Source organism: candidate division KSB1 bacterium, assembly GCA_022566355.1.
Taxonomy (GTDB): domain Bacteria; phylum Zhuqueibacterota; class JdFR-76; order JdFR-76; family DREG01; genus JADFJB01.
This window is the reverse complement of the sequence record JADFJB010000024.1, coordinates 1-41,184: the sequence shown is the minus strand read 5'-3', so window position 1 is coordinate 41,184 and position 41,184 is coordinate 1. Positions and strand designations below refer to the sequence as shown.

Below are 41,184 nucleotides of genomic sequence, written 5' to 3'. Positions count from 1 at the left end.
CACAAAAATCACATTTGTACACCAACCTAGATCATTTCTATAAATTTATCTTTTGTTTAAAAATTATAAACATGAATGTATATAAACTCTATCTTTTAAAGTAATTTCGCATAACATTATTAAATATGAAATACCAAAAAAGAAAAAAGGCAATTATTTTATTAGCAGACGGAACCATCTTCTATGGAAAAGCTGTTGGAAACATAAAAGGATCCGCATTTGGGGAAGTGTGTTTTAATACGGGAATGACAGGCTACCAGGAAATTTTTACAGATCCTTCATATTATGGCCAATTAATGATTGCAACAAATGCGCATATAGGTAATTATGGTGTTGCCGATGATGAAATAGAATCTGAATCCATAAAGATTGCCGGGTTAGTTTGTAGAAATTTTAGTTATCAGTATTCACGTCCTGCTGCACAAAATTCATTAGAATCTTTTTTAGCGAAAAATAATTTGCTAACTATAAGCGATGTGGATACAAGAGCATTAGTAGCTTACATTCGGGATAATGGAGCTATGAATGCTGTAATATCAACAGAAGTTGAAAATATAGATAGTCTTAAAAAACAATTAGCAGGAATTCCTAATATGAATGGTCTGGAGTTGGCTTCAAAAGTTTCCACTAAGGAAGCCTATTACTTCGGAAACGCAGATTCAACTATTAAAATTTCGGCCTTAGATATGGGAATCAAAAGAAATATACTTCGTAATCTAGCAAAAAGAGATTGTTATATAAAGGTCTTTCCGTATGATACAAGTTTTGAAGAAATGAAAGCATTTAATCCCGATGGATATTTTTTGTCTAATGGTCCCGGTGACCCACAACCACTTCAAAATGCTATAAAAGCTACAAAACAAATAATAAAAAGTGGTATACCTTTGTTTGGAATTTGTTTGGGTCATCAAATAATAGCATTGGCAAATGGTATTTCTACCTTTAAAATGCATAACGGTCATAGAGGAATCAATCATCCAATTCTAAATTTAATTACAGGTAAAGGAGAAATTACTTCTCAAAACCACGGATTTGCAATAAATAAAGAAGATACTGAACAACATCCCGATATTGAAATAACGCACATCCACTTAAATGACAATACTGTTGCTGGAATACGTATTAAAAACAAACCGGTATTTTCGGTTCAATATCACCCAGAAGCCAGTCCGGGACCACACGATGCGTCTTATCTTTTTGACGAATTTATCGAAAACATTAAAAAGCACAAATTGCAAACCGCATGAGCAAAATAGTAGATATTCACGCACGTCAAATATTTGATTCACGGGGAAATCCTACTATTGAAGTAGATGTAATCACCGAAAATGGATTTCTAGGTCGTGCAGCTGTCCCTTCAGGAACTTCAACTGGAGAACATGAAGCTGTAGAATTAAGAGATGGCGGGAGTGATTATATGGGTAAAGGGGTTACCCAAGCTGTTAAAAATGTAAATAATAAAATTGCTGAATCTTTGCTTGGGGTATCTGTCTTTGAACAGAAACAAATAGATACTTATATGATCGATCTTGATGGTACACCAAACAAATCAGTATTAGGAGCCAATGCTATTCTGGGAGTTTCCCTAGCAGTTGCACAAGCTGCAGCAAAAGAATCAGGAATGCCATTATATCGTTATGTTGGTGGTGTTAAAGCTAAGACACTTCCGGTTCCAATGATGAATATTATTAATGGAGGCTCACATAGTGATGCACCTATTGCATTTCAAGAGTTTATGGTATTGCCTGTAGAAGCAAAAAATTTTACTCATGCTATGAAAATGGGAACTGAAATATTTCATAATCTTAAGAAAGTACTTCAGGATAGAGGGTTGAGCATTACGGTAGGTGATGAAGGAGGCTTTGCACCAACTTTAAGCGGAACGGAAGATGCATTAGATACCATTGCTAAAGCTGTAAAAAATGCGGGGTATAAACTAGGTGTCGAAATTATGATTGCACTTGATTGTGCTGCTTCTGAGTTTTATATCAATGGTAAATACGATTATACAAAGTTTGAAGGTGTAAGAGGAAAAGTACGTTCCTCAAAAGAACAGGCAGATTATTTGGCCGAATTAAGTAATAGTTATCCTATAATTTCAATTGAAGACGGTATGGACGAAAACGATTGGGAAGGATGGAAATATTTAACCGAAAAAATTGGTGATACAATTCAACTCGTTGGTGATGATATATTTGTGACCAATGTAGATCGATTATCTAAGGGGATTAACGAAGGTATAGCTAATTCAATACTTATAAAAGTAAATCAAATAGGAACTCTTACCGAAACAATTGCTGCGGTAGACATGGCTCATAATGCGGGTTATACCACTGTGATGTCACATAGATCAGGCGAAACAGAAGATAATACCATTGCAGACCTTGCTGTAGCACTAAATTGTGGTCAGATAAAAACAGGATCTCTTTCTCGTAGTGACCGTATGGCTAAATACAATCAATTGCTTCGAATTGAAGAGGATTTAGGTAAACTCGCTTATTACCCCCAACGAAAAGCCTTTAAAATATAAACGATATTTATATTTATATATAATCACAAAGGAATAGATTCTGGTTTAATTCAAATCACTATTGGTAGAATTACGGATATTTTAACCCTACAAACCTTAGTGATAGTTAAAATTTTTGATCAATATTTCGTAACTTAGCGTCTCTTATTTATTAAAAATGATCTAAATAATTACTTTTTATCCAATTATCATCGCCTGTTCTATATGAGGTGGTAGCGTCTGTATCCTGAGGAAAATTATATAATATTTCAGGGTTTAATTGAGTCCTGAACTCTTCAAAATTTGTGTATATAGTCAGGTGATTGGCAGCCGCTGTTGAACTATAGAACAACTGTAAGGCATCTTGAACTGTAAAGCTGTTTGAAACACTACCGGCTGATGCTGCCCCCGTCTTTTGACTTATTCCATTGATGAATAATTCAAGATTGCCTGAGCTTGTTTCCTCCGTTACGATTAACGCCCGTGTACTTGGGTAATATACCTGTGTTAGATCGGTGCTTTGATTTGCATCAAAAGTATATGTACCGGTTGCAAAATCAATCTTAGCACCACCTGAAAGGAATAATTTATTGCCAGATATATCTTTGTTGTAAACCCCAAAACTATCATTACCGCCAGACGGTGATAGCAGCTTTTGTCGTTCCGTCCATTAAAAGCCATCGAATTCGAAGATGGAGGCCGATCCACTTTTAAAAGGAGCCCCGGCAACAGCTACGTTTCCTTCAATATCTACCGAAGTACCAAAACCCACGGCATTGCTTAGCACCAGCTTTTGTGTTTCGACCCAATCGCTGCCGTCAAACTTGAATATGTATGCCGCCCCTACCCCTTGGGGTGCGCCAATGATGGCATAAGCTCCACTAATTGCAACCGATGTGCCAAAGTAATCTTCGTCCTTCCCATCACTAGGGAGAAGTTTATTTTCTCTGCCAATCCTTGGCTGCTGGGAATGCAGGATGTCCACTTTAAATGCAATTGCATTCAAAAGAAAAAGGACCAAAGCCAGTTTCGAGTAGAGACTGTTCATTAGACTATCTCCTTTTCTTAAACAGAAATGCCTATGTGACTTCTCGGTATTGTTTTAAGACTGGATTTGCAGCTATAACTATTAAGTTTACTTAACAAATTGCGAAAAGTCAAGGAGAACAATTAGCAATGAACAATGAGCAAGTTTCATTTTTGCTGGTTTTTGTATTTTAGTCTTATTGACTAAGGTCCAACGGCCCGCTGTCCGCTGGAAGCGAGGTTATTTGCCATTTTGTGTTTTTCTTTTGAAACTGTTTGAAAAAAATTGACATTATATGAAAAATTATTTAGAGTTATATTAATCCAGATTACTGGAGGTGGATGGCGAAAACCATCGGGCCCTTTTAGGGCCTTTTTTTATTATATGAAACTTTTTCCAAAATCTTGCCTTCGTGCCGATAATATTTCTCCGAAGAATGGCCACTACCTTTTTGGCAAACGGAGCAAGTTGAATGTCTCGTTTGCCGTTTTCCAGTAGAATCTCTGTTCGAGTTGGATGGGGGATATTCAATTTCCATTTATATTTCTATCGAGATACCCAGTAGTTTGGCTTTCTTTTAAGGTGGGCAATCGCGATGATAAAAAGATCGTCACCATCAATTCGGTAGATGACGCCAAATGGAAATCGTTTCAGAAGATAACGTCTGTATTCTTCTTCGTAAATTGGAGATGCTTTAGGGAATTTTTGTATTTGAGAGATGGCTTCTTCGAATTCATCCAAAAACTGCTGTCCTAATCCTTCAACACTTTCTTCATAATACAGCGCAGCAGCATTTAACTCTCTTTCTGCGTCAACATGAATTGCTATTTCATACATCTTAGCTGTTCACGAGCTTCGTGAAGAACTTCTTGCGCTGATTTCATTTCCGCGGTTCCAGATCTGATTTCTTGATCTCGGTGTTTAATTTCCAATAACCAAGCTCCTTTAACATCTTCGTTTTCTTTTTCATCGAGGCTTTGAATTAGAATTTCAGCTAATTCCGCCCTTTTCTCCGTAGGGAGAGAAAGTATGTGTGAAGTAATTTTTTCAAATTCTGTCATCTTATGAATTCTTTCTGTTTAAGACTTTGAAATTAATATACTCATGTATGTTCACCAAATCAATTCGAAAATGGAATACACTTAATCACACTAGCAGACCTCACAAGTCTCGTAAATGCTATAGTTTTGATCCGCATAGCAACCTAAACCTCCTGCAATAATTTTGCTCTTTAGATTCTGAAATTGTGTGGTGAAACATGCTCATATAGCCCCCAAAGGTTTATTCTATTTTGATAACCAAAGTACCAAGCAGTTTTTGAAAAATCAAGGGAAAAGATGAACAATTAACAATTAACAATGATCAGTTAACAATGGGCAATGAACAATTATCAATTATCAAATTATCAGGACTTATATACGTGGATTTAACGCTTTGATTCGATAGTAAAGATCGTGTGGTTCTTTGCTCACATTCTAAAAAGGTGGGATAACCGATTCCATCGCTCTCATAAGTATTTGTTTTTATGTATCAATTTTTTTTAGAAAAGCGATTGAATCGGTTTTTAGAGTAAACTCAGGGTTGATAATTGAAAAAAATAGAAAAATTCTTGACTTTTGCGTTATGCAACTACAAATTTTACTTATCCACAAAGGCACAAAGGCACAAAGGCACAAAGAGTATTGAAAAAAAAGAAGAAAATAAGTTTTATTAATTAACCTGGATAATTCATGAATCATGTTTTTAAGCTTATAGCATCCAATGTCATCCCGTCGCCCAGGATGCTGCATGGTGTGGTTCCCCAATACTTTCAGGCTGTCCGAGAACACCAAAAATGTCACCCCCGAATGCTTACCCGTAAAAAACGTACGAGCACAAGTTTGTCGGGAGTTTATGGGCCTGTGTAACAAGATTCCCGATAATCCCGACCAGGCGGGACGGGAATGACAGTTTTATAAACCAGTGACAAAGTTTATGAATAGACCAGGTTAATTAAATCGAAAGAAACTCAGTTATGATCGGTAAAACTATCTCTCATTACAAAATCTTGGAGGAGATTGGCCGTGGCGGGAACTTCCCGACAGATCGGGACAAGTCGTCCCGCAGACAGAAAGAAATAAATTCCTGGATGAGCCTATGATAGGCAAGTCAATTTCTCATTATAAAATAGTAGAAGAAATAGGTCGTGGCGGGATGGGAGTGGTTTATCGAGCTCATGACACAACCTTAGACCGGGATGTAGCTCTCAAGTTCCTTCCTCCTCATTTACTTGAAAATGAGGAATCAAAAAAAAGATTTCACAATGAAGCGAAAGCGGCCTCGGCATTGGATCACCCCAACATCTGCACCATCTTTGAATTTGGAGAATTCCAAAACCAATCGTACATAGCTATGGCATTGGTAGAGGGAGAATCTTTGGAAACGCGGCTGGCTAAAGGACCATTGTCTGTGAAACAAACAATCGAATTGGCCAAGCAAGTGGTACGTGGACTTGCGGCAGCACACAAGAAGGGTATCGTGCATAGAGACTTGAAGCCGGCCAACATTATGACGGATCAAAACGGGATCGTGAAAATAATGGATTTTGGCCTGGCACGTCGAGAAGAACACACCCAGGTAACCCAGAGTGGGTCAACTTTGGGAACGCTTTCGTATATGTCGCCTGAACAAGTGAGAGGTGAAATTGTTGACGCACGCTCTGATTTATGGTCTCTTGGTGTAATATTAATCGAAGTTTTGACCGGTAATAGACCTTTTACCGGAGATTACGATGCCGCGATCCTTTTTAAGATCCTCAATGAAGATGCAAGCGGGATGGCTGCAATTCGAAACATCTCTAATCCACTATTTTCACTTATAGAAGGATTGCTTGAAAAAGACAGAGAAGTTCGAACCGAAGATGCTAACTCGTTTCTCAATAAATTAAATAAAATACAACCTGAAGAATTAACCCTTACAATAGTCGATATACCTGACCAGAAACGCCCGATTTCCAAAGAGTCCCTTACTTCCCGATTTATCCGGGAAATTCGCCGGCGTAAATTTATACCAATTGTTGGATCGTACCTGATGGTTTCAATAGGTCTGTTCGAAGTAGGCCCCTATTTTATCGATCAATACAAATTTGACCCAAGATGGCATCAAGTGATTCTAATTTGTATATTATCGGGATTTCCAATTGCTGGAATCATTGCTTACTTTCATGGCCGGAAAGGACCTGACAAACTTAGAGGTGTGGAAGTATTACTTTACGCTTCAGTAATCGTATTGGCCTCCGCATTCAGCGTGCTATCCTGGCAGTCTGCCCCAGGCATGCCGGCAAAATTAGCACAGACCCAAAGTAAAACTGAAGCGGAAACAGAAGCTCTTAACAAAATTAGACAGGAAGTTGTAGAAATTCGAACGGAAATGTTAGTGGAGAAAACAGCGGCTGATAAGATAGATGCGAATATAAAAGCAAACGTTTATTACGATGACGCCATTCAACAAGAGATTGTTGGAAACGAAAAAATGACTGCGGGTGGTAAAGAAAGTTTGCGTGCAGCAAAAATGGCGTTTACAATGGCAAAGGATGGTTACCAAAAAGCAAGAGACGAAGCGGCATCCAGCGTGAATATTGAACGGCCAGCAAAACCCAACATAGAAAGCAGGGTTGTACAAATGCGGTCAGATATGATGGATATCAAAACGCAACTTCCGGGTAGTCAAACAGATAAGAAAAGAAACAATCAATACCAACAAGCAATTGCACGTGAAGAAAAGGGTGATGGTGAATTTGATGCCAAAGATTTTAATGCGGCGTTGTTTTCTTTCGAGAATGCAAAAATGCTTTATGCGGAAGCCAAAGTTAATATCCTGGCAACACTAAAAGACAACGCTAACAATGCCAAGACCTCGATGAATGCCGCAAAAGAAAATGTTCAACAAAATGATTTCACAAACGCAAAATACCAAAAAGCCATTCAATTTGAGACGGATGGCAATACGGCATACAGTCAAAATGATTTTAACGCTGCTGCCAGCCATTTTAAAGATGCAGAGCTAAATTTTGGTCAAGTGGTTACTGAAGCTGCATTAATGGAAAAAGAAAAAACTGATAGTGAAAGAGAGCGAATATCTATCATTGAGCAAGGCGTTAAAAGCGTCATTGACAAATTTAAAGGCAGTCTAGAGAAAAAGAATATTGAGGGTGTTCGCTCATTATTTACTAATTTAATCCAATCCGAAAGGGACAAATGGCGCAAGACTTTTAGACGTATCAATATTCAAAGGGTTCAAATCGCACAAGAAAGTATTAAATTCGGCGAAAATAGCGCGACGGTGGATATCTTAATGCGGATTTTCTATATCGACAATAAGAACAGAAGAAGACCACCCATTAGTTACGCATATACGTGGACAATCGAACAAATCAATGGCAACTGGAAGATTTCTAGTTTCCAGGCCAGGTAAAAAAATATAATTATGATTAGCATTCTAACAGTAGTTAAAACAGATCGTAACTGATTTGGCGTTCAATAACACCAGTGAAGCATTGCGGAAACCATTTCGTTAATTTCCGCAACAAACTGATTTTAAAATTCAATATCAGGCAAAACCTTTAAAAGAACCAATACTGGAAAATGAAACCACTGTTCAAAGTTTTCTTTATATCTATCATCCTTAGCTGCTTATTTCCAAAAGAAACGAAAGCCCAGCCTGATAATATTTTCACAAGTATCGTTAAAAAAATATTTCAAGAGGATCTATTTTCTCCACCCGGTGCAATAAGTATCATTGATGACGTATATCGGGGAGCGAGCACGGCATTATTTAATATGGGCAGTTTAATTCAAACAAAAATCGCTTCTTTTCCGTTAACTTCAACAATCGCTGGAGTAACTGTAGATCTTCAAACCGGTGTTCCGGAGTTAATTACAGAAAGTCTCGGCCCTATTTTTGGAGAAAGGGCGGAGACAATTGGTAAAGGTAAATTCTATTTTGGGCTGAATTATTCCTATTATGACTTATCCGATTTCAGGGGATTAGCTATCGAAGATTTTAAATTTACATTTATTCCGGATTTTGATCAAGATGGCGTGTTTGGAGGTGAGGATCCCAATGATCTTATCGATAATGATACGATGGAGTTTTATCCTGATCTAAATCTCAGCGCTAGTTCTTTCGTGTTCTACTCAACCTATGGACTTACACCTAACCTGGACGTAGGCATTGCAGTTCCTATGATCAACCTCAAAATGAATGGCACAGCAAAGGCAGTCATCAACAGTATTACCTTGATTCAATTAGGACAAGCTGTTTTCAATTTTAACGATGACGTGCTTCATCCCCAATTGACGGATACATTTGAGTATGAAAGCAGCATGACTGGCATTGGGGATATTGCTCTACGACTCAAATACAGCTTTAAGCAAGAGTCGAGTCTGAATTTTGCCGCTTTTGCCGAATATCGATTTCCAACAGGAAATAAAGAAGACTTTCTCGGTACTGGAAAACCCAGCGTGAAAACATCCATTTTTCTATCAAAAAAAATAGGTGATTTTAATCCTCATCTCAACATTGGCTTTAACCGACGCTGGGCAGATTTTGACAGCGACGAATTTGAGTTTAATATAGGTTTCGATCAAAAGTTAACCACAGGTTTGACATTCGCTATCGACTTAATTGGTGAAATCGATTTGGAAAGCAGCGAAACAATCAATATCTTTCCAGGGACTAGCGTCATTACAAGAACAAGATTTCCAGGAACGGCAAGCTACGAAGAAATTATCGATCTCAGTAATATTCCTGAAGATGATTATGATCACCTATTCGACACCGCAGTTGGATTCAAGTTCGCACCTTCAGATCGGATTTTTCTGCTGGGCAATTTTTTGATTCCACTGAACGATGGCGGGATCAGGTCAAACATAGTATCTACTTTTGGCATTTCCATAGTGTTCTAATTTTATTTTAACCATTGATATTGGGAGTAGACATGAAAAAAAACCAATTCCAGTTGATTTTCATTATAAGTATTTTCGCTATTACAAATCAGCTTTCGGCACAAAGTGTCGGATATTGCTGGCTTAATCAAGCCGGTGGTTCCAACAGAGATGCCGGCCATGGAATTTCATTGTTTGGGTCCAGTGATATTCTTATAACCGGAAAACTCGATCAAAATGTTTTTATTAACAATTATAATTCAACAAGCAAGTTAAACTGGTCCATGGTTTTTGGCAATGCATCCAGTAAAAGTGCGGGAAATGACGTTGCTACTTCGGATGCTCACATTTTTATGGTGGGTTCGTTTCAAGACACGGTAGCATTTGGTTCTTTTTCACTGGTATCCGATTCAAACAGTGATGACATTTTCATAGTCCGATTAGATGGTTCGGGTAATGTCATATGGGCTACCCGTGCAGGTGGTTCTTTGGAAGATATAGGAACAGGTATTGCAGTTGGTAATTTTGGCTCAGATGTTTTTGTGACAGGATGGTTTAGGGATTTGGCAACTTTTGGTAAAGGTGAAGCAAACCAGACTGAATTGACCAGCGCCGGCAATAAAGATATTTTTGTGGCAAAGTATGATGGAAATACTGGAGAACTTGTGTGGGCAAAAAGAGCCGGCGGCCCACAAAGTGACAATGGCCAGGGCATCACTTTGGATGAATTTGGCAATAGCTTTGTAACCGGACAATTTGATGAAACCAGGGCAACTTTTGGCCCGGGTGAAAATAACGAAACTGCATTAACCAGCCGGGGAGATAAAGACATCTTTATTGCTAAATATGATCCGGATGGTTTATTAATTTGGGTTAAACAAGCTGGAGGAAAAGGCAAAGACCAGGGACATGGCATTGCAAGATATATACATGAAGATGACGAAGAATTTGGTAAAACTCATCTTTATGTGACCGGTGGTTTTAATGATACGGGAATTTTCGATAATAAATCGTTAATAAGTTCCGGGGACCGAGACGTTTTTGTCGCCAGGTATGATGATGATGGCAACTTAATTTGGATTCAACAAGCCGGGAGCATTGGCCGAGATGAGAGCCGGGGGATACATGTTTTCAGGCGAAGGGATCCTCTGGGACCTCAAGCTGTTTCTGTTTTGATCACGGGAGATTATGTAGAATCTATGGTGTTTGCAAAAGGGCTGCAAAATGAGCATAAATTTGAAAGTAACGGTGGCAGAGATATTTTTATTGCCAAGTACAATCAATCCGGACGATTACTTTGGGCTAAACACTCCGGGAGTGTCGAAGATGATTTTGGCAGTGCAGTAACAGCCGCAGCATTTTCGTATCAAGATATTCTAGGCGAAGAAAATAACTTGCTAAATACTTTTGTTACCGGAAGTTTTCGTTCCACGGCAGATTTTGGTACGTTCCAACCCACAAGCAGCGGTGACTTGGATATATTTGTCACTCGAATTGAAGATCTGGGTTTACCCAGGAACCTTACTTTGGAACAAGTATTCGATAAAAAACAAGGGCTTTCTTCTTTTGTCAAGATATCATGGAATCAACCGCTTAATGCATCTGCTCCATTTTTCGGTTTATTTGGGACTTCATTAGCAAAAAAAGCACAGGATGTATGCGAATTCCCGGATGGTTCGCAAGGAACAATACCTGACATAATATCCATTACTGTTAAAGATCAAAATGGGGATCTCTCCGATAGCTCAATCGTGAATGTATATTCCGAACCATCTCCATATGGAGCGGAAGCTCGCTTGATTCCCGGTTCATTGGTTACTGAAATTCTACAAACTGGAGATGAACCTCAATTTCAGTTTTCCTTCGAATTATGCATCAAGTTTGGAAACGATGACAAGGTTTCCGTAAACATTGCCATTAATGATGATGCCGGTAATTTAAGTCCGTTTAGGGAATTTGGTTTTGATATAGCAAAATCACCTGATGGTCAATCTATAAACCTGACAAGTCTAAGTAACACTGAAGCTTTTAGTATAGGCGATAATTTGCCGGGTGAATGCGGAGGCTCTGCCAATTTACTTTCTTACAATATTTATCGTAAAAATGAAGACACAGGTGAAGAGTCACTACTCACAAATGTACCTGTGGAAAGGACCTTCTTTGTGGATCAGTCTACTGATGCCGGGACGGAATATTTATACAGGGTAACCGCAGTTTATGCAAATAGTGAAAGCGAACATGTAGGAGATATACAGACATCCGGGAGTCCAAGCCCCAACAAACTATTTGAGTTGATTACGGATGGTGAAGTTGTCCTTGATGGCGGCAATACCGTTAGTAATAGCTGGGGCGATTACGATAATGATGGGCTTTTGGATTTGTTCCTTACCAATTCAATAGGTGTTGATAATATTTTATATCATAATAATGGTGATGGTTCTTTCTCCAAAATGACTTCTGCGCAAGTGGGTCAAATCGTCAACGATGCCGGTAATTCATTTGGCAGCTCCTGGGGTGATTATAACAACGACAACAAATTAGATATGTTTGTTGCAAATAGTTTCTTCGGATTAGGCCAAACGAATTTCTTATATAAAAATGAAGGAGGTAATTTTACTAAAATCACCAATGGCAATGTCGTAACCGATAATCACGATTCCAACAGCGGAACCTGGGGTGATTATGATAATGATGGGAATATTGATTTGTTTGTTGCAAATGGCAGTGGTGTGGAGCAGAACAATGCCTTGTATCATAACAATGGTCCACCGGATTATTCATTTACGCTGATAACGCAAGGAGAAATTGTCAATGATGGTGGGCGTTCCATTAGCGGATCGTGGGTAGATTATGACAACGATGGAGATTTAGACCTTTTTGTTGCCAATATAGGTAATAATTATCTATATCAAAATAATGGGGACGGAAGCTTTACAAAAATTCTGGGGATTGATATTGTCAATGAAGATAATCGTTCCATGGGCGGAAGCTGGGGTGATATGGATAACGATGGTGATTTGGACCTCTTTATACCCAATGATAAAGGAGTCAATTCCTTTTATAAAAACCTGTTAGCAGAAAGTGGATCGGCTACATTTGAAAAAATTGTCACCGGTGAAATAGTTGCCGACGCCGCGGCTTCTTTTGGCAGCAGTTGGGGTGATTATGACAACGATGGCGACCTGGATATCTTTGTAACCAATATTGATATAAATTACTTATACGAGAATGTTGATGGGCAGGGTACATTTAGTAAAGTCAGCAATGGCAACAATATTATAAACAATGTTGGCAATTCAAACGGATGCTCCTGGGGTGATTATAATAAGGATGGCTTTTTGGATATGTTCGTGGCCAACAGTTTTACTGTGGATCAAAAGAATTTCCTGTATATGAACAATAAAAGTCGCGGAACCAATAACAATAATTGGATTAATTTGCTTCTAAAAGGAACTGTTTCCAATGCCTCTGCTATCGGTGCTAAAATTAAATTAAAAGCCACTATCAATGGAACCCCGCTCTGGCAAGTACGTGAATTAAGCGGCTTAACCGGTGGAGGTTGGGGCGGCCAGAATAGCCTTAATGCTGTTTTCGGTTTGGGTGATGCAACTTCTATTGATTCCATTACGGTTCAATGGCCATCCGGGATTGTTGAAACGTATGAAAATACGGCAGTAAACCAATTTTTACAAATTGAAGAAGATAGCAGCTTAACGACTGTTGAGAATCAACAATTGGATATTCCTGTTGAATATAGCTTATCTCAAAACTATCCTAACCCTTTTAATCCTACTACAATCATTCAGTATGCGATTCCAGAGCCGCAACATGTCTCACTGAAAATTTTTGATGCTTCCGGCCGGTTGGTGCAAATTTTGGTTGATCGAAAGAAAAACAGTGGGAATTATTTGGTGGATTTTGATGCCTCCCGGCTTGCAAACGGTGTGTACTTTTACCGTCTAAAAGCCGGTGATTTCATTCAAATGAGAAAGATGATTTTATTGAAATAAGGAAAATTTTCCTAAATAAGTTCATTGGGAACCCATAAATGATCCGTAACGTTTATTGTTTTGTTACTCAAATCATCGAGATAAAACTGGATGTATAAAATCATTAAATTCTCCCTTCTTCATACTTCTTTAGCGATTTGCGCATTGATGCAGCCTCAAGTCTTCATTTCCCAGCTCTATGCAAACCAGGATTATTTTACCCGTGGACTAGAGTCAAAGAAAAATGGCGATTGGCAAGGAGCACTCAAAATATGGTGGTCTGCTCACTATAAATTAGACAAATTGGGCAAAGTTGATCCTCGCATTGGTATAGCCTTCATTGAACTGGCGACCGAAATGAAGGCACAAGAATATTATAACAATGCCAGCGAGATTTATTTATGGGGATTTTCAAAGCCGGGCATGTTCGAATTTCCAAAAACTGTTAAGGAGGAGATCGATAGATTGTCGCCTTTGCTAGGTGAAGAGGCACAAGCAACCTGGCAGCAAACGGCCAAACAACAAAGCCTGGAAATCTGTTTTTATTTACGGAAGTTTTGGCTTGAAAAGGATTCCAGACCCGCAACGCGTGGCAATGAGCGTTTGATCGAACATTGGGTACGTATTGCCTATGCCCGAAAACATTTTGGTAAGAACCGTAATGGCGTTTATGGCTGCGATGCCAGGGGAACAATTTATGTGAAATATGGCCAACCGGGTAAGAAGCATAAGGGGATGCTGGGCTCTTCGTCAGCCAGCGAGCTTGAACTCATGCGATGGGTAGCCAATCTCCGTGCGAGGAGAAAGATTAAGACGGAAGATCTAAATCCGGAATATGAGATGTGGATTTATAATACGCTAGGAACGGAAGAACACAGTGTATTTCTTTTTGCAAATAGATTTGGAACTGGCAGTTTTGGACTGGTTGAAGGAGTTGAATCTCTTATTCCCAAGAAACAGTCCATTTATCAAATTATGTACTATGCAGAGTTATCTCTATTTAATCCAATATTTCGAGAACGTTATTTTGAGTTGGAAGAAATTTGGAACCACCAGCAAATGGCCAGGGAAAGAGGTCAGCCAAGCGGCCATTACATTCGTGTTTTACGCACTATATTTTATGCCAATAAAAATAATGACAGGATTAATCCTAATTATAAATTCGCTAATTTGGATAATTCGGATTACGAAGATCTGTTTGGTAAAATTGATATAATAACCCATAACATTCGTTTACTAGATCAAAAAAACCAACCAAGATTAGCAATTATCGCTCTTTCTTATCCAAAGTTTAAACCCAGGAAAGTATCGGCCAGGAGCAAAAAATCCCTAGAAATTCCGGATTACCATCTGAAACACGCTCTAATTATTCGGAATGAATCTTTGGAGGAAATCGACCGGGTCGAAGATCTCGTGCCAAAGGGAATGGATAATATTTCTGTGTTTATGGTAAACCATTTGCAAGCCAATAACCATTATTCTGTTTCTTCCGAGGCCATTGGTTATTACGCTGATTCTATAGCAGAAGGAGACCGTTTTTCTGAGGAGAAAAATAGACTTTATGCCATAGGTAAAACCTTCTTCAAAACCAGAAAACCGTTAGCCGCCAATCTTGATTCATTGGAATTAAGCGATTGGGTGCTGGGTGTAAACTTTCCATCGGAGAATTACAAATCTCATCTTCCCTTTCCTTTAGTGCCGGCTAAACAGGTATCTAAACAAGATCCTTTACAGGTTTACTGTGAAATTTATCACTTGCAAAAAGATGCCGGAGGGACTGCTCATTATACGCTTGAATTTGGTATTTCCAAATTGGATAAGAAAGGCAGGTTGGACAATAAGGCGGAAAAAGTTTCGGTAGTCTACAATTTTGATGTACCTGACCAAACAAGAAAAGAACATATCAGCATAGATCTTAAAAAATTAAAGCCCGGGTTGTATGAATTTTTTGGTAAGGTGACAGATAAGGTTTCGGGGCAGGAAAAGACCAGGAAAAAGAAAATAACAATTCTTAAATAAAATCCTTTGAGAAATTTTATATATCGGCTACCCATAATTTTTGTCCGCGTTCATAATCTTCTTTATAGGAGTACGAAAAAGTATGCCAGTCGTCCTGGCCGGAAAGTCCTTCCATATCATGAAGAACCAGCACTTTTAGAACATTGGTTGTTTCCAACTGCAGATCGGCGAGATTCCATGCCCGAAAAGAAGCTGATTGATTTGTATCAGCCTGCTGGCATGACGTGGCAAAATAGCTGATCGAGGCTGCTAAAAAAGAAACGGCGAATTGTTTTCTCATGAAATGTCCCTTTCGATTGATATATCCGGATCATATGGGCTACTACTATTCCTACGGAATCCTTTCGGAACGTGTCATTGTGATATATCTTTGATGATTTGGTTAATTGTCTTCGCCAGTTCATCAATATGATTTTTGCAAACATCAAAAACAACTTCAGCATCTACATCGAAATAGTGATGGCTAATAATATCTCTCATTCCTTTGATTTGTCCCATTCTATTTGAGGATATTTAGGTAAAAGGGATTTGCTTGTAATCTTATCCATATTTTTCTGGCTTTCACCAATCGAATTAATTGCATACAGATCGCATCCAGTTTTTCCATTCCTTCTTCAGAATCTGTGAAATCATTTGCTGATTTTATGGGCTTAATTCGTCTACTAATGATAGATACGGCCTGATAAATTTGAGTTAATATTTCTAAAACAAAGCCTCTATCATACATAAATGGCCTCTGCATCGATTCTCTGCTTTAGATATTTGTTCATGTTATCCTGTACGTACAATATCTACCGGATAATGGAGCTGTTCCTCCAGTGCTTGCTTTATGCCAATGAGGTTAAAATAGTCAGGCCTTCCTAAATCCACAACAATATCAATATCGCTTTTATCGTTCATACTGTCTCTTGCCGCTGAACCAAAAACTCCGATTTTGACAATGTTGTATTTTGAATGATATTTTTCTCTAAAACGGCGTAAAAAAAGCAGTATTTCATCTCTGTTCATTTTTCCCTTCGTTCTGTTGATTCTCTTTTTGTATTATCAAAACTCTTTCTTATTAAACCGCTTCCACTTAAGACGATCTGGCATTATCTTTAAAAGGTACAGAAAGGACTTAAAAAAGGCAAGAGCATTTCGCTCTTAAATGTCATCGTGATTTGTGTACTTTCGCTCCGCTTCCCCTCAACTTGGTAAGGTCCGATAATACTCCCTTTTACTACAGAAAGTATTCAGAGAAATAGCCACAAAGTAAAATCTATTGTTTGGAGAGTGATAGTTTTTATAGATAACGTCGAGATAACCGGACAAAGGCTTAGCATAATTTTCCTTTTGCCAATTCATTGTCCTTGCCTTTGTTCCGTGTTAATTGATTCGTTATGCTTTGAACTTACCGCGAGAACTGGAATTAACGCAATAATATCATTTTGCGGCTTTGCTCAAATGAACCTGCTTTAAGTTTATAAACGTAAACACCGCTTGATAAATCAGACGCATCAAAATTTATATAATGATTTCCTGCAGGCAGATGTTGGTTGACAAGCATTTTTATTTCACGACCGTTTATATCATAAACGACAAGCTTTACTTTGCTACCAGTCTTAAGCCAATAATTAATAGTAGTTGTCGGATTGAATGGGTTGGGATAATTCTGATCTAAACTATAAGATCCTGCTTGATTTAGATGTTTATCTCTAACGGTAACAGGGATATCCCAATCCAGTATATTGGCCCATATATCATAACCGGTTTCACCGGTCCTATTGTCCACCCATGTACTATATATTTTATTATTAAAAAGGACAATGTCCGGATAATCTTGATAACCTGTGGAAGTATTGGTTATACGAAAATTAGTACCAATGGGAATGCCTAAAAATGAGAATCGTTGAGCATAAACGTCCCTACTTCCCGGCCATGCAATTATATAATCTCCTTCAACATTCATAGAAAAACTTGGAAACTTACCACGATTTATGTCCTTTTCATCTTCCATAAAACTCATTTCTTCGTTTAAAGGGTCTCCATCTTTATTAAATCTTTGTAATAAGATGGTACCTATTAAATCATTATACCAACTAACAATAAAAATACTATCTTTAAATACTACTGATGGATTGAATTGATTATTATAATAATCTTCTTTTGTTATTTGGATTTCGCTGCCTAAGGGATCACCCTCATTTGTGAACAAGCGGGCATAGATAACTATATTAACAAGAGTACAATGATCATAAAATGTATGGCGATAATCATTCCAGGCAACTACGAAATCTCCATCTTCATTAATAGCCATTGCCGGTTGATCACTACCTACAATACTAATATTACCGCAGTTATTTAGCTGTAGAATTGATATTTGATTTAGGAGATTGGTGGAATCGATATTACTAATTTTAAAATTATCACCTATAGGTAACGCTTTTGAATCATAAATTTGCCCGTATATTTCTTGATGTCCTTCTCGTGTATCTGTCCAAACAATTACAAATCTTCCATCAGGAAAAAAATTAACCACGGATTGCCAATGATTATACTCACCGATGTCATCGTTCACTTTGAAATATGTTTTGTTTAGTGCTCCATTAAATGTAAAAAAGCGAGCATAAATTTCGTTTTTCCCCTCCTCTTCATGTTGCCAGGTTATAACAAAATTTCCCTTTTTATCCATTGCAACATCATGGCCTTGCGGACTAATAACATTAGTTGAATTGTCGGTTACCAGAAAAGCCCCGTCTAATGGTGATCCTGTTTCTGTAAATCTTTGCAAATAAATATCAAAATTTTTATCAAGGCGGTAATCCAGCCATGTTATAATAAAATTCCCACTACCGTCCACTGCGATTTCCGGGTTATTTTGCGAAAGTGTCCCTTGATTTTTATTTACATTAAAATTATCACCTAGGGCCTGTACGAATACGTCATTAGAAAATTGTTGTACATAAATATCTTGAATATTTCGATAATCGGTCCATGAAATAATAAAACTCCCAAAGTTCCTCTGTGGTATTGCCGGTTGGCTCTGAGCTGCATTACCTTCATCTTGATTAATTTTGAAATTGCCTAGAATACCGATTCCAGATTTATTATACGCCTGCCCATAAATATTCCCTTTAACACTCCATACAATTACGAAACGTCCGTCATTGTCTATTGATATTGAATGTTGGGAAGGTTTGGAAGGAAATAATCCATTTATTTTGTTAACTTTAAAAGTATTTCTTATTGGAGAGCCGTATCCAAAAAAAGGCTGGGCATAAATATTATCCAAATAATTCCAGGCAACAATAAAATCACCATTATTATCCATCGCTATTCTTGGACGAAATGGGAAGAAATTTGCATCTTCACCGGTTATTTTAATATTTGGCCCATTTAGATTTCCTTTTCTTGATAACTTTTGAACATAAACCCCTCCATCATGCAAATCTTTCCAAATGGCAATAAATTCTCCTTTTGGATTGGCGGCAAGATCTGGATTGGCGATTCCTTCATTTTCATTTATCTTAAAATTATTATTTATTGCAATTCCATCTTTTGAATATGCCTGGCCATAGATGTCGGGCTCAGTGTTTCTATAATCTCGCCAAATAACTATAAAAACGCCTGAGCTGTCAACAGCCACTTGCGGATGATTACCATTAAACTCATTTACTATCAAATTTTTACCAGCCTTTGTGCCATCATATAAATAGCGCTGAATAAAAATTTTACCTCCGCTTTTCCAGACAATCACAAAATTACCAATTCTATTCATTGAAATTTCAGGACTATTATGTTCACTTTCCAACCCGCCATCATTAACTTTAAAACCGTTACCTATGTGAGTACCATCTTTTAAAAATCTTTGAGCATATATATCATTGTTGGCACCATTGCGTTTTTCTTCCCAAACAATTACAAAGTTACCAGAATCATCTAATGCAACCGAAGAAGAGTTCTGCGGACCAGTCCCAGTATCTTCATTAACCTGAAAATCAGGGACAAATGCATTTAACCTTTGGTTAATAAATTGTGTGTTTCCAATGGTAGCTAGAATTGGTAAAAAAATGAGTATTGATAAAAAAGGAATGGATTTATTCATGATGTAAACTCATAAATATAGATAACAATTCTTTGCAAAAAGATAGTTTGTATTTTTTTAAAATCAATAAAAAAAACACCCTTTTAACTCCATAAATTCCAAAAAGTATAACGGTCGGCGCTTAACCGGCGGCGGGCATTGGAAACACGCCAATTCTGTTGTCATCTCAACTTGATGAAATAAATATTGGACTACTCCCTTATTTTTATTTTATGGGCACTATAGAATAGTATATTTCTTTGTTGCTGTTGCCAATTGACATTCACACTCTAATAATATTAGCATTGTATTTTGCCACTAATGAATCACATGTAACCAAATGCAATGGTTCAACAAGGCTCTGGGCAATTAACATGCGATCAAATGGATCTCCATGATAATCTTCCAAATCTATAAGTTTAATAGCATGATCAGGTTTAATGTGCAAAAGATTAATAATGATTTCCTAAATGTTAACAGTACTTGCATATACTTCATCAGCGGATAAAACCAATTGTCGCGTTTAATCCGGTAAATCATCGCTTCCTTCCAGACACCATAGTAGAATATGCGTATCCAGTAATAATCTCATTGGTTCCGGCCATAAAATTCATCAATAATATTTGGAGGTAAAGGGGCGTCAAAATCTTTGCTGATTTGGATCTTTCCTTTTAACGCGCCTAATTTTATCTTTTTTTTGATGTTATCAATAGGAACAAGCTTCATTTTTGGTTTAACTGCTTTTACCACAATAACTTCTTCACCAGCGGCAACCTCTTCAGCAATCCTGGATAAGTTGGTTTTTGCCTCGTGGATGTTTATCGATCTCATTTTTTACCTTTCTAGTTAACAACTAAACTAAAATATTTCTAAATTTCTGGTTTTTGGGTGAAACAATTGGTTTTCACTAAAAAGATATTTGGTAGCTGACGTTTATAGCATAACCCCTTCACCTCTCTGACTGCGGGGTTTAGGGGTTATGTGTTATTTTCATTTATTGCTCTCAACGGCTCTGTATAAAAAACGTGGGGCTTTCTGAGCTAATTTCCCGTCAACGGAGCAAGAAGTTTATTGAGAGTAACAGCTTGCCGAAACCCATGTAATGCCCTATGTTTTTTATACTTTGTTAGCTGCTGAAACATAAAATCTCGCTTACTTTAATTACAATATTGTTTAATAGCATTTTCAGCTAGCTTGTATCCAAGCTTTTTAGCGCTTTCAAAATTTGAACACGCATTTTGTTTCTGGTTCAGCTTAATTTGCGACAAACCAGCTTTGTAATAACCCTGGGCGTAATAGGGAGCTAGTCTAACTACTAATGAGTAATCATTAAATGCATTTTCATATTTTTTTAAATTGAAGAATATGCTACCCCTATTCATATATCCATTAGCGTCTTCAGGTTTAAGCATAACGTAAGTATTAAGATCATTTAATGCCAAGTCATTGCGGTTGGTTATGCTATATAAATTCCCTCTGTATAACGATACTTTTGGAAAGGAATTATTTATTTCTATGGACTTATTATAATAAGTTAGTGCCCTATCGTAGTTTTTTTGAATTTGATAACATGAACCTAAATAAAAGTATGAGACGTAATTTTGAGGATTCTTGTTTATCGAAGCATTAAAATAGGATATAGCTTCATCATATTTTTTACTATTAAATTTAGCCAAACCTTCCTCAAATTGCTTATCGGATTCACTAACTTTTAAAAAAGCTTTGACATTAAACCTTCTGTCAGTTGATAGAAATTGATTTATTAAACGGTATTCAAGGGGACGGTTAAGGAAATATTGATCCGGTATGCTGGTTTCTCTCAGTTTAGGCCGGTAAGAGTAGTGAGAGTCCCAAATAATTAACGACCCAACATCTGCAGTATCTACGTATTCATGTTTGACAGGCAGAAGCACTTTGTTAAAATCATACTTTGTTTTGCCTTGGTAGTATAAAAACAAAGCATGCTGAGAAAATACTTGGGTATTTTCATCTATTTCGTACTGCGTTTTATTATTGCTTTTAACTTGTCGTTCGTACCATGTAACTACTTTTTCTAGGGTCACATTTTCTGGAGTTTTTCGAATTGGTTTGATACTTTTTGATACACTAATAACAGGTAAGAACATAAAGACTACTGTAATGATTGTATTATTTTTTATAGGCAATAGTATAAATAGAGTACTAAAGCTTCCAATGACAAGGGGCACCCAATTTCTTATATCTCCTATATGTATTCCCTTTGGTTCATAGGACCAGAAATAGCCAATTATGAATAAAAACGGGATTAAGAAAATCAATAATAAATTTCTTTTTGGCATCTTTTTTATTTCATCTAAGGCTAGAGCCCCCATTACAGCTAGTAATGGGGCTATAACAATCAAATAACGATGATTCCCCGCATTAGAAGGACCAAAATTCAACGATTTTGAGTTAAACAGGCAGTGTAATAAATAAAAAATGGCTGCAGGAAGAAAAATGTACAAGTTTATCTTTTTCCAAGTTATTACTTTTGAAGCAATATAAGTTATTAAAAGTGTGAGAACGGTAACACCATAAATAATTTCTGATACCAACGGGTAATGATCTATTCCTTGCCTGGGATAAGCATCCCCATAAGTGCTAGAAGTTTCAAAAATCTGATGAATTAAATACAGATAGTCACCTGTTGCGATACCCCCCCAAATATTATAAAAAACAGGGGGTATTGATCCGATCAGTATTGCCCTAAACTGTTTATTGAACAATAAATATACTCCATAGGCTGCTAAAAGAATGTAAAACTCTTGTCTTATTAGGCAAGCGTAAGATAATAATAATACTGCCCACACTGATTTATTTTTGAAGTGCATGTAAAGCGCTAACACAAGTAAGAATGCGCTAATAATTTCGGAATAATTCCTAAAGCTGAGTTGTACCCACATAGGTTGGCTTGCCAGTAATACAAAAGCAAGAATGGCAAATTTCCCGTTGAGTTGTTTTACTATCTTATAACAAAAAAAAGAAGTAAAGGCGGCAACTAAACAATTAACAACTTTTACAAAAGTTTCACCAAAAAGAGATGGAATTGCATAAACCAATTTATAACCTGTTTTAGGCCAGTTTCCTAATATGCTTGATGGGTCATACCAAAAATTCTTCATGGAAATAAAATGAGCTGCCTCATCATCCTGGTACATGCCATCGGAAACATTCGAGTATGCGAAATAGATTACCGCAAGAAGCAACGTAAATAAATACATAATTACATCATTTGAAAAAACCGTTGTTTTTTCGTTAGGCTTATTGTAGGATGCCTTGGAGGACGTTCTATGCTTTTGTTTTCTATGTTGTTTCTTTTTACTTCTCATGTTAGTGCTTTTCACTTTCGCAATTTTCCTACTGCAATTATTGAAGTACCTAATATTGAAGATCGAAATATGCGGTTTTCAAGCTTGAGGATTTTATCAAATAAACAATTGACCTTGTCATTGGGGGAAGCGATCCCATATTGAACGATTTTACTCTTGGAAATAAATGGAATGATTATTTTTCTAACCAGAGCAATAATCAACAAGCTCCCCCCCCAATATTCAATGCTTACTTTTTCAATTTGGTTTAGAGCAAACAGGTCTTCTATCATTTTTTTTGTATATCTCCTTTTATGGCCAACTAACCGATCGTATTTACTATATAAAAAGTTGAGTGCTGGTACATTTATGATAACCAGTCCTCCATTTTTCAGGTACTCGGTCGACACTTTCAAAAATTCATTATCGTCAGGTATATGTTCAATTATATCCATTAATAATATGCCATCATATTGATTAATTAATGCCTCCGGTTTTTCGAATATGTTTAAGCAAAATAATCTCCCATTAGTATATTCAATTTGGTTTAGGGCAAACATATTTAGATCGCATCCATCAACGGTCACACCAGAAAGTGATTCAAATTGACGAATTATAAGCCCATTTCCACAACCTATTTCAAATAGTTTAACATTTGACAAACTATTAATGAGTGAATCTCGTTTCGCTGCATTAAATCTTGCTTTTATCCAAAAATGTTGAAGAGAAACAAACTCATACCATTCATCAGCCATGTCAACTTTTTCTGGAGCAGATAGAATTTCTATTTTGTTATTCATTTATACTTCTTGTCATTTTGTCTTATTATTTTCAACTGTATTGTACTTCTTTACTTTTGAGCTATTCTTTGGACTACTTTCCTTCTTCAATTAATTCTCCATTAAATAACCTGTTTTTAACAATAAACAAAGGTCTCTGTTTAACTTGAAAAAAAGTACGGGATACATACTCCCCAATTACTCCAAGACAAACAAGTTGTACACCTCCAAATAATATGATGGCAAACAAAAGCCCTGTAAACCCAATTGGTACATCATCAGAAAATATTTTTTGATACAGAACTTTAAGAAAATACAGAAGTGCTATAGATATCGATCCAATACCAAGAGAAGTAATGAATTTAATGGGTAATACACTGAAGTTAAAAATGCCATTATAGGCCAATTTAAACAACTCTTTAAAAGAATATTTTGATTGACCTGCGACTCTGGCATCTCGTTCATATTCGACTCCTATTTGCTTAAAACCAGCCCATGCCCTCATGCCCCTTATATATCTGCTTTCTTCCGGCATGGAATTGATTAAGTCTACAACTCTTCTACTTAAGAGAGAAAAATCACCACTATCGAGAGGTATATCTACCAATGATAAGGATCTTAAAATGCGATAAAATGTATGGTAGCTTATTCTTTGTATGAAGCTTTCTTTTCTCTTTTTTCGGACCCCGTAAACAACATCATAACCCTGCTCATAGTATTTATAAAATGTTTCGAGAAGCTCTGGAGGATCTTGTAAGTCTCCATCTAAAATCATTACAGCCTCATTTGCATTTGCGTATTTTAACCCTGCAGTTATCGCAAACTGGTGTCCGAAGTTTCTTGAAAGAGAGATAATTTGGTACCTTTTATCATTCATGCCAATTGCATAAATTAACTCTTCTGTTTTGTCCTGACTTCCATCATTTACTAACACGACTTCAATTTCAAGACTCAGAGAATTCATTAAATTATTTAGTCTTTCGACCAAAAATCCTATAGATTCTTCTTCATTGTATAATGGTACCACAAGAGAAATTATCGGTTTCATTTAATTAATTTTTTGTTATAGCAGCTAACGAACCTATAAAAACAATTGTTCTTATAACCCCTATTTAGTGGTATAAACACAATTGCGTTTATTTCTCATTTAGCAACACTTCTTTAATATAATTTGTAGATTACCCGCCTAAACGCCGAACTCAGCTACGCTGTATTTGTACAATTTTCAATCAAAGAATGAAAATTATGGCACAGGTGCAGCCGTCAGCTGAAGCGAAATGTTAGCCGTAATGTTGTCAATTATAACAGTGACCTACGAGCGTGCTGTCAATATTCAGCCGCTTGAAGTTCTCGGTGCCAGCCTCCACCATTGAGACCTCTTATAAGATGTAAATATAATCGTTGTTCATATTTGTTTATTTTAGACCTGATTTTGGCAATACAGCTTCTATTTTCTACAAGCTTTGAGGTTGCTAACATAGATATAAACAAGTCGTTCTTACCATTTATAGATGACAAATCAAGCCGTTCATCCAATTCATTGATAATAGTTATTAATATCAAGAAAACAAATATTTAAATACATTTTTATTATTTTCTTTGCCAGTATAGGTGACTGCCACAGACTTACACTGACAAAAACAGCCATAGAGACTCAGAGGACACGGAGGGGTAAAATTATATTGATTTTATTTTAAACGATCAGCAGGACTGCGAACACCTCTACCACCTTGGTTCAAAACATACGTGTAGACCAAGGTCGTATCCTGACTGTTATTATTCAGAATTTTTGGTGAACTTGATCTAGCAATTTTGGTTTTTGAGGTTTTGAAATTGTGCGGTCCAACGTTTCCATAAATCCCCAACGGATTATTAAAATTTTAAATTAAACCGAAGATAGCCAACAGGTCTACAAAAATCAAGGAAAATCAAATAGAAAGATAAAACTAGATGACATACAATTCCCATTGAGTTAAAATCTCAAATTCTACCTTTGTATACCTTGAATAAATCATTCATCTTTTGACTCGCTTGTCCCGCAATAAAGCATGGCGGATGTTGTGGGAAGGGCGTTAAAAATGCGCCCTTACCCGATTAAACCACTTGCGAGTATACGCGTCGAAGTCGGGCCGCCAATGTTATAAAAAGGCCACAGATTTTATTCTATGGCCTTTGTATAAATTCGAATATTATTCTGACTTAGTTTTCTTTTCTTCTTTTGTAGATTCCTCAGAATCAACAACAACTGCTTCTTCTTTTGGTGAATTATTTACTTTATTACCATCTAGGGATTTACCCAGTATTTCCGGTAATTGCATACCCGCTAATTCAAATGCATCACTCAAAGCAGGCACGGATTTAATAAAATTAGATAGCCAATTGGCTGTAGTAGATCCATCACCGTTACTGCCGCCCTGGTCCCAAACCACAATTTTATCAATCTGGATACCGTTCAAAGCTTGCACCTGGATTTTGATTATTTCCGGCAGCTTATCAGCAACCATCAATTTAACGGCTGCATCAGCATTATTATCAGCAGCCTCCATAATTAGCTTAAAACCTTCAGCTTGTTTGGTAAGTATCTCTTTAATACCATCCGCTTCTCCCTTAAGTTTTTCGCGGATATTATCGCCTTCGCCCTTGCCTTCTTGACGTAATTTTTCGGCAGCAGCTTCAGCTTCAAGTGTTACTTTTTCTTTCGCAATTTCCGCCGGTACAATAATATCAGCTTTCCTAGTAGCTTCCTCTTTCTGCGCACGCGCCAACTCAGCAGCTTTTTGAGCTTCGTAAGCTGATTTTTCAGCTTCTGCTGCATTTATCAATTCAGCAGAGACAGCTAGTTTTTTTGCTTCAGATTGTTTAATCCGCATATCAGATTCACTAGCAGCCACAGTTACTTTAGCATTATTCTCGCCTTCTACAGCTTTTGCATTCGCTTCTGATACCTTGACTCTTTTATCTTGATTGGCTTGCGCTTCACCGACATCACCATCACGATCTTGTTTGGCCACTTCAACTTTAGCTCTATTGATAGCTTCAGAAGCAGCTTTTTTGCCCAATGCTTCAATATATCCGGATTCATCGGTTATGTCGGTTATGTTGACATTGATTAGCATTAAGCCGATTTTTTTTAGTTCGGACTCCACATTGTTCATAACTTTCTTTTCAAAATTTTCCCTGTCCGCATTGATCTCCTCAATATCCATTGTGGCGATGGTTGCACGCAGCTGGCCGAAAATAATATCCTTGGCGTTTTCTTCTATTTGATTCCTATCCATACTTAACATTCTTTCAGCAGCCGTATTCATTACGGCAGGATTAGTGGATATGCCGATCGTAAATCTTGAGGGTATGTTAACCCGGATATTTTGCTTTGACAAAGCGCCATCCAATCGAATATCAATGGTTAATGGCTGCAAAGAAAGAAACTTGTAGTTTTGTATCAATGGCCAGACAAATGCCGCGCCTCCATGAACACACTTGGAAGTTTTATCCTTGCCGACTTTACCAAATATCACCAGAACCCTGTCTGATGGACAACGTTTATAACGTGACATTGCACTGATCAGCGTAACAAAGACTATCACAGCCAAGCCACCTACGACAATAAGTATATACATTGTGCCTCCCGTATTTATTGATTAAATTCGATAAAATATCGAATTAGATTAGTTGGTTTTTTCTACTACTAATTGATTACTCACAACCCCAACAACTTTGACTTCTTGATTTCTCTTTAGTGGTTTGCTCTCACCGGTAACAGCTACCATTTCTCTATATACTTCACTGATGGTCATCGATACTTTACCCTGACCTTCATATAAAGCCGGAATCTCGATTGATACCCTGGCTAAGCTTCCGATGGCACTTTTTAATCTTACAGTCCCGTCACTACTCAATTTTGAGAGTCCAGTCAAGAGTGAAACTACAACAGCAACAAACACAACGCCAACCAAACTACTTATCAAACCTGTAAAAATGATGTGAATACCATAATCAAGGCAAGCCAATCCGCTCCAGGAAAATCCCATAAAAAATGCTACCATATTGTGACTTGTAAAATACTGCGCAAAAGAAAACCCGGTATCACTTGGGTCTTCCGCATGTGAATGGGAACTATCTTCATCGTGGCTTCCATCCACATCTCCGGAATCACCCTGAAAACCAACTAATGTCATCAAAGATTGAAGTATGAAAATTGATGAGGAAAATGTAGCAATTACCCAGAAAAATTTCTGAGTAAACATCAATGAACTCCACCATTCTTGCAATTTTATCACCTCCTTCCGTAAAGTATTATAACAATGTACTCATTTTTTATTCAACCAATCTATTTCCAAGCCGAACTCCAAGATTTTATTATAGGGGATTCCACACAAAAACTCACTTTCCATTCCATTTGCCTTTTCCATCATTTATTAGCCGGAACAAGCCGGAGAAGATGTATCTTATCATAAATAGGACGATAAACCGCCCAGGCGTCAAACCGTTCATCCGGCAATTTCGGCTTTTGAGAATTTGAAATTTTGTAGTACAACGTTTCCATAAATCCCCAACGGATTATTCTATTTTGAAATTATATAAAAATAACCAACAGACCTGCAAAAATCAAGAAAAATCAGGAATTGAAATATAAAAGCAATATGGCACATAATTCCCGTTGAACTTAAATCTTAAATTTCAACCTTCGTGAGCGTTGAATAAATCGATCATCTTTTGGCTCGCTTGTCCAACTTCGAGGATATAGCCATCAGGATCACGCATATAACATCGAATTTCCCAGCCATGGTTGTCGAGCGGTTCCGTTAGAAAGTGCGCGCCTTTTTCCTTCCAGTCATTGTAGCAGCTTTGTATATCCGCCACTCGCAAATTCAAAAAACTGTTGACTTTATTGGGATCTTGCGGAGGTTCAAGAAATACTTCCGGTTTATCCGGCGTAGGCCCGCCGCCGGAGTTGAGTATGATCCAGGAGTTTGCCAGTTTTATGATACAGGGATTTTCGGGATTAACGACTTTTCCGCCAAGGATGCCAACATAAAATTCCCTGGATTTCGACTGGTCTTCGACCGTTAAAAAGTGAGTGACAAAAAATCCTGTTTGCGGGATGGGTGCGTTTGGTAAATCCATAAAAAACTCCTGAAATCATCATATTTTAATTGATTACTATTATAAATTCGATATAAGATATTCATGGTTCGACTCCGCTCACCATGCTTAAATTCAGCTGCTTGAGCCCTTCGACAAGCTCAGGATGAACTCGTCGAAAGCCGATTGTCTCAGTGTTCAAGTATATTTTTTACTCAATTTCCAGCCGGCCCACTCACCAGGGCGTTAAAAACCAGCTTGAATGTGCCATGGGTCTGCATGCGGTGCTGGGCACGAAATCCGATAAGAATCACCACACCATCACCATGTTCTACCGATACCATTGCCGCTTTCTCGGCGATCAATGCCCCGCCAACCAGCCAGCCGCTTTGGAGAATGTCGCGCTCCACGAAGGTCACGATGCGATCAATGCGGTGGTTTTTTTCACTCGGGATAACCTGGTAGACATCATTATTTCTCAGGAATAACCCAAGCCCTTCTTTCGGCATGCCATAAGCGAGGGGATTGCTGTTGTCGAATTCCATTCTCAATGTCGAGCCAGGTGACCAGAAATCTTTAGAGGATACACCGTCTACGACATTGCGGATCGGCAGTTTGAACTTTTCGATCGGGAGTTCTCCGGCTTGTCCAAATGTCACCAAAGTGCCGCCTTTCTCGACGAAAGCTTTGAGCGCATCGACGCCTTCTTGCCCGAAGCCGCTGCGGTATTCCGGTGGATAGGCCTCAGGTCTGCGGCTGGAAAAATCATTGCCTTCCGGACGCTTTCCGGTCATGGTGGCAATGTTGTCGTCCGGCAGGATGATTACATCATACTTTTTGTGAAGGTTACCTGCTTTCAGTTCTTTATCTTTGAACGAAGCATATGGAAATTCGAATTTCTCCAACAATAATCGGGTCCACCCTTCATCCATGTTGCCGCCGAGATAGCGCTGGTACATCCCGATACGCATGCGTTTAAGCGGCCGGCTCACAGACGATCCATCAGAGTTGAGCGCTTTAAAATCCACACCGGTTTTCCCGGCCACTTCGGCAACGAGATCATCCGGGGCGGATGCGGGAATGATAAAGTCACCGGGATCCAAACCAGCAGCCTGTCGATCGACACGCCTCACTTTGACTTTGCCATTCCAAAGCAAGTTCACAGCTGTAAAGCTATCGTTCAATCGGCCATCGAGGACGTATCCGTGCTGCCCTTTATTCACTTGTCCCGATGGAGAGATAGGTTCTGCCACCCGTACCAGGTCTGTTTCCACAGGGGTATCGACAGGATCCACCCGAACACCCATGTATTCGGCAATGTTGTCGGTAGACATATCGTATGGGCGAATCGGATTGCCGTCACGGTCGCGCGTGTAAGAATTGTCAGGATAGTAGGTCCGGCCCAATAGCCAGCGGATCACCCCCCGTTTGGGTTGCGCCATGGACACAACAAACGACTCTGCACCATAGACCCTGCCTTCGTGAGTGAATGCAGACGAGGCTTTCCGTACCTCGATCCCCTGACCGAGTAATGTGTTTATCATTTTTTTTGCAGTGAGAGGATCGTGCTGATTTGCAGGAATAACGAACGCCGCAGGCTTGCCATTTGCACCACGCTCCGTTTGCCGTTTGGCTTTGAGATAGGCGTTGCGGAGGACGGTCTCCCGGTTTCTTGCCGCCATATCCAGCGCAGCGATTGCAGCGATCTTCTGTTGTTCGACGATATCCCGCACATGCCACCAGCCGCCTTTCCAGGGGTTGGGAAACGATGTCTGCTCCTGGTATTCGGGCAAACCCCGGCGAGAACCCTGGAGCTGATCCGGATGCAGAAAGAGCGGAGTCGCCAACCGTGCACTGGCGGATTCGGTCAGCATTCCTGCAATGTTGTGGAAAGGGGTAATCCAATGAAAGCCAAAATGGCCCCAACCTGAATAGATTGCCGCGTTCACCACTCCGGCTTTACCAGCCTCCTCTTCTTTATAAGCGATATGCGCTCCGTACCAGGCCATTTCACGCCATACTAGCGGATCGCCGCCGGGACGGATCGGTTCGGCATAGGGCGGCACATAAAGCCGGGCGCCATAAGCTCCCATCTGGTGATGATCGATATAAGCCTGGGGAATCCAATCCTTGAAGATGATCTTTGCGCCGTAAACGGACTCGATAGTGTTTTGCATAAACGCATCGCGATTGTTGTCGTGGCCGATATAATGGTGATACAACCACGGCAAACCGACGCCTTCAAATTCTGTCCCCACAGTTTTATTGTACCAGTCGGTTATCATGATTTCACCATCGGGATTGAAGCATGGGATCATGATCGCGATGGTATTGTCCAGGATACGGAGCATTTCATCGTCATCGCGGGTTACCATATCATAAGTGATCTCCGCCGCAGCCTGGCTTGCTGCAACCTCCGACGAATGGAGCCCGAACGACTGTACAACGACCGCCACACCTCGGGCAATGGCATCCTTTATTTCCGACTCACTAGCACCCCGGGGATCGCTCAAAGTAGCGTTAATCTGACGTAAGTCTTCGAATCTTGCCAGATTTTCAGGCGAGGATATGTACAATACTAAAAAAGGATTGCCCAATGTGGATGGTCCCATATCCACGACTTTCAGCCTCGGGCTCTCGCTGCCGAGAAGGTGGTAATACTCCACAAGTTTATCCCAGCGTGCAAGTTTACGATCGGCACCCATTTCGAAGCCGAAGAAGCTCTCCGGAGAAGGGATTTGCTGAGCCACAGCATGCTTCGGGGTGAATATGAATGCCGATAGTCCGATGAACAAGGCAAGAATAAGAAGTGTAAATCGGATCGGGCAATGTTTTGATTTCATAAGACACTCCTTGAGTTTAAGTGAAATGGGTTGAGTGTGTTTGGTCATTAGTTTCTGACCGAAAAACACCCATTCTGTCATTCCCGCATGCTTTCCCATTAAAAACGTACGGGTACAAGTTTAGCGGGAATCTACTAATTAATTAACTGTATAAATGCAAAGATACAGGTACAACTATCGAAAGGCAAGGGTTATCGTGATTTGACCTGTGCATTTCGCTTCCCCGGAACCTGGCAAGGTCCGGTAAAACTCCCCTTTTTATCACAAAAAGTATTCAAAGAAATAGCCACTCGTAGCACCTATTGTTTCTGCAGCTCACTCTTACACGGGTTGTAAAACCGTCAGAAATAATTCTTATTTCATAAATTTTTACCCCTCAAAAGTAAACTACTTTCTTCCCATACATTTTGAATATTCTTTTTGCTATGGTAACCTTACACATAACATGATCGTTAGTCTCAAGATTGATCATTTTCGATCATTTGAGAAGTAGCATTTTTCTCGCCTTAATGTTTTTACCAGCTTCAATTCGATATATGTAAACGCCGGAAGCAACCTTTAGATTTGTTCCATTCTTGCCATCCCATTGGACGGTATATGAACCAGCCAACTGTTTCTTGTCTATGAGTGTTTTGACTCTTTGGCCGAGAATGTTATAAATCACCAGCTTTACATCTGTAGCCTCAGGTAAATCGTACTTAATTGTCGTTGTCGGATTGAACGGGTTTGGATAGTTGTCGTATAATGCAAATTTCTTTGGGATATTGCCATCTGAATCTGAGATGCTGGTGACAACATCTGGCTTTGCAGGTGTTTTTTCCCGATTACCCACATTATCTCTCGCTATGCTGTAAAAGGAATAATCTATATTTGGTACTCCGACATAGACTGCTGTAGTAACTCTGGTATTACGGAGCCAGGGAACGTAGGCGCCACTACCATCAGCCACATAAATTGTATAGTCTGAAATTCCGCTACCGATGTCGGAACCAGTCCAATGTAATTCAAACATACTCGAATCTGCTCTCGTATCCGGAAGTTCAATAAAGGAGAGTATTTTACTATTTGGCAAATCTGCATCAATTGTATTTATCCATGGACCTAAACCTGGGATTTCACTATCTGGATTTGGTGGTGCCGGATTCCATGGACCAACCCCATCGAAGTTCACAAATGCCTGGTTCTTAATCTTGGTGCCCGTTGATAAACCTGATTTGGGTTTAACAGAATAGGAAACCCAGCCAATTTGATAGCCCGTAGAATCAATCGGCGGTAGAAATCCGGCCAATGGGTCTTCCGGCAGCTTGCCTGTTGCGGGGTCGAGGGAGCGAAATGTCCAACGCAGTTCCCGGCTATCCTGATCGTATTTGCCTTCGACATTAACAATCAAATCGAAGTCAGGACGCATGTCGACATCGACGTTGAAATAATGCCCGCCCTCAAGCTCGACTGACCATCTCAAAAAGCCTGTCTGCCTAAACTTGAGGGTGGTATCATCAAAATTCGCATCCAGCGTATCAACGATAAAGACCTCTTGCGCCGGCGCCGTAGCATCCTCTTTGTTCCAGAAGTCGATGCGATAGGAGAAAGCTTCGGCCATTGCAGTGTATCTCTGAACTGAGTTAGATGAAGAATCCGTGATATTATATCCTTTTGGTCCGAACTTATCTTCTGGCGTAAGGGAACCGGCTAAGGGTGCCTCTAACCTATCGAAATACCCATCAATCGCGGCATTCCCGCCTTTTATAAGTTCAGAACCAGTTGCTGCCAGATCACCAACAGCACCAAGCCCTCCCCCAATTCGAATACCCAAACCTGCACCTGCGGGACCTCCTAGCCAAAATCCCAATATCCCACACCTAATGTCGCGCCAGTGATTGTCCAAGTAGGAACAGCATGATTCCAAAGAGCATTGGTAATGTGTTGACCAGACTTTCGCACCTTTTCACGAAATGGTGGAGGATATGATAATGCAGTTTTCGTGACGAAAGTAGAGTTAGAATACTTATCGACTATAGCGTCTTCAAAGATCTTGAATATTGGGGATGTTGCAATACTATCAATGTTTCCTGTCATACTAAAACTAGAACTACTGGCAATGCGTAAATCTGCTTCCATCCAAAAGAGATTACTATTTAAAGAAGAGGGGACATTAACATCTACTTCAAAAGAGAACTCACTTCCAGCCCCTAAACGTAGCAGCCAGATTGGTAATACTTGTGCATCATTCGTTTCAACAATCATTGGGAAATCTTCCCATGGTACCCCAATCTCCTTTAAAGGATCAAAAACAATAGAAGGGATATTCGGAAAGTGTTGTGTAATAAGTATTTTCTTGGGCAAATTTATGAAGAGAACCAAATCATAGATATCAACATTGCCCCGATTACCAAACTTAATAATATATTTGAAATTACGACCGTACCGGATTATGCTTCGCCCTATGATTTCTACCCAAACATCTGGTTCACCTACTCTCTCTATAGTAAAACTTTTTGGGGCAACAGAATATTGTTCATTAAGGTTTACTACTTTTAGAACCCACTCACCAGGTTCGGCGCCCGACAACAAAAAGGTAGCGGTTAAGGATCGTCTCGTAGAATCGCCGACTACTTTATTAGCAAGAATGTTTTCATAACCATCGCGGATGAAGATAACTGAGGCTTTGGGGTCCAAACCTGAACCTGAAATCACGAAAGTCACAGGCTTAGCGGTTCCCCCTCTGTAAGTAGATAGTCCTGTTATAGAAACATCAGATGGCGGAGGCTGTTCAACAGGTTTGGTATCTGAAATAATCAAATACTCTCTTCTTTGCCGATCCGCTCCTGTAATTACTGCCGAGTCCATATATCGCAAGTAATACTGGCCCGCAGATGGGTTGTTGATCTGGCCTTCCAAGTGGTAGCCGTTGCGTGGTCTTGAAATTTGCCAGTGCTGCTCCTGGTTGCCGATGTACTCATAGAAAATATCCAGCGTACTCCAAATACCGAAACCTTCCGTCTCAAAGAATATTGTCGATTGATTGGCCGGAACGTCTAACTGAAACCAATCCCAACCATAAGGTCTAAGAACTTCACCCTTTTGCCATTCGCCAAGTTTTAGTTCAGGCAATGCCCCACAAACTTTTATCTGTCCATCACCAAGATCACTACTAAAGATTTTTATGGTGTAGAAGCCGGTTTCTGGTTGCTTAAGGTGTATTTCGAAGTCGTTATTGCCACTCTTGGAAGCGATCTCTTGTCCTTCCGTTGAAAGGCGAATATTGCCACGCCATGTTCCTGAGTAACCTATTTTCGTAGATTTCTTCACTAACACAAAGAGGTCTTCTTGTCCCAGCGGAACATTTACGCCAACTTCTAATGAAGTGCCTTTAGCAACATTAAATTCCTCCCACTGACCGAAAGCAAGCTCCTGGCCTTCAAACTCAAGAACTTTAAACCCCGAAAAAAAAGTATACGAGTCACTGTTGGGATTGACCACTTTGATATCGCCTGAACCCTCGGCGGCTTCTGCCAGATCGAAAGTGACATCTATTGTATCGCTACTAATAAAGTTTGTCGATAGGCTGTCCGACACCAAGTCAGGCTCACCTTGTTTGCTAAGTATTGCTGTTACTCCCTCCTCAAAACGCCTCCCGCTCAGCCGTATTGTGAAAAGGCCCCCATTTAATCCTACACGGGGCGTGACCAAGTGTATTTCTGGTCCGGTTCCTTTTGCTGATTTGCTGACGACCACAAAACCCGTCTCCGTATCACCCCCCAATAGTGTCTGGTGAAATGAGGAAAAGGAATAGGGATAGGTAGAGGCAATTAAAGGCACCCAAACCGGAAATGACAAAGTTATACTTTGGCCGGGTAGTAGATGAATATCATCTATTTGCTCGTCATAGATATCATGAATCTGAAAGTTTGCTGCAAATCGTTCCTCTTGCCAACCGATATTTGTAAACGTTGCTTGTGGTGTAGTTGCTGTCCCCACAGAAACAATGCCAAGTAGGTCTTCGACAGATGTTATCTGAATTAGGGACCCACTAAGCAGACCGGACCATGCAAGTTGGTAAGTTCCGGCATTATCTCCAATGTCATCACTAGCAACTAAAAGATATGAACCGGAAATCTTAAACTGGGAGCTATTGATCTGTGCTGATGATCCGTTTTTGGTTCTTAGAATTAATTCACCACTGGGGCCATAAAGTTCAAGCTGAGGATCAAGAAAACCTGATAGTCGCGTCATCTTGATAAGTACCTCGCTATCAACCGAAGCGAGAAACAAGTAAGCCTTGCGTTGAACAAAGTCTAATACGGCTTCAGTAGAGCCGCTTCCGGATAGAGTATCTGCAGTCGCTAACAGGTGCTGGTCAGTATCGATGTTAATTCTATAACCTCCGATAGCTGCCCCGTTTTCTCTAACAAGGATAACGTGAGTGCCTGAATCAGCAAGCACGACACGCAATTCGGTGACACCAGGACTTGATTCGTTACTCAAAGAAGCACCGTCAGGACCAAACAGCTCCACACGCAGTTGAAAGTTAGTCTTGCCTTCAGTGCTTCGAATTAAGATAACGTCCCCGGATTCACCAGCAAAAGTGTAATAATCACGTTCTGAAGGTGATGAGATAGAACCGGCAACATTGGTGCCATACTGTATTTGTGTTGAATCGGTTTTACCGGATTTCGCAAAAATGATACTTGGCATTACTACGAGGCAGAGAAGCCCGATTTTTAGAATCTTACTAATTCTCTTTTGCATCTTAATGATCTCCTTGGACAGAGCGGTGTGTTGCAAATGAATGTCGAAACCTGCTCCAACTATTCGGTTTTTCAGTTTTTGAAGTTGTATGGTGCAACGCTACCATGGTTTCCCCAACGGATTATTCAATTTTTTGAATAAATCCAAGGTAATCAACAAGGTTGAAATAGTCAAGGCAAATCTAACATTTCTGTAACAAAATCCGAAGCTATTCGAATAGTTCAAGATTAGATTTTATGAATGTTAGAAATAGCGCCGTCGAAATTCCAGCCGAACCAAATATCATGCACATAGCCATGATTTGATAGCAAACGGCAAGTAGAGGAGAGATACCTGATAAAATCTGTTCCCCACTACCTCATTAGCAGCATCTTCCGGTGTTGGGTAAACTGCCCTGCTTTCAGCCGGCTCACGTATAGACCGCTTGCAACTTCGCTGCCCCGCTCATTCCGGCCATCCCAAAGAAAGCTGTGATTTCCGGCAGGAAGATTTTCTTGAACTAAAGTACGAACGAGCTGTCCATTCAAATTGTAAATAGCCAAAGTCACTTCTGATTGTACAGGCAGTTTGATTTGAATGGTTGTGGCAGGATTAAACGGATTGGGATAATTCTGCTCTAAAGCAAAGGACCCGGGCACCTGGTTTTCTGTCTCCGCTACAAAAGTTGCAATTGCTTGAAGCACGATATCAACCTCAGTTTCTGTTCCATAAGCAATACTGGTGACCAGGGTATCCGCACCATAGCCGGGGGCGTCCGTAATGATCGTAATGGATTCGCCTGTCCCTGAATTTGCATCAGCCAGGTAGCGAAATGTGTAGCGGCCGCCGCCAGGGACGAATTGCACAAATCCCCTTTCTGAGGATTTTACCGTGATATTTTCTATGGCATGATCCGCCTCATCCAGGACATGGCCCGAGATTACAGCTACAGGAAATGTTTGGGTGAGACTTGTGTTCAAGGTCATCCGGCCATCGACGGAACGCTCGAAATAATCCTGCCAAACTCTGCGAAAATTCGCGATCTTGTCAAGATCGCCTTGTGATGGCGTGCTGCCATTCCGGATGACAAGCATAAACACTTGCCTGAAGTCTTTGGGCGCATCAGCTTCAGCGGGAAGCCGCGGCCCTTCGGCGGCGATGATGGCTTCAATAGTCACTTCCACAGCGGTTCCTGTCGCAAATGCATTCATGAGTGGTGGTCCTTGCGAGCGGTTAGCTAACAAGTCATTCGTCGCACTGCTGACAAAAATAGTAGGGGCAACCTCCTCCGGTGCTCTCAACCCCATAAGATATTCATCGAGTTCGCTAAAAAAATCTATCTGAGTCCGGCTGGTAAATGTGTTTCCTGAAACGTGTTCCCAATCCCCGCCTTGCATCACCGAGTGGTCGGTATCGAAATAGTAACTCCAGTGGGCATCCTGACGCCCGATGATTAAATCGCTCGTATCTCCATTCGCATCGACGAAATTGACAAACGCTCCCCAGCGGTGTCCGGATTCCTGGCCCATAATGGTCAAAAAAGTATGCCCGGATGAAGGCAATCGTGCTTCGGGATCGATCGGCCAGACGCTCATTTGGTTCATATTACAAATACTCTCAAGAATACTATTGCTACCATAGGCTTGGCTTCCGTCTCGAATACGTACACCAATCCCTTGAATATTAGTCTTAATTGTTCTTGAATTGGCGAAACCACGCATGGTTTGTTGAAAATTCGTAAAGAAAACTGCTTGAAAAAAACTGTCGGGGTAAGTTTGATAAAACCTATTCATTAAAGCGAAACGGTTTACCATCGGGTTTTGAACATTAAGGTAGGTTTCAAATATTCCGGCGCCGGCAGGTCCGGTAAAAGGGATATTATCCGAAAAGCTGATTGCTTCTAGATTTGGCATACCGCCGGGATGAATTCCAAAAGTAATTGGGGCGCCGCTGGTTTGATTTTTAGTCGTAACCCCATTGAAGGAGATGTCGAAAGTATTGTCAAAACGAAGTACTAACTGGATGGTATTCAGGTTATTTGTGCGGAACTCAGCGATTTGATTCCAGGTAATGGTCACTTTGCCCGATTCACTTTTGAAAAAAACATCGCCACTCTCCTCCGGATTTAAATCCATGAAGTAAGCGGCAATTTTTGGCAGGGTACTAAAAAAATCATTATTATTGAAACGGCCTGAGCTTGCATTAATGTCGCCGCCAAAACTAATGATGCCATTAGCGTTTACATGTATAGCGGTCCAACTCCCGCCATAATAAGTAAATATAAAGGGGAGGTCGGCCGTCGCATTCGCATCATCTTCCAAATTAAGGTTGTTGCCGAAATCCGAATCAAAGCTAAATGCAATATTTGCAACATCATAGCCATTATTAGCATTTGGTGTAAAATGAAAAGTCTTCATATCCGTGTCAAACAGATTAATACCGGTAATAAGGAAGCTACCATCATCTTCAATCACCGCGACATCGTCAAAAACAAAATCTCTACCGGGTAATACTCCTCCTGACTTGTTCAGACTTTTCATTCTTGCCTGGTATTGGTAGTAATGCCACAAGAACTCCTGGTCCGATCCTTTGTAAACCCCGCATTCAAATCCTGTCGCAGGAGTTGATGAATTGCTGCGACTCCTGGGTTTATTGGGGTTGCCCTCTGCTTTCACAATGCTGGTGGAAAACAAGACTAGCAAAGAACAAATGGCGAGCTGCGTTAACATGTTTATAAGCTGCATAACATCCTCCATTGAGGGCTACAGTTAAAAACCAAAGTGCTCATTAACCTTTTTTCATAATTTTCAATTCTTTTTGAGGTTGCTATTTAAAGAGTTCAAGATTCGATTTTATGAATGTCAGAAATAGCGCCGTCGAAATTCCCGCCGAACCAAATATCATGCACATCACCATGATTTGATAACGAACCGCTAGTAGAGGAGAGATACCCGATAAAATCTGCCCGGTCATCATCCCCGGCAGCGAAACAAGTCCCACGGCAAAAAATGCATTGAGTATCGGAATCAAGGATGTTCGCAATGCCGTGTTCCTGAAGAGCGATAGTTTCTATAGATAGAGTAAGTGTGAATTACGACGGGTTAACGAGCGCTTAAAGTAATGATTAAAATTAAAATAAACTTGAATAAGACGCACAAGCAACCCAAAAAGCAGGAACCTTGCCGTCAACTCCACAGTGTTAGCCAATGATGCACCGACTTTTATTTTGTAAAACAACTTGCCTTTAGTATTTATTCTGCTTTGATTATTGAACGAACTACAAAACTGATCTTATTACAGCAATGTTATTTCGTAGCCATTCATTAACAATTGTTTCGGTGTCAACGTTTTTCTCCTTGGCATACTTGCGAATAAATTCAGCTATCTCAGGCTCCAAGTAAACGGGTAGATTTAATTGAACATCGGTATGATAGAATTTACCACGCTCGCCTTTAGAGAAATCGTATTCTTTTTTTATCATTAATATTCCTCGTATTGTTCGGTTTCCTTTTTGGTTAGCAACACTGGATAACAATAGGTAAAAACACCGATTAGGTGCAATTTGTCCGTCATTTAACTCCAACGGCCTTGAAGAAGGTATAGCAAAATGTGCCGTGTTCATTCTCTGCAACTTTATGCAGATCGCGTATTCCCTTGTCCCAAGAAGTCTTGTCCGTAAATCCAATCTCCAGCGCATAAGAATAAAGTAATCGCATTCTTGGAAATACGCCTTGCCCAGTCCTGGGTGGATATCCGCCCGCACTTTGCACTGGCGCTTCGTTATACATGGTCTTAATTAGTTCGTTTATAGATACAAAATCCTTTCTAACTGAGAGTGCAATTGCCGAATGTAGGGAAATTTCGCCCCTAACATCGTACTGCAAAAGTTGGAGTAGATTTTCAGCACTCTTAGTTTCTGTGAGACCGGATAGTTCCTTTATTTGCTCTAAACGTTTGTAGTGATCGCACCCCGAACCTATGTCACCAACTTCAACTCTTATAAAGCAGCATTATTATCTTTTTTGTTAAATAGTTTTTTGAAGAATTTCATAAGCAATCTCCTTTAAGTATGTTTTATGACAGGCATAACGGCCGGCGATCACCTGCCGAAATTAGCGGCCAACAACATTGAAGTTGAAGACGAAAACCACCAGCCGCGTTTTCGGGCAGGTGCAAACAATCATACCGGGGGTTTGATTAAAATCGTAATCTAACGAATTGGTAGAGTATGTTTAATCTGCAATAAATTAGTAATATTTGTACCTTTTAGGGTCGTGTTGCTAAACAAACAATCAAATAACCAAGGTGTTCTCGTCTTTTTAGGTTACGATATAACCTAAATCTCTCAAAACCTAAAATACAAACATAAATGATAAATCCAGATGGGCGGCTAAGTTCAACCATGCGTTGCACATCGACCCAAAAAACTGGGATCGAGTGCGAACGCTTATTCGTTATACCACGAACAACGCAGTTTGAAATAATCTAAGTGATGTTATTTCCAACCTATTCAAACTTGACGGGTCCCATGGTTTCATCCAACCAATTATTGATAATCGGGGCCCGTATCTCTAATGCCGGCATGTGGCCGGCGTCAACCAACGCAAGCCGTTTTGGCTCTTGCATCAAGGTATAAAGCGGTAGCGCCTCCGTTTTGAAAGCCGCCACTTCATCATACCTGCCGTGCAACATGAGCTTGGGAGGCTTGATATACGGTGCGAAATTAATCGCGTTCGCTTCAGGGAGCAAGAGCCTGATGTAGGGTTGGATGCCTCCGCCGATGAAGATGACAGAGCGGTACCGATCTTCAATAGCCGCGTAAACAGCGCCGATCGCATCTGCTCCCCAGCTGAAACCTAAATGGGCAATCTTATCCATGTCAATGTCTCCCC

Annotated in this window: 28 protein-coding genes and 3 pseudogenes; 8 read left to right on the top strand and 23 right to left on the bottom strand. The window is 39.6% G+C overall.

Annotated elements, in window-relative coordinates; all coding sequences use genetic code 11:
* Nucleotides 1-125 precede the first annotated feature (125 nt).
* Nucleotides 126-1,247, top strand: coding sequence for a glutamine-hydrolyzing carbamoyl-phosphate synthase small subunit (gene carA / locus IIC38_06510; protein ID MCH8125596.1), 1,122 nt, complete (start codon nt 126-128; stop codon nt 1,245-1,247).
* Complete coding sequence (gene eno / locus IIC38_06505; GenBank protein ID MCH8125595.1) at nt 1,244-2,530, top strand: phosphopyruvate hydratase; 1,287 nt, start codon at nt 1,244-1,246, stop codon at nt 2,528-2,530. Before carA ends, eno begins: the two co-directional genes overlap by 4 nt.
* 649 nt (nt 2,531-3,179) lie before the next feature.
* Here eno and IIC38_06500 read toward each other — a convergent pair.
* The 3 genes from IIC38_06500 to IIC38_06490 all read right to left on the bottom strand — a co-directional run bounded on the left by IIC38_06500 (nt 3,180) and on the right by IIC38_06490 (nt 4,597).
* Nucleotides 3,180-3,557, bottom strand: coding sequence for an FG-GAP repeat protein (locus IIC38_06500; GenBank protein MCH8125594.1), 378 nt, complete (start codon nt 3,555-3,557; stop codon nt 3,180-3,182).
* A gap of 525 nt (nt 3,558-4,082) precedes the next feature.
* A complete protein-coding gene (locus IIC38_06495; GenBank protein ID MCH8125593.1) occupies nt 4,083-4,373 on the bottom strand; it encodes a type II toxin-antitoxin system RelE/ParE family toxin in 291 nt (96 codons plus the stop codon).
* Entirely contained in the window at nt 4,361-4,597 is a 237-nt protein-coding gene (locus IIC38_06490) for an addiction module protein (protein ID MCH8125592.1), read from the bottom strand. Before IIC38_06490 ends, IIC38_06495 begins: the two co-directional genes overlap by 13 nt.
* Nucleotides 4,598-5,266: 669 nt before the next feature.
* Between IIC38_06490 and IIC38_06485 the strand changes: the two genes are divergently transcribed.
* The 5 genes from IIC38_06485 to IIC38_06465 all read left to right on the top strand — a co-directional run bounded on the left by IIC38_06485 (nt 5,267) and on the right by IIC38_06465 (nt 15,468).
* A complete protein-coding gene (locus tag IIC38_06485; protein ID MCH8125591.1) occupies nt 5,267-5,443 on the top strand; it encodes a hypothetical protein in 177 nt (58 codons plus the stop codon).
* Between the two features lie 229 nt (nt 5,444-5,672).
* Nucleotides 5,673-7,988: a serine/threonine protein kinase gene (locus tag IIC38_06480; protein MCH8125590.1), complete on the top strand. Its 2,316-nt coding sequence runs from the start codon at nt 5,673-5,675 to the stop codon at nt 7,986-7,988.
* 170 nt (nt 7,989-8,158) lie between these two features.
* Nucleotides 8,159-9,481: a hypothetical protein gene (locus IIC38_06475; GenBank protein MCH8125589.1), complete on the top strand. Its 1,323-nt coding sequence runs from the start codon at nt 8,159-8,161 to the stop codon at nt 9,479-9,481.
* A 32-nt stretch (nt 9,482-9,513) separates the two neighbouring features.
* Nucleotides 9,514-13,470: a VCBS repeat-containing protein gene (locus IIC38_06470; protein ID MCH8125588.1), complete on the top strand. Its 3,957-nt coding sequence runs from the start codon at nt 9,514-9,516 to the stop codon at nt 13,468-13,470.
* A gap of 90 nt (nt 13,471-13,560) precedes the next feature.
* On the top strand, nt 13,561-15,468 hold the full coding sequence (locus tag IIC38_06465; protein ID MCH8125587.1) for a GWxTD domain-containing protein: 1,908 nt from the start codon (nt 13,561-13,563) through the stop codon (nt 15,466-15,468).
* Nucleotides 15,469-15,484: 16 nt separating this feature from the next.
* On the opposite strand, the gene IIC38_06460 is transcribed toward IIC38_06465, so the two are convergent.
* The 19 genes and pseudogenes from IIC38_06460 to IIC38_06370 form a co-directional block, all read right to left on the bottom strand.
* Nucleotides 15,485-15,748, bottom strand: a complete 264-nt coding sequence (locus IIC38_06460; GenBank protein MCH8125586.1) for a hypothetical protein — start codon at nt 15,746-15,748, stop codon at nt 15,485-15,487.
* Between the two features lie 74 nt (nt 15,749-15,822).
* Nucleotides 15,823-16,195, bottom strand: a pseudogene (locus IIC38_06455) (DUF86 domain-containing protein).
* Nucleotides 16,188-16,476: pseudogene (locus IIC38_06450) on the bottom strand (nucleotidyltransferase domain-containing protein). The pseudogenes IIC38_06455 and IIC38_06450 overlap by 8 nt, the downstream one beginning before the upstream one ends.
* A gap of 400 nt (nt 16,477-16,876) precedes the next feature.
* Entirely contained in the window at nt 16,877-19,552 is a 2,676-nt protein-coding gene (locus IIC38_06445) for a T9SS type A sorting domain-containing protein (GenBank protein ID MCH8125585.1), read from the bottom strand.
* 567 nt (nt 19,553-20,119) lie between these two features.
* The gene (locus IIC38_06440; protein MCH8125584.1) at nt 20,120-20,362 is read right to left on the bottom strand and encodes a type II toxin-antitoxin system Phd/YefM family antitoxin; all 243 of its coding nucleotides are present in this window, start codon (nt 20,360-20,362) and stop codon (nt 20,120-20,122) included.
* Between the two features lie 326 nt (nt 20,363-20,688).
* Nucleotides 20,689-22,893 carry a tetratricopeptide repeat protein gene (locus IIC38_06435; protein ID MCH8125583.1) on the bottom strand — a complete coding sequence of 735 codons (2,205 nt, stop codon included), beginning with the start codon at nt 22,891-22,893 and terminating at the stop codon, nt 20,689-20,691.
* Nucleotides 22,890-23,657 carry a methyltransferase domain-containing protein gene (locus tag IIC38_06430; protein ID MCH8125582.1) on the bottom strand — a complete coding sequence of 256 codons (768 nt, stop codon included), beginning with the start codon at nt 23,655-23,657 and terminating at the stop codon, nt 22,890-22,892. The genes IIC38_06435 and IIC38_06430 overlap by 4 nt, the downstream gene beginning before the upstream one ends.
* 73 nt (nt 23,658-23,730) lie before the next feature.
* Complete coding sequence (locus tag IIC38_06425) at nt 23,731-24,684, bottom strand: glycosyltransferase family 2 protein (protein MCH8125581.1); 954 nt, start codon at nt 24,682-24,684, stop codon at nt 23,731-23,733.
* A gap of 1,141 nt (nt 24,685-25,825) precedes the next feature.
* Nucleotides 25,826-27,256 (bottom strand): flotillin family protein, encoded by a 1,431-nt coding sequence (locus IIC38_06420; GenBank protein MCH8125580.1) that lies wholly within the window; start codon nt 27,254-27,256, stop codon nt 25,826-25,828.
* A gap of 48 nt (nt 27,257-27,304) precedes the next feature.
* Entirely contained in the window at nt 27,305-27,883 is a 579-nt protein-coding gene (locus IIC38_06415; GenBank protein MCH8125579.1) for a hypothetical protein, read from the bottom strand.
* Nucleotides 27,884-28,316: 433 nt separating this feature from the next.
* The gene (locus IIC38_06410) at nt 28,317-28,763 is read right to left on the bottom strand and encodes a VOC family protein (protein ID MCH8125578.1); all 447 of its coding nucleotides are present in this window, start codon (nt 28,761-28,763) and stop codon (nt 28,317-28,319) included.
* Nucleotides 28,764-28,936: 173 nt separating this feature from the next.
* Nucleotides 28,937-31,564, bottom strand: coding sequence for a peptidase M14 family protein (locus IIC38_06405; protein MCH8125577.1), 2,628 nt, complete (start codon nt 31,562-31,564; stop codon nt 28,937-28,939).
* 478 nt (nt 31,565-32,042) lie between these two features.
* Entirely contained in the window at nt 32,043-33,413 is a 1,371-nt protein-coding gene (locus IIC38_06400) for a T9SS type A sorting domain-containing protein (GenBank protein ID MCH8125576.1), read from the bottom strand.
* Nucleotides 33,398-36,016 (bottom strand): hypothetical protein, encoded by a 2,619-nt coding sequence (locus tag IIC38_06395; GenBank protein MCH8125575.1) that lies wholly within the window; start codon nt 36,014-36,016, stop codon nt 33,398-33,400. Before IIC38_06395 ends, IIC38_06400 begins: the two co-directional genes overlap by 16 nt.
* Nucleotides 36,017-36,521: 505 nt before the next feature.
* Nucleotides 36,522-36,656 carry an ABC transporter permease gene (locus tag IIC38_06390; protein ID MCH8125574.1) on the bottom strand — a complete coding sequence of 45 codons (135 nt, stop codon included), beginning with the start codon at nt 36,654-36,656 and terminating at the stop codon, nt 36,522-36,524.
* A gap of 10 nt (nt 36,657-36,666) precedes the next feature.
* Nucleotides 36,667-39,036, bottom strand: coding sequence for a T9SS type A sorting domain-containing protein (locus IIC38_06385; protein ID MCH8125573.1), 2,370 nt, complete (start codon nt 39,034-39,036; stop codon nt 36,667-36,669).
* A gap of 82 nt (nt 39,037-39,118) precedes the next feature.
* A pseudogene (locus tag IIC38_06380) lies at nt 39,119-39,325 on the bottom strand (ABC transporter permease).
* Between the two features lie 244 nt (nt 39,326-39,569).
* Nucleotides 39,570-39,770 (bottom strand): hypothetical protein, encoded by a 201-nt coding sequence (locus tag IIC38_06375; GenBank protein MCH8125572.1) that lies wholly within the window; start codon nt 39,768-39,770, stop codon nt 39,570-39,572.
* 91 nt (nt 39,771-39,861) lie between these two features.
* Nucleotides 39,862-40,062, bottom strand: a complete 201-nt coding sequence (locus IIC38_06370; protein ID MCH8125571.1) for a hypothetical protein — start codon at nt 40,060-40,062, stop codon at nt 39,862-39,864.
* Between the two features lie 306 nt (nt 40,063-40,368).
* Between IIC38_06370 and IIC38_06365 the strand changes: the two genes are divergently transcribed.
* Nucleotides 40,369-40,506 carry a hypothetical protein gene (locus IIC38_06365; protein MCH8125570.1) on the top strand — a complete coding sequence of 46 codons (138 nt, stop codon included), beginning with the start codon at nt 40,369-40,371 and terminating at the stop codon, nt 40,504-40,506.
* 292 nt (nt 40,507-40,798) lie between these two features.
* On the opposite strand, the gene IIC38_06360 is transcribed toward IIC38_06365, so the two are convergent.
* On the bottom strand, nt 40,799-41,170 hold the full coding sequence (locus tag IIC38_06360; GenBank protein MCH8125569.1) for a hypothetical protein: 372 nt from the start codon (nt 41,168-41,170) through the stop codon (nt 40,799-40,801).
* Nucleotides 41,171-41,184: the final 14 nt, after the last annotated feature.

Bases quoted from the DNA above. Each gene is read 5' to 3' on its own strand.
- IIC38_06420 (MCH8125580.1), bottom strand. From the start codon at position 27,256: ATGTATATACTTATTGTCGTAGGTGGCTTGGCTGTGATAGTCTTTGTT.
- IIC38_06445 (MCH8125585.1), bottom strand. From the start codon at position 19,552: ATGAATAAATCCATTCCTTTTTTATCAATACTCATTTTTTTACCAATT.
- IIC38_06485 (MCH8125591.1), top strand. From the start codon at position 5,267: ATGAATCATGTTTTTAAGCTTATAGCATCCAATGTCATCCCGTCGCCC.
- IIC38_06365 (MCH8125570.1), top strand. From the start codon at position 40,369: ATGACAGGCATAACGGCCGGCGATCACCTGCCGAAATTAGCGGCCAAC.
- carA (MCH8125596.1), top strand. From the start codon at position 126: ATGAAATACCAAAAAAGAAAAAAGGCAATTATTTTATTAGCAGACGGA.
- IIC38_06410 (MCH8125578.1), bottom strand. From the start codon at position 28,763: ATGGATTTACCAAACGCACCCATCCCGCAAACAGGATTTTTTGTCACT.
- IIC38_06425 (MCH8125581.1), bottom strand. From the start codon at position 24,684: ATGAAACCGATAATTTCTCTTGTGGTACCATTATACAATGAAGAAGAA.
- IIC38_06490 (MCH8125592.1), bottom strand. From the start codon at position 4,597: ATGACAGAATTTGAAAAAATTACTTCACACATACTTTCTCTCCCTACG.
- IIC38_06475 (MCH8125589.1), top strand. From the start codon at position 8,159: ATGAAACCACTGTTCAAAGTTTTCTTTATATCTATCATCCTTAGCTGC.
- IIC38_06480 (MCH8125590.1), top strand. From the start codon at position 5,673: ATGATAGGCAAGTCAATTTCTCATTATAAAATAGTAGAAGAAATAGGT.
- IIC38_06360 (MCH8125569.1), bottom strand. From the start codon at position 41,170: ATGGATAAGATTGCCCATTTAGGTTTCAGCTGGGGAGCAGATGCGATC.
- IIC38_06440 (MCH8125584.1), bottom strand. From the start codon at position 20,362: ATGAGATCGATAAACATCCACGAGGCAAAAACCAACTTATCCAGGATT.
- IIC38_06500 (MCH8125594.1), bottom strand. From the start codon at position 3,557: ATGAACAGTCTCTACTCGAAACTGGCTTTGGTCCTTTTTCTTTTGAAT.
- IIC38_06495 (MCH8125593.1), bottom strand. From the start codon at position 4,373: ATGTATGAAATAGCAATTCATGTTGACGCAGAAAGAGAGTTAAATGCT.
- IIC38_06405 (MCH8125577.1), bottom strand. From the start codon at position 31,564: ATGAAATCAAAACATTGCCCGATCCGATTTACACTTCTTATTCTTGCC.
- IIC38_06460 (MCH8125586.1), bottom strand. From the start codon at position 15,748: ATGAGAAAACAATTCGCCGTTTCTTTTTTAGCAGCCTCGATCAGCTAT.
- IIC38_06385 (MCH8125573.1), bottom strand. From the start codon at position 39,036: ATGCAGCTTATAAACATGTTAACGCAGCTCGCCATTTGTTCTTTGCTA.
- IIC38_06470 (MCH8125588.1), top strand. From the start codon at position 9,514: ATGAAAAAAAACCAATTCCAGTTGATTTTCATTATAAGTATTTTCGCT.
- eno (MCH8125595.1), top strand. From the start codon at position 1,244: ATGAGCAAAATAGTAGATATTCACGCACGTCAAATATTTGATTCACGG.
- IIC38_06465 (MCH8125587.1), top strand. From the start codon at position 13,561: ATGTATAAAATCATTAAATTCTCCCTTCTTCATACTTCTTTAGCGATT.
- IIC38_06415 (MCH8125579.1), bottom strand. From the start codon at position 27,883: ATGTTTACTCAGAAATTTTTCTGGGTAATTGCTACATTTTCCTCATCA.
- IIC38_06430 (MCH8125582.1), bottom strand. From the start codon at position 23,657: ATGAATAACAAAATAGAAATTCTATCTGCTCCAGAAAAAGTTGACATG.